Below are 57,671 nucleotides of genomic sequence, written 5' to 3' on the forward strand. Positions count from 1 at the left end.
TTTTAAAGCCTAGGTGAAGGTGCTGAAAAACACAAAAAGATATGGCTGTCCCAACTATCTTTCCAGCTAACGCCCTGTTAAGGTGTGAGCAACGCAATACCGAAGCTCCCGCATGCCACCTTAAACACAAAACGCAACGCATAGTATAAATGCCACGCGTTGCGAATCACTCTTAAACAGATTGTTATGGGGCTATGGCATCAAAAGCTTCTTGCAATTCGGGGTTATCTATTTCTACCCTAGGCTGGTTGCCCTGTGCCATATCAAAACTGTTTTTTTCCAGACGGTCCAATTTAAAATAATCGTAAGTAAACGCACCTTTAGAGCTGCCATTTACAACCGAATACTTCAACATAACTTTACGACCAACTTGTCCTGCTATCAGCAGTAAATGAGAGTCATAAAAGTCCAAGTTGGGGTGAATTATTTTATAGTACTTTGAGCGCAGCAATGTTCCAGTATGAGCTGTATTTATTCCTTCTAAAAAGTCAACTTTTGACTTTTTGATATTCATATTACAGCGCTTGCATGAGACGGAAAGATTTTTACCTTTAAACATCTGTTTTGGAAAAATTGACTTTGGTAGGATATGTTCGATGTCTATAACCATTCGAAACTCTCCATATATATTCCTACCACAATAACAGCATCTATCCTCTGTTTTTATTAATCCAAAATTTTTAATTTTATCTTTTAAAGAAGTTAATGATGGGTTTTTATCCCACCCAGTGTGACCAATGCGAGATGCTTCCTGCATAGATCTTTTCTCTAGGTCAGTAAATGATGGTCTATTAGGCATCGGAAGTCCTTGAATTATTTATCTTTTCAATTATCTCATTAACGCCTTCTAAGAAAGTAATCTGCCGAGGGTCGTAAACTTTGTTTTTGTACCCTTCGATGATTTGTAACGCATCGTTATATTCAATATTCTTAGCGTCAAAATTATTTATTGTTTCTACCATTTTGTTAGATAAAAACCTATTTTCAGGAGTAATCACTCCGAAGACCTCTGAAAGCAACTCTTCATTGTTGCTTGTTTTTTCATCTACCTCTACAACAACTCCATTTTTTGGGGTAAATATTTTATACAAATCGTTATCTATTGGAATGATTTGAGGTGAATGTGAGGCCACATAGATCTTTGGTTGAAATAAGTAAAAAACATCCAGGATCATATCTATATATTTACGCTGCCATCTCGGGTGTAAACTATTTTCAGGCTCGTCAATTAAGATTACAGTGTCTTTATCAATATATGAAGAAATATGAACCAACATTGAGATGATCATTAACTCACCTGAGCTAGCATTTGCTAATGCTATTTCGGAATCTTCCCTATACAGGTAAGTTCTAAATCTTTTAATAATTTTATATTTTTTTAAAATTTTCTCGTATCGTATGAATGCGGACAGAGCAGATCCCGATACATTATTATTTTCTTTAGTTACTGCCCATAGACTTATAGCAACAACTGATTCTCTAGAAAATGGTTCGTGATATTTTTTTATTAAACTGAAAACATCATAAATCCGTTCATCTTCTTTCGCTGCAAGATATAACGATTCTATATTATCTGGCTCAAACCCTTCGACCTTGATTCCTATTCTTGGCGAATATTTTGCGTATTCCAAAGCGCTTATTAAATATTTAACCCTATCAACATCACTATTGGAATCGCCTAACAATGATTTTTTGATTGCTCGTTCAACCATGCTTCGGCCTTGACGACCTCCATAAAAGTGGAACTTCCTTCGCCTCGAAGTGAATTTATCATGTATAGAGGTTGCTATCGCTATTACAGTTTTATTGTCATTTAGGTAGTCTAAAGAAAGCTCATTCAAAAGAGCACTTTTACCAGTTCCGTTTTCGCCAATAATTATTTTGATATTAGAATTTGTATTTTTAAGATTAAAGTTATTACTCATCTACCTGAATTACCTCCAACTTTGATAGCCCCATAACATTTTATTCGTGCGCATGCGCGTTTACCTCGTTGGACCAGTGAAAACGCGCACAGTTAACTATTTGTATGTAATGAACTTATCAGCATTTTGCTAAATTCACCATCTGGAAAAACGCGCATGCGCGTTTCCCAAATCTATTATCTAACTCATAGGTTTTATAATTGCATGATTTTAAGAATATTTATTCATATTGGAATGTGAAAACGCGCACGAAGTTGGAATAAAAATCGTCATGATTCCGATATGACTGTATGCCTGTCCAGTTTTTAGGCATCCCAAAACATTGCAACATTTGAGATATATGGATGAAAATTTATAGGCGAGAAAGTCTGTGTTTGACTGCGCCACAGACAACCAGTTAACTCGTTTTGGGGCAAAAGTAAGTTAACTCAATCTGTCGGTTCTGATTGCATCCGGATGTAAATCAGCACAAGTTAAGTCCAGACTAAATCCACTTTTTTATTCACCAAAACGCGACTTAGGCAGTGACGACTATGCTGCAAATTGTTTATGTTAGGGCAAATTATTGACTCGACAGATATCGGAGCCAGAAACCATGCCCAATTCATTTCGCCGTAGTGCACTCAGTTCACTCTTGTTGCTCTCATTCTCTGTGATGGCTGCGGATGTGGCGACAATCACCCTTGAGAATGGGGCTCAGGTCAGACTGAAAGATGACTTTACTTGGGAATATATCATCACAGAGACTAAAGCCGCTGAGATGCCCGTGGCTGTCGCTGCAGCACCTAGCGCCAACATTGTAAGCACGAGCACTGCCGCCGTTGCTGCCGCACCAGTAACCACCCTTACCGCCAATGCCATTGCGCGCCCTGAACTCTTGGGTTCTACCGCCAAAGACGGCATTAAAGTCACTTTTACCGACAGCCAGTGGAAGGGCAACAAACTCGGCCTGACCTTCGAACTTGCCAGTACCAGCAGTGAGCATGTGACCTTGGTTGAGGTAGAAGCTAGCTTCTTTACTGATGATGGCTCACTGCTCAAAACCGAGAAACTGGAAGTTTGGGAAGCCATTTTCCGCATGCCAGAAACCTATTTACGTAAAGGTGAGCAACGTAAAAGCCGCGTGATTTGGGTCGAAGATGTGGATAAAAACCGTTGGCAAAAACAGCTAGTCAATCTCAAAATCACCGAAATCAACTCCCGTTGATCACATGTCCAAAGTAAGGAGTTGATAGGCTCCCTGTCAATTCCTTACAATCTCCCCTTAACGCTATTGCCTTACTAGCCGTGATATAAGCTAGAATGCCAGAATCTTTGAGACCGTTAATTTTTGAGCCAACCGCAAATGCCAAATCGCTATCCTATTTTATGTATGGCCATGCTCTTAACGGGCGTAAGTTGGCAAAGTCTTGCTGATACCGTGTTACTAAAAAATGGCGATCAAATCACTGGTGAAATTAAAAGCTTTGACGAAGAACACTTAGTCATCAAGCCCAGTTATTCCCCAAAAATATCCATAGAACGCAGTGCGATCAAAAGTTTTGAAACTATCAGTAATCAACATTGGAGCATCAATCGCACGCTGCAAAATGTGAGCATTCAATCCTCAGAACTCGATGGGTTTGTGCTGGTTAACAATCAACAAACACCTATTAGTGATTTAGTGTTTTCTGACCGAAAAAGCGATTCTGAGTGGCGCTACAATGGCAGTGTGGAGGCCGCAATTGATGTCACTAGCAACACTAAAAATACCCAAAAACTCCATGCTAAAAGCGATATTACCGCCGAAACCTTACAATGGCGCCATAACCTTAAAAGTGAGGTTCGCTATGAAACCGAAGAGAAAACCACCAAACGTAATACGATTGAAGGTCACTACAGCCTTGACTATCTCATCAGTGAACATTGGTTAGTGCGTCAAGAGGATTATTTTCAAGAAGATAGACTCGAGGTCCCCATACGCAATTATTACGCCGCGCTCGGTCCAGGTTTTCGATTTTGGGGGGTCGGGCGAGATAAGCTGGACTTTGTTGTCACTTACAACCACTTTTGGTTAGAGAGTCAATACTTTACCTATCAACTCAATGCCTGGGCTACCACTATTAACTATAAACAATATTGGTTTGACGGCGTATTGGAGACCTATGCCGATCTCCAAATCGCCTTTCCTGACACGCCAACCATTGACTATATTTCTGACGTAACCATTGGACTTAAATACTTGCTAACACAGCAGATTTACCTCTCATTTAAATATGATATTAATGAGACTGTGTCCTCTGCGCTCAATACACAAAACATCAACTACAACCTAGGACTGGGTGTGAACTTTTAATCATTTGGGTGTTTTTACCGTACAGGTCATTTCTGGCGCTTCATATCCCCAAACGATTCTCGCTTCACCATGGTGTTCCCACAGACTCTCATTTTGGCCCTGATATTTGGCACCACTGGCGCTAGGCTGAACAAACATCAGCGACGTTTTATCGCCACGCTCGGCAATCAGGGTCGCTGGCTCAGTTTTAAAATAATTGACCACGACTTCATTGGCGGGATTGCCATCGCAGGCGTAAAACACGGGGCCAGTCATCTCAACGAGGCGATATTGCGCCTGTAGCTCGGCAATCCGAGTTTGATAACTCGACTCGATACAGGCACGTTTATCTTCACTCTTCCAACATTCATTACGACCTTTGACCCAGCCCCGCTGCATGGCTTTTAATACTGGAGGTTGTTCATTTTTAGCTTTTTCAGTGGCCTTGGCATAAACATCCGCCAGTTGCCTATCTAACTTAATTAAGCCCGCATCCTGACACACCATCTCTTCGATGCTCCCCGCCTGCACTTTACCACAGTCGAAGGAAGGCGACTCTGCTGCAATAGCAGACATACTCAAGGCCATGGCTAACAGCCCTACTATTCCTGCGTTTTGCGTATTGATTATCTTAGCTAACGTCATACTTTTAACTCCCTTATATCAACGACCAATCACTATTCATTGCTATAGCTAACGCCATCCCAGCTTAACCTAAGCTGACTTAAGCAAAATACGCTCACCGAACAGGCAAAAATCAGCACTAATCCACAAATACCACTCAATGCCAGCTCAGCAATCAAGCTGTGCTTAACAAACTCGAGTAAGTGTAGTGCAGCCTGATGGGTTCCCCCAAAAGTGTCCACTGAACCGGACACATTTAAACTGAACACGCGGACACATTCAGGCCCATCAGGCGGACACTATTTTTATCGCAATGATAAATAAGGAATATTTTATTGGCACAGACTCTGCTTATACCAGAGTGTTAATCACAAACTTTCATTCATACAAGGAAGCATTATGGACACTCGTACAAAATTATTCGGTAGTTTATTGATTATCGCACTCATCTCCTGCGGCATATGGGCAACCCAGCAAACGAGCACTCAAAGTTCAGCCGAAACCAACATTTCGGTGAACAGTCAAAATTACCCTGATTTTTCTTGGACTTATGTGCATCAAGATGGCGAGATGACCATTGGTTCAGGCCAGAGTCAAGATTGGAATAAACTCAAAAGCCAAGGAAATCCCTATAAAACAGACTACCTTTGGGTCAAAACCGCGGGTAAAGCCTATGTCATCACCAAGCCAGACTTAGTAAACCAAGTCAAAGAGGCAGTGCGCACAATGCAACTGCAAGGCGAAAAAATGCAGCGACTGGGTGAACAAATGCAGGTTAAGGGCGATGCCATCAGCGCCGAAACCAGCAAACTCTTAATCAATCTCGCCTCAAGTGAAAAAGATACTGAGGTTAACGCGCAAATTGAAAGTCTGGGCGAATCGATGGAAGTGATGGGCAAAGAGATGGAACAACTCGGCCAAGTTCAGCAAGAGTTAGCCAATGTGGCTGAAAAGCAGGTGTTCGAACTAGCACAAAACGCGATTAAACGTGGCGATGCGACACTCGCGCCCTAATTATCTTAAATTAAAAACACTAAATTATAGGTAATCCCTATTATAGAGATTGTATTTCCTAGTGAAATTGACTATTTTCACGCCGTTTTGTTATTTCACTAGGGAAAGGATCTATATGGAACAAGCGATTACCGCAGGGAACAACCACCCCATTCAAATGGCCGATACCGTCTATTCGAAAGAAAAGTCACTGTTTGCAATTTTAGCAATTATTTCAGGACTGATTTGGGCCGTGCTGATCTTAGCCACCAAAGGTATCGCCCTGATTTATGTGCTGATGTTTTTTATTATCTACTTATTCACCCACTCGGCGTTTATCAGCTACATAAAGGGTACTGCGGTTGAAATCAGCCCTGAGCAGTTCCCCGATTTACACAAACAATACCTCGCCTGCTGCGAGCGTTTAGAGATTAAAGAAGCGCCCCGCGCTTATCTGTTAGCGGCCGATGGCATGTTAAACGCCCTCGCGACCCGCTTCTTGCGCCACAACTATATAGTGCTGTTTTCATCAATTGTGGATGCACTCGAGTCGGATAAAGATGCGATAAACTTCTATATTGGCCATGAGCTGGGCCATATTCGCCGTAACCATATTGGTAAAGAGCCGCTGTTAGTGTTCGCTACTTGGCTGCCATTAATCGGTGCCGCCTATGCCCGCGCCTGCGAGTATACCTGCGATTTACATGGCCTGCGCTGCTGCAATAGCTTACGTTCTGCCACCAATGCAGTTGCCGTATTAGCCGCTGGGGTTGAGCAGTGGAAACGCATGAATGTCGACCAATATATTCGCCAAACCCAAGAGTCGAGCGGATTTTGGATGTCCTTCCATGAGCTCAATAGCAGTTATCCTTGGCTGACTAAACGTATGGCAAGAGTACAAGCAACTGCACAGGGCAAAATGTATGCAGCGCCTTCTCGCAGCGTATTCGCCTACCTCTTTAGCCTATTTATGCCACGTATGGGTACGGCTGGCGGTGGAATTATCATCCTCGCGGCCATTATCGGTGTGGCCGCAGCGGTCGCGATTCCCGCCTATAAGGAATACCACGAGAAAATAGGCGAGGAGTTCGGTTATAGTCAGGATATGGGAAATTCGATGACGCAACAATCGGATACACAGCCCCCTGAGCCAGCACCAGTGCCTAATACCGCACTCGCTATTGAGCATATCGACCAATTGCGTCAGTCACTAATACCAGTAACAGATGCTCTAACTCAATATTATCAAAGCACTAATGCATGGCCGACTGAGCCAGAAGTCCTTGGATTAACCGATGAGCAACTGTCCACTTTCACTCTCTATACTAATCCAGTTATTAGCTTTGATGCAGGTGAGGCCCTTGGCAATTATCAAGGCTCATCAGTGTATCTGAGACTTGAGGTGGACGAGCAAAATAATATCACTTGGATATGTTATAGTAACATTATTCCCGACGAATATTTACCTGCCGATTGTCAAGGCTAAGATCAAAAAGCGCTGCCAATGCAGCGCTTTTTATTTGCCGTGATGGCCTTATTCGAATGGTTAAATTAACGCTGGATCAGATAGCGAATCGTTGGCCCGTTTTGCTCAATTTCTAGCACTTTATAGCCATGATTCTTAGCATCGAGGGGAATATTGTTGATTGACTGCGGGCAGTCACTGATCACTTCTAATATCTGCCCCGGTTTCAGTGTTGGCATGGCCTCAAGGGTTGCCACGGCAGGATAAGGGCAAGGCTCGCCCACCATATCGAGTTGATAATCTGGAATATATTGACTCATTACGCCGCCTCCGCGATCAATTGTTCATCCCGCTTTGCCTTACGGGCAAAGAAACGTTTTTCCCACAGCAACATGGCCGCAAATGACAATGCCAGCAGCAAATAGGTCATTAATAAGCCACCTTTATCGCCAAAGCTGGTGAGCAGGTTAACCTTGTCCCAGTTGGTCGCTAAGGGTTGAGCCAAGTCATCCCAGTAATAGGCCAGCAGGGTTGAACCGAGCACGTTACCTAAGCCGACCCACCAGAAATGTACTTGGCCTTCGACGGCGCGATACATCCAACCTGTCTCACAACCACCCGCCAGCACAATGCCAAAACCAAACAGCAGGCCACCAATCACCGCATTCGGGCCAGCCCACATAATTTTGGGCGGCACGCCTAATTGCACATAGCTATAAATCCCGATGACACTCACCGCCATACCGAGAATAATCGCCTTGGCCATATGGGTGCGTCCGGTGATCCACATATCGCGAAATGCCGAGGTAAAGCAGATTTGCGCCCGCTCAATCAACAGACCAAAACCCACACCGCAGAGCATGGCGATACCCAGTTTAGGCGCATTGAACATCGTCAGTAATCCCCAACCAATAATGGCTGCGAACACTAACATGCCGATGCGAAAACGCCGTCTGGCTTGGTTTTCATCCTGTTTGACCGAAGACGCCTTATCGACTTTCTTCAACTTCACCGGAATACGAAACATGGGCAGTAGCGTAAAGCGCGCACCAAAGTACGAACCCGCCGCCGTCGCGAGGGCAAAAAACCATGCGTGTAAGGAAAACTGCGGAATACCAGTAAAGAAGGCCGCTAAGTTACAGCCCATCGCCAAGCGCGCCCCAAAGCCAGCAATAATGCCGCCGATTAACGCCTGAGCGATACGGATACGGCTCTGTGGCATACGCAGTTTAACGTTATTCGCCCACAACGCCGCCGCAATACAACCACCAAACATACCGATGATCATCATGCCGTCGATACGGTCTAAGGGAGAGCCCTGCAAACCTATCACCTTGAAATAACCCCAGGTTTCAGGATTTGCGCCCATCAATTGCAGCAAATGCCCACCCCAGCGAGTAAATTCCCCCGTGACGGCCCAGAAGGTGCCAGTTAAGCCAAAATAGTAAGTAGAAAGGATACCGGCGGCGATAACCGCAGGCATTGGAGCCCAAAAACGAACCAAATATTGTTGTTTAAATTGTTGCCATGTCATGTCATTACCCTAATGAACGAGACTATAAAAAATAAGCGCAAAGCTTATACCTGTTGCTACACAAGCAAGGCACAATCCCTTAAAAAATAAGGTGCTGAAGAGTCTTAATTGTGTAGCGGCACGCTTAAATGGCCTTCGCTAAGCTGGCACGATTCAGCCCCAATAGCCGATAGCCATGGGTGTAAAGCGTGGCTCTGCCATTACGACAAAAACCGATAAGCGTGATGTTGCTTTTCTCTGCTAATTCCAACGCCAGTGAAGTCACGGCGGACATAGCAAACAGAATTTGGATATTGGCACTGGCGGCCTTTTGCACCATTTCGAAACTGGCACGGCTGGTAAGCAACACGGCCACAGGTCGCTCTGCCTGACGCATTGAGCATCCACCGATTAATTTATCCAGTGCAATGTGCCGACCAATGTCCTCAAAGGCGGCGATGATTTGTCCGTCTTGATCTAAGCCCATGGCAGCGTGGGTCGCTCCAGTAAGCTTAAAGTGATGCTGATTTTCCTTAAGTTGCCCAAGCGCGACTTGAAGATGATCGATATTAAATCTGGCATCCGAGTCGACGCGGATAACAGGTTTTACCGCCTCTTCTAACTGAGCCACACCGCAAAGACCACAGCCAGTACGCCCAGCCATATTGCGGCGCTGCTGCTTGAGCTCCATAAAGCATCTTTGGGTGATTTCCACTTGAATGAGCACGCCTTCGGGGGTGAACTCGAGATCTACCCCTTTGATTTCATTCACATGGGAAACAATCCGCTCCGACAAGGTAAAGCCAATGGCGAACTCTTCGAGATTTTCAGGGCTAGCGAGCATTACTGTGTGGGCGATGCCGTTATACACCAGCGCCACACGCACCTCATTAGCAACATAATCAGTCAACTCAGATGCCTGTCCCAGCTCTAAAAGGGTCACCTTTCTTTCAGTAACCACAGCGTGTGAATGGTATTCCATAGCGCCCCTCTAAAATCATAAATTCAAATAAAAACAATTGGTTTACTTATGAAACACGACTTAAGTCACAAAGCGACCAACGAAATACGAATGCGCTTGATTCAGGTTTATGCATTTTCTACTATCGGTTTGTCTTCTATTGGAAGAACGTCGTCTCCGGTGAGGCGTCCGGATTTCAAATCCGGGTAGGGCTGCCAGCAGTCCTGGGTAGGTTCGACTCCTATGTTCTTCCGCCAATTCTCATGGGAATAAAACAGTTCCCCATCCCGAATCTCCCGACTGTTACTGCGATACTTCCTACGGGTAAAACCACTGCGGTCAAAAAACTCCAGCAATTGAATGCTGACCTTACGACCAAGGCCAATCATGTCTTTAAACTCTGCGGTTTCGAGCTTACCGTGGGTGTCCACATGCTCACGCACCAGATTGGCGTAGTGGCATAGCTGCTCACTCAACAGATACCTGTCCTTCACCACCGCGGTAATAAAGCCCTGTTGCACCAGTTGAAAACACAGCAATCTGAGTTTGGCGGGTTCGAGTTCCAGATATTCCCCCATCTCTGTTACCCATACAGGCGACGTTTGCTGCGCCAGCCAAGGGGCTAAACACTGCCAGCACTGCTGCGCCTCGCTATCGAGGACAATCCTGTGGTCCGCCAACTGCAGCAAGGCGCCGCGCAGCACCATCAGTCCCTCTTGGCAGAGGCTATCGAGCACCTTATTGGCTAAATCCTGAGGCAATACGCTGTGGCTCATACGTTGCAGACGATTACGCCCCAGCCCTAATTGGTCGGGATGCTGTTGGTGATACTCACGTAGCAGATCGATAAACTGCTGTTTTTCTTGCTCAAGTAACTGGGTCGATAGCCCATAGACTCCGAGGCGAGTCAGCCCCGCCTGCGCCAGCATGGCAGCCAGCCCTTCATCGGTTAGCTGCCAGCGCCAATGGATTTCATCGATACTGAGCGCCTCAGTCTGGCCGAGTAGCGCCAGCACATTCACCGGATTGGTGAACTGAGCCAAGTGTTGCAGCTTACTGACACGCTCAGGCGTTCGCTTCTTACGATTGGGGACTTTTAATGCCAGCACCCGCCCCGCTCCCAGCGTTTGCTTACCGCCAATATGCCTGAGCACTATCGGGTCGTCCTGACACAGCAGCAGCGGCTTATCCAGCACAATTTCGGCCAGATAACGCCCCTGCTCATCGGCTTCATCCAGAAGCGATACTCGCCCCAAGGTATGGTCGGCGCCGTGATGACAATGCACATTTTGCCAATGGGTTAAGGGTTCAAAACTGCGTATCTGCACTACGGGTCTGGCGCAAAGCTCAGCCTGAGGCAGGCTGCTTAACCAGTCGCCGCGGGCGGGCGCCCTGTGGTTATCAACACCAGTAAGATTCAAAGCGACCCGAGTGCCACTCAAGGCTCGATGGACTTCCATCCCTTGGCAGTGAATGCCGCGCACCCGCAATTTCGCCTTTTGCCCTGAGCTGTAGAGGCTATCGCCAACACACACACTGCCGCTAATCACAGTGCCCGTGACCACACACCCGGCACCTTTAACACTAAAGGCGCGATCGAGCGTCATCCTAAAGCTGCAGGCATCTTCCGCTTGGGTCGATTGCAGCTCGGCAATATCCAAAATATGTTGTTTAAGGGTTTCTACCCCCGCATCGCCTGCATCATTCGCGCAGACCTCAAACACGCCACTGGCCTCGATACCGTATTCGGCAAGCAGCGCCATCCCCTCTTGAGTCAACTTGGCGGCGGTTTGCTCATCGACCAAATCCCGCTTGGTCAGCACTAAGGTCAAACTATTGAGCGGTAAAAGCGCGAGGATTTGCAGATGTTCGCGGGTTTGCGGCATCACACCATCGTCACAGGCAAACACCAGCAGCGCGTGGCGCACATGGCTCACGCCCACCAGCATGTTATTGATGAACTTTTCATGGCCGGGCACATCGATAAAGGCTAAGCGAGAGCCATCTCGCAGTGGCATAAAGGCGTAGCCGAGATCGATAGTCATGCCACGGCGTTTTTCTTCGGGGAGCCTGTCGGTGTTCATACCCGTCAAGGCACGGATCAGCGTGCTCTTGCCGTGGTCGACATGGCCCGCGGTGACCATAATCATAGCTGCACACCTAAGGTGCTGAGTTCGGCTAACAATTCGGCCTCATCATCGATACCGCGCAGGTCGAGGCGAAGTTGATCTTGGGTCATTCGGCCAATCACAGGGCGCTGCGCCTGCTTAAAATGCTGCTCGAGCAGCATTAAACTGCCGCCCCCTTGCGCGTTAAAGCACAGGGCGATTGAGGGTAAAAAGGTGTCTGGCTGCGAGCCGCTACCGACTTGAGTTTGGCACTCCACTAATTCTATGCCATAGCTCGGGGAAAACAGCGGCACTAAGGCGCGCTGCAGACGCTCACCAATTTGACGTAACTCAGCTTGGCTGCGGGCAAATTTAGCCATAATCGGCAGTTCCCGATCCAAAGTTTCGGGGTTGAGATAGTGGATCAGTGTTGCCTCGAGCGCCGCGAGAATCAGCTTATCGCAGCGCAATGCACGCTTTAGAGGATGACTTTGGAGTTTGTTTATCAGCGCCTGCTTACCGACAATCAAACCCGATTGCGGGCCGCCGAGGAGTTTATCGCCGGAGAAGCTAACCAGATCGACCCCATCCGCCAACATGGCTTGGGGCGTCGGCTCCTGTTTAAGGCCAAAACGGCGTAAGTCGGTGAGTGAACCACTACCAAGATCCGAGATCAGCGCGACCCCACGCTCGCGGCAGAGTTGGCCTAATCTGGCCTCATCCACCGAGGCGGTAAAACCACTGATATGGTAGTTACTGGTATGCACCTTCATAATGGCGGCGGTATTCTCGGTTATAGCCTGCTCATAGTCCTTAAGGTGAGTACGGTTAGTACTGCCGACCTCGACTAAGGTGCAGCCCGCTTGGCGCATAATGTCTGGAATGCGAAAGGCGCCGCCAATTTCCACCAGCTCACCGCGGGAGACGATCACTTCTTTGCCCGCGGCCACCGCCGACAACATCAGCAGCACAGCGGCTGCGTTGTTATTCACCACGCAGCAGGCCTCTGCCCCTGTTAAGCGTTGGATTAACCCACTAATGGCATTATCCCTATGGCCACGCTCACCCGCTGCTAATTCAAACTCTAGCGGCGTGGGATAACGCATCACAGAGGTTACCGCCCGAATGGCCGCCTCAGACTGTTGGGCACGACCAAGATTGGTATGCAGGATTGTTCCCGTGAGGTTCCACACAGGCTTGAGACTATGGCTATAGTCCTTAGACAATTGATCAACCAAATATCCGTTTAGTAACGACGGGTTCGCACACCAAGTGGGCAAGCGCCGCTCTTGGGCAATCAGCTCACGCGCCGTGCGTAGCTGACTATCCAACGCCGCCTTTACTGCTGCTTTACCATAGCGTTGCAGCAAGGGCGCTAACACCGCATCGGCGAGCAGACTGTCCATCGAAGGTAGCGCGCGGTACAGGGCTTGGGGTGTATCGGGTACTTGGGTCATCATTTGTATCATCTTGATAAAAATAAGGGGAAGAGCTCAGTGAGCTCTTCCCGACTTTGGTTATTGCTCAGTTTCGTGGGCCAGCAGCAATGGATTGACCGTGGTCGCTCCAAAGCCCTTGGCATTTAGCTCACTGTCGAGCATCAGGGTCGCTAAGTCGTCGGCCGCCACATCCATCAGCGGTGACTTTTCGACGAACAGCATCTTGGTGTAACCATGGCATTCGTCGCAGCTCTCGATGCGAACTTGTGCTTGAGTATCGTCAAACGACCACAGCGTCGTCCCCTTATCCTGCCCGCAGCTGGTGCAGTGGGCGCGAATGTAATGCCATTCGCTCTCACACAAACTGCAATGCAGATAACGCAGACCGGCTCTCGGCTGGTCGACAATCACACTCGCTACGGGATGACTACCGCAAATCGGGCACAGGCTCTGCTGCGCGACTTTGCGTTGATCAATCCGTTTGATCACCATAGGCGCCCAGTGAGACCAATAGACCCCCATCGCCGCCCAGATAAACAAACTAAAGCGCGCAGGCACTGCGCTCATATGCCCCTGACGCAAGGAAGCCCCCCAAGAGGTGAGTTGTTCTGGGGATTGCTGCATCAACAACCGCAGCACTCTCGCCATATCTTCACCCACCTGCGGCAGCAGATCACTTAACAGTTGTTGCAGCAGTCCTTGCCAATAGCTATCTGCCTCTGAGCCCAAGTGGGAAAGCGGAATCGCTTCATCTTTCCCCCAAGCGAGCAGCTGACCGAAGTCAGCCTCCGCCGCCAAGCGGGCCTGAATAGCAACCACTCTGCGGCATAACTCAAAGTAGTCGGCCAGCGGCGAGTCCTTAGCCAACGACAGCAAACGCTGCGCCCTTCTGTGATAAACAGCTTTAGGGTCCACCGCCTTTAAGGGTTTAAGTTCCAGCGGCGATTCGCTGCCGGGGACCATAGGTATCTCGGCTGTATGACTCATTAATGTTTCTCCACGTCCGAATGTTCATCCAACATCAGCGGATGATGTTTACGGCACCACGCCTTAGAGACCTTGCCGTAAAGCATGCCTGTGATAGACCCTTCCACCCAGGTCGCCATCCAAAAGTGCACCATCACAAACATCAGCATGATCAAAGCACTAATGGCGTGCAGCACGATCGCCCAGCCCACTACAGTGGCCGAGAAGTAAGGCGCAAAGTAGGGTTGCCACATGATGAATCCCGTCACGGTTAAGGTGATAGACGTCAGCACGAAGGCTCGGAACAGCACTTTTTGGCCAGGGTTGTAATGGCCGATAGGCGGGATTTTTTCCTCGTTCTCGAACATCACGTCCTTGATGGCAAGCATCCAAGCCAGATCATGTTTTTCCCATTTGTTGTGGTGGTAATAACGCACCAACATCAACATCAGCGGTAAACACATCATCAGGCCAGCAATTGGGTGAATAAACTTCGCCAATTGCGGCGTGCCCGCTATTGCGCCCAACCATTGGAAGGAAGGATAGAAGAAGGAAAAGCCAGTCAGAAAGGTGACTAACCCCACGGCCACAATGAACCAATGACAGATGCGGTCGAACAGCTTGTGACGCACTACCATTTCTTGCTTGTTATGCTTGCTCATTTCTTGGCCTCCTCTTCCTGCTTAACCTCTTCCTCTGGCGGCTGATAGCCGGGTTGGTCCTCTTCCACTATGTTGCGACCGACGGTGATTTTATGCAGGCAAGCCACAGCCGCCGTCGCAAGCAGTCCGACAGTACCCAGTGGTTTCACCCAGTCCTGCCACAGGGTGACAGACAGTGGGATTTGCGGATCCTTAGGCATTTCGTAGGTTTCAGGCTGAGTGACATCATGCAATACCATCAGCATGCCTGTGCCACCAACACCCTCTGGGTTATAGAGCCCAGCCTTAGGGAAACCACGTTCTTTCAGCTCGTTAACACGCTTTTCGGCGGAGAACAGCATGTCTTCGCGCGTACCAAAACGTAGCGCACCCGTGGTACAGGACTTAACGCAGGAAGGCTCCAGCCCAACAGCCAAGCGGTCAGAGCACATAGTGCACTTGTAAGCCTTGTTGTCGACGGCGCTGATCTTCGGGATGTCGAATGGACAGGCACTGGCACAATAACCACAGCCAATACATTTGTCCGAATCGAAATCCACAGTGCCATTAGCATGCTGAATAATTGCGCCAGAGGTCGAACAAGCTTTTAAGCAAGCAGGATCGGCGCAGTGCATACAGGCAGAGTGAGTAAACTGCCAGCGCAATTTGCCTTGGTCTTCGATCTCGTTGTACTTCATCAGGGTCCAGCACTCTGGAGACAGAGATGCTGGGTTTTGATAAGTCCCTTGGAACGAACCCACCTCTTCACGCAGGTCATTCCATTCGGAACAAGCGACCTGACAGGCTTTACAACCATTACACTTAGTCGCGTCAAACAGCTTCGCAATTTGCTTCACGCCACCGACTCTCGCCTGTGCAGGTGGAGTCGCTTGCGAAGTGCCGGAACGTTGAATGATATCTTGAGTCGCCATTATCAGACCTCCGCCTTTTCAACATTCACGAGGAACGCTTTGTACTCAGGCACACCCGTGTTGGCATCACCCATCTCAGTGGTAAGGACGTTACAGCTATAGGCCTTACGCGTAAGCGCGTTATGGCTGCCGTGACGTGGAATACCGAGTGTGTGTACCGTTTGACCATTGACCTGCAGTGGGCGCATACGCTTAGTCACCAAGGCTTTGGTGAGAATGTGGCCACGTTTCGAGCTCACTTTCACCCAATCACCATTCTTAATGCCTTTTTCTGCCGCCAATTGCTCATTCATTTCCACAAAGGTCTCTGGCATGGCAATCGCCGCTAAACGGCAATGTGTCGTCCAGAAGTTAAAGTGCTCTGTGAGTGAGTAAGTGGTACAGGCGTAGGGATATTCCTCTTTAGTACCGATAGTGTCTTTCACCCCTTCGAACCAACGCAGCACAGGGCTGTGCACCACATTGGGATGCAGTGGGTTGGTGCCGATAGGCGATTCGACCGGCTCGTAATGCTCTGGGAACGGCCCTTCTTTCAGCAGTTTGAGCGCGAAGAAACGACCCACGCCGTCAGCCTGCATAATGAAAGGATGCGCACTTTCCTGTGGATTCAACTTGGCATTGAAGTCGGGCACATCTATCCCTTCCCACTTACCGTCTTTCCACTCAACGATCTTACGGTGCTCATCCCAAGGCTTACCGTTCACATCACAGGAGGCACGGTTGTAGAGGACGCGGCGGTTAAGCGGCCATGCGAAGGCCCAGCCCGGCGTAATACCTTTACCCGATGGATCATGGTTATCGCGGCGAGCCATTTGGTTACCGGCTTCGGTCCAAGAACCCGCATAAACCCAACAGGCACTCGCAGTACTACCATCGGCCTTCAGTTCAGCAAAGCTGCTGATCTGACGCTTGGTCGCGACATCGTAACCATTCAACTCTTTCGTCAGTTCGATAGAGCTTGGGTTGTGCGGATCGGTATAGTTCCAGTTAATCGCTTCAATCGGCTCAGGCAGTTTGCCGCCCTCTTCACGATATAACCTTCTCAACTCCAGCAGCAGACCAGAAACAATCTCTGAGTCCGACATCGCTTCGCCTGGAGGATTAGCGCCTTTATAGTGCCATTGCATCCAGCGGCCAGAGTTAACGATCGAACCTTCTTCCTCTGCAAACACTGTCGCAGGTAGGCGGAATACTTCGGTTTGAATACTGGCGGTATCGACCTCGTTATAACCGGGTTCGTTTTGCCAGAAGGTGGCGGTTTCCGATGACAAGTTATCAAGCACTACGAGGAACTTAAGGTTACTCAGTGCCTTGATGTTCTTATTACGGTTTGGCATTGAGTTAATCGCGTTAACCCCTTGCACAATACAACCGTTCACTTTGCCACGGTACATCATGTCCAGATGCTTACCGAAGTCATACATCTGGTCCCACTTCGGCAACCACTGATAACCGAACTCGTTTTCAGGTGTCGCGTTCTCACCCCAGAAGGCTTTGAGCAGGGACACATAAAACTTTGGATAGTTTTGCCAGTAGTTGGTTTGACCTGGGCGCAATGGCTTCGGTGTGTTGGCCGCCAAGTGAGCGGCTAAGGTAGGTTCTTTATCGTTTGGCAGTTTAAGGTAACCAGGTAAACTTTGAGCCAGTAGACCCATATCGGTTGAACCTTGAACGTTGGCGTGGCCGCGCAATGCGTTAACACCACCACCTAACTGACCGATGTTGCCCAGTAATAACTGTATCATCGCCATAGAACGGATGTTCTGCGCACCTTTACTATGGTGGGTCCAGCCCAGCGCATACATAAATGTCGCCACACGATCTTTAGTATGAGTGCTCGCAATGGCGTCACATACCACTTGGTAATCTTCTGTTGGTGTACCAGTGATATTACTTACCGTTGCAAAATCATAACGTTCTACGTGTTGTTTGAGTAAGTTCCACACACAACGCGGGTGCTCAAGTGTTTCATCCACTATGGCATAGCCGTCTTCGTCGAGTTGGTAGAACCAAGATTCTTTGTTGTACTCGCCTTTTGCTTCATCAAAGCCTGAGAAGAGGCCGTCATGGAAGTCAAAATCATCCCGCACCAGATAACTGGCGTTGGTATAGGCTTTCACATAATCGAAGTTAACTTGATTGGTCGAAATCAAATAGCGAATCACACCCAGAAGGAATGCAATGTCAGTTCCTGAGCGGATTGGGGCATAGTGATCTGCCAATGACGCACTGCGGTTGAAACGTGGGTCAACCACAATCAACTTAGCATTGTTATGCTGCATAGCTTCCGTAACCCAGCCGAATCCGACAGGGTGAGCTTCTGCGGCATTACCGCCCATAATAATCACTACGTTAGAATTTTTAATATCGATCCAGTGGTTGGTCATGGCACCACGCCCAAATGTTGGAGCAAGACTTGCTACCGTTGGGGAGTGTCAGTTACGTGCAATAGTATCGATAGCTACTAGGCCTAAAGCGCGAGCAAATTTTTGTGTTGCTAAGCCGCTTTCATTGGCCATACCGGATGAGGTCATCATCCCTGTGGTTAACCAACGGTTAACCGTTACGCCATCGGCGTTTTTCTCAATTAGGTTCGCATCACGGTCATCTTTCATCAAACGTGCAATACGCTTAAAGGCATCTTGCCAGCTGATCCGTTCCCATTTGTTACTGCCCGGAGCGCGATATTCTGGATACTGTAAACGGTGTGGACTGTTAACATAATCCACAAGGCCTGCACCCTTAGAGCACAATGCACCTCGGTTTACTGGATGATCAGCATCACCCTCGATATGGAAAATAGCATGTTCGGAGTTTTTACCCCCACTGCCTTGGCTGTACATCAGCAGGCCACAACCGACCGAGCAATACGGACAGTTGTTACGGGTTTCTTTAGCTCCGAGCAGCTTAAACTCTCGCACTGCTGCATAGGCCTTTTCGGACATCAATCCCAGCGCTGAAATCGCTGAGGTTGCCGCTCCGGCCGCACACAGTTTAAAAAACTGGCGTCTGTTCATAGCGTTCTCTCACACTTTTGTCGTTATGAGTTAGATGATTGCAGTGGTAATGCTGCAATCGTTTGAGTGAGTCAATAAAGCCCCCACTTAATTTAAGATTATCCTCAAAGTGAAAATAGATAACAAATAATGACATGAGATCAAGATCTCAAATGACCAACAACAGGATTAACCACCAAAAAACAAGATTAAAAAAATTAAATTAAGAATATAAAACCAAAATATAGACACAAATAAGCAATTAAATTCAAATTACACACAAAGACATTTTGTCCACATCAACAAGCCCATTTTGTCTCACAATAGACAATTAAGGTTATAACGAACATTAATTTAAGGCACAAAAAGAATAACAAAAGACTAAAACAGTGTCAGATTTACTTGTTTTAGATGGATAGACAGCCACAAAAACTGACAATGTAAAGATTGGATAAAAAAACACTCTTCCTACGGTGTTAAACGCACCTAAAGTACAAAGTGCAAAAACAGCGAAATCGCCGGATAAGATAGACAAAAGGCATAGCAAATCGCTATGCCTTTCACTTTATAGGGCGCTTGCTTCAGCACTTTTCACCCGCTGAGGGGTTATCGGCACCAAAGACTATGCATTACAGACTCGGCAATACGCCTTGGGGCAAATACGCATTAAAGCTGGCGGTGTACAGCAGATCGGTTGCCGCTTCGATATCCGGCGCGAAATATCTGTCTTTATCGTAGTAGGCAACCACTTCGCGTAGCTCGGCTTTGGCTTTGGCAACCGCCGCACTTGGCATTAATGGCGCGCGGAAATCCAACCCTTGGGCGGCAGCTAACAATTCAATCGCTAACACGCCGCGGGTGTTTTCACTCATATCCCGCAAACGGCGCGCCGCAAAGGTCGCCATAGACACATGGTCTTCTTGGTTGGCCGAGGTTGGCAAGCTGTCGACCGAGGCTGGATGGGCGTAGGTTTTGTTTTCAGAGGCTAATGCCGCCGCGGTTACTTGGGCGATCATAAAGCCCGAGTTCACCCCGCCGTTTTTCACTAGGAAAGGTGGCAATTTAGACAGGCTAGAGTCGATGAGCAGCGCAATACGACGCTCTGCAATCGCGCCTAATTCGGCAATCGCAATCGCCAAATTATCCGCAGCCATAGCGACTGGTTCGGCGTGGAAGTTACCGCCAGAGATAATATCGCCAGTATCTTGGAATACCAGCGGGTTATCGGTCACGCCATTGGCCTCAGTGCCTAACACTTCCGCCGCTTGGCGAATTTGCGTTAAGCAAGCGCCTAGCACCTGTGGTTGGCAGCGTAGTGAGTAAGGGTCTTGTACCTTTTCACAGTTTGCATGGCTTAAGCTGATTTCAGACTCTTCACCCAACAGATGACGGAACACCATAGCTGAATCGATTTGACCTTTTTGACCACGGGCCGCATGGATGCGTGGGTCAAACGGGCTACGGCTACCCATGGCCGCCTCAACGCTCATCGCGCCAATCACTGAGCTGGCAGCAAACAAGTCTTCAGCGTGGAACAAGCCTTCCAGCGCCAGCGCGGTAGAAGCCTGAGTACCGTTGAGCAGGGCTAAGCCTTCCTTCGCGGCTAAATCGATTGGCTTGAGGCCGGCGATTTCTAAACCTTCGGCGGCCGAAATTAACTCGCCTCGATAGCTCATCTCGCCTTCACCCAACAGCGGCAAACACATATGAGCTAACGGCGCTAAGTCACCAGAGGCACCCACAGAACCTTTTTCAGGCACGCAAGGGTATACCTCAGCATTCACTAAACTGATTAAAAAGTTAATCACTTCTAAACGAATGCCAGAAAAACCACGGCTTAAGGAGTTGATTTTTAACACCATCATCAAGCGCACAGTGGCGTCTTGCATATATTGGCCCGTGCCCGCCGCGTGGGATAACACGATAGAACGTTGCAGCAATTGCAGATCTTCCGGGGCAATCTTAGTGTTGGCTAGTAGACCAAAACCTGTGTTGATGCCGTAAACAGTGCGACCTTCATCCAGCACCTTTTGCACGATTTGCGCGCTGGTATTGATGTCGTTTATCGCCTCTGGTGCCAGTTCTAGCGTCAGTTTATGGCGGCTGATTTGACGCAGTTGCGCCAGACTTAAACTGCCAGGCGTTAATACTAAATGATTGACTGATTTCATTTTTACATCCGTATTCTTGTCGTTGTTTTTCACGGTTTGTTGAATAGTTAGTCTTTAAGCATGGGCAGATCTAAGCCCTGCTCCTTGGCGCAGTTTTTCGCGATCTCGTAACCTGCATCGGCATGGCGCATCACGCCTGTCGCGGGGTCGTTCCACAGCACGCGGCCAACACGTTTAGCGGCGGCCTCGGTGCCGTCACACACGATCACCACGCCCGAGTGTTGGCTAAAGCCCATGCCTACACCACCGCCGTGGTGCAAGGATACCCAAGTGGCACCGCTGGCAGTGTTGAGCAGCGCGTTCAGTAACGGCCAATCGGATACTGCATCTGAACCGTCCAGCATAGATTCGGTTTCACGGTTAGGGCTGGCGACTGAGCCTGAGTCTAAGTGGTCACGACCAATGACGATGGGCGCCGACAGCTCGCCGTTTTTCACCATCTCGTTAAAGGCTTGAGCTAGACGCGCACGGTCCTTTAAACCCACCCAGCAGATACGCGCAGGCAGACCTTGGAAGGCGATTCGTTCGCGCGCCATATCTAACCAGTTGTGTAGGTGTGGATTGTCGGGGATAAGCTCTTTGACTTTGGCATCGGTCTTATAGATATCTTCAGGGTCGCCAGATAACGCCACCCAACGGAACGGGCCGATACCTTCGCAGAACAGTGGGCGAATATAAGCAGGCACAAAACCAGGGAAATCAAAGGCGTTTTTAACGCCGGTTTCGAAGGCCATTTGGCGAATGTTGTTACCATAGTCTAAGGTCGCTGCGCCTGCCGCTTGCAGATCCAGCATGGCTTGCACCTGTACCGCCATCGAGGCTTTAGCCGCTTTAACGACGGCTGCTTCGTCTGTTTTACGCATGTCAGCCGCTTGCGCCATGGTCCAGCTCTGTGGCAAATAGCCGTTCAGCGGATCGTGGGCAGAGGTTTGGTCAGTCACCACATCAGGAGTAATGCCACGCTTCACTAATTCGGCAAACACATCGGCAGCGTTAGCTAATAAACCCACAGAGACTGGCTTGCCCGCTTGGTTCGCCGCTTCAATCATTGCTAGAGCTTCATCAAGCGAAGTGGCTTTTTTATCAACATAACGAGTACGCAGACGGAAATCGATGCGAGTCTCGTCGACTTCACAAGCTAATACCGAGAAGCCAGCCATAGTACCCGCCAGCGTTTGCGCGCCGCCCATACCACCTAAGCCGCCAGTGAGGATCCATTTACCTTTTGAGATGCCGCCAAAGTGTTGTTTTGCCACAGCCACAAAGGTTTCGTAGGTACCTTGAACAATGCCCTGAGTCCCAATATAAATCCAAGAACCCGCGGTCATCTGGCCATACATGGCCAAACCTTGCTTATCTAACTCGTTGAAGTGTTCCCAGTTTGCCCAATGTGGCACTAGGTTTGAGTTAGCAATCAGCACGCGCGGTGCATCCGCGTGGGTGCGGAATACACCTACGGGTTTGCCCGATTGCACCAATAAGGTTTCATCGTCTTCGAGACGTTTTAGCACTTCGATAATCTTGTCGTAGCAGTCCCAGTCGCGGGCCGCGCGGCCGATACCACCATAGACGACTAAGTCTTCTGGGCGCTCGGCGACATCGGGATGTAAGTTGTTCATTAACATGCGCATTGGCGCTTCGGTTAACCAGCTTTTACAGCTTAATTGGCTACCATGGGGCGCAATAATACGGCGGCTTGGGTCGTGTCGCTTGTCCATTGAGATGTCCTCTTTCAACCTGTTGAACTCACTCGCCATTTGGCTAAGTGCTATTGTTTTTATTGTGTTTTTGTTGCTAAAAATCGGATGAATACCATAAGCATTCACCTCTTCTTGCGTGACGCTATTAATTGAATGTCAGGTGACCGCCGAGCTTAAAGCGGCTACCCGGGTGTACTAATTTGGCAAAACTCACCACCCCTTGGCGCGACCAAGTGCGGCGTGAAATCTGTAAACAGGGTTCGGTCGCCGGGATAGCTAACCTCTGCTGCAATTCGCTACTGGCAATAATGGCTTCGATGGTGTGGTGCGCCTCGGTCAATGGAGCCACCTGCGATAAGTATTCGTGGGGTGTTTGCTCGCTAAAGTCCTGCACTAAGTAATCGGGCGCAAAGGCGGGATTTACATAACGCTCCTCGACTTGCAGCGGCACGCCCTGCTCGCAATGCACTAACACCGAATGAAACACCGGACTGCCGAGCTCCAGCGCCAGTGCAATGGCGATAGGCGCGGTAGCGTTCACTTGCTCAAGTGCTAATTGCTGTACACTGTAACCATGACCACGGTCTTTAATTTCATCGGCAATGTTGCGGATCGCCAACATGGAGGATTGCGACTTTCGCCCCGCCACAAAGGTGCCCAGCCCCTGTGAACGTTCAAGCACGCCGTTGTCTGTCAGCTCTGTCAAGGCGCGACGCGCCGTCATCCTGCTACAGACAAACAACTCTGCCAGCTGATTTTCCGAGGGCACGCGGGCATTTTCTTCCCACTCACCGGACTCGATACAGCCAATGATGTATTGCTTTATTTCTGCAAACTTAGGCGTAGCCAAAATACTTCCTCGGTATAAAAATCTAGAATCTAGAATCTAGGTGCTAGGTGCTAGGTGCTAGGTGCTAGGTGCTAGGTGCAAGGTGCAAGGTGCAAGGTGCTGGCACACTTTTAAACGTTCAAAATTACGGCTACAATCCTAGCTTGTATATACAAGTAAATACAAGCTAGCTCACATAACTTTCGACAATAAAGAGTTTGCGGGGCCAATATGCCAACGCAGCGAGGGATAACAATGTCTTGGGATCAGGTTTGGATAGACGTAAACATAGCAACAATGGACCCTTCCATATCAGCACCTTACGGCGCAATTACCCATGCGGCTATCGCAGTAAAAGACGGTAAAATAGCTTGGTTAGGCCCCCGCAGCGAATTGCCCGCCTTCGATGTATTGTCCATTCCAGTTTACAGGGGCAAGGGCGGTTGGATCACCCCCGGGCTGATTGATGCCCACACCCATTTAGTGTTTGCCGGCAATCGCGCCAACGAATTCGAGCTGCGTCTAAAGGGTGCCACCTACGAGGAAATCGCCCGCGCCGGCGGTGGGATTATTTCCACGGTTAACGCCTGCCGTGAGGCCGACGAAGCCGAGTTATTCGACCTCGGCCGCCAACGTTTAAATGCCTTGGCGAAGGAAGGCGTTACCACGGTTGAGATTAAATCTGGCTATGGCTTAGATACCGAAACCGAACTCAAAATCCTACGTGTTGCCCGCGAACTGGGTAAACATCACCATGTGGATGTCAAAACCACCTTCCTCGGCGCTCACGCAGTGCCGCCCGAATTTAAAGACAATAGCGACGGCTATGTCGACTTAATAATCAATAAAATGCTGCCTGCGGTGATTGCCGAAAATCTTGCCGATGCGGTGGATGTGTTCTGTGAGAATATCGCCTTTAACCTAGAGCAAACCGAGCGCGTACTGAGCGCCGCCAAAGCGGCAGGCCTACAAGTCAAACTGCACGCCGAGCAATTATCCAATATGGGCGGCTCGGCATTAGCTGCACGCTTAGGGGCAAAGTCGGTTGATCATATTGAGTATCTGGATGAGGCTGGCGTTAAAACCTTAAGTGAAAGTGGCACCTGCGCCGTGCTGCTACCGGGAGCGTTTTACTTTTTGCGTGAAACTCAAAAACCGCCTATCGATTTATTGCGTCAATACGGTGTGCCTATGGTGCTCGCCAGCGACTTTAATCCCGGCTCATCGCCCATCTGCTCGACCCTGCTGATGCTGAACATGGGTTGTACCCTATTCCGCTTAACTCCAGAGGAAGCCTTAGCTGGCCTAACACTCAATGCAGCCAAAGCACTAGGGATTGAAGATAAGGTCGGCAGTTTAGTGGTCGGCAAACAGGCGGATTTCTGTCTGTGGGATATCGCAACACCTGCGCAACTCGCCTATAGCTACGGGGTGAATCCCTGCAAGGATGTGGTGAAAAACGGCAAGCTAATCCATCAATAGTTTCAAATACTTGGTCTATTTAACTGCAAGTCAGCCATCCTCAGTTAAATAGACCTTCTGACAATAGCGATAAAAGCTCCTGCACTAGACACTGCGCCTCAATGCAAAGATGCCAACGGCATAATCTTGATTTAGATGTATTAGGTTACACTACCAACCCCGACCCACACCTAACACATTGAAATAAAAATAAAATTTAAAATCTCATGTGATTTTCTGCAAATAACAACATTTTTATCCTCAAATAGGAAAAATGTCCGTTTTTTTAACGAAAAAATCTTGAATGATTCATCTCTATAAAATGATCTATTACCAGATGATGATGGATGAACCTATGTCAACAATCATGAGTTGTATCGGTATTGCTGTTCTAGTCTTAATTGGTTATCTGTTCTCCGAAAATAAACGCCAAATAAAATTTAAAACCATTGCAGGAGCATTAGCACTTCAAATTTTACTGGGTGCATTTGTTATGTTTGTACCTGCAGGCGTCACCATCATTGAAGCCATGAGCAGTGGCGTCAACAGTGTGATTGCCTTTTCAAATTCTGGTTTAACCTTTGTTTTTGGCGATCTAGCTAACTATAAATTAGGCTTTGTTTTCGTTATCAACGTACTTTGTGTAGTGATATTTATCTCCGCCTTAATCTCGGTACTCTACTACCTAAAAGTCATGCAATTTATCATTAATATCATTGGTGGCGGACTATCTAAGGTATTAGGAACCAGTAAAGCTGAATCCCTTTCTGCCACAGCAAATATCTTTGTCGGTCCGATTGAAGCCCCATCGATGGTTCGACCCTTAGTCAAAAACATGACCCGCTCCGAGTTATTTGCCGTTATGACAGGTGGATTAGCCAGTGTTGCGGGGGGCACAATGGTGGGATATATCAACCTAGGTATTGATCCTAAATATATTCTAACAGCTTGTTTTATGACCGCTCCAGCAGGCCTGTTATTTGCAAAATTACTCTGCCCACAAACGGAGCACAATTTAGTTAATAATGACAATAAAATCGAAGACGCTGATCAGCCAAAAGGATTATTAGCAGCCATAACCGATGGTTCTTTAATGGGCATGAACCAAGTCATTACTGTAACGGCGTTATTAGTTTCATTTGTAGCCATTATTGCATTATTAAATGGCATCATTGGTAGTATCGGCAATTTATTTAGTATCGATAAACTTACATTGGAAATGATTATTGGCTATTTGCTATCTCCATTAGCATTCCTCATGGGAGTCCCTTGGTCTGAGGCAATACCAGCAGCTTCAATTATTGGCCAAAAAATTGCCATTAATGAATTTGTTGCTTATATCAGCTTCTTAGAGGTATCGAATACTCTTTCAGATAAAACACAGGCCATTGTTGTCTTTAGCCTATGTGGATTTGCCAATATTGGCTCACTTGCTATGGTCGTTGGTGGTATCGCTGCCATGTGTCCAGATAAACGAGAACTCATCACTCAAATTGGCCCAAGGGTACTTTTAGCCGCAATCTTGGCCAATTTAATGTCCGGTACTATTGCTGGCGCCCTAGTGTCATTAATGTAATTTAGAGGTGAAACATGTCGACTCCACATATCAATGCCAATCCTGGTGACTTTGCAAAAACAATTATTATGTCTGGTGACCCACTCAGAGCAAAACTCATTGCAGAAACTTATTTAGAGGATGTAAAGGAAGTCACTAATGTCCGTGGAATATTAGGTTTTACTGGGAAATATAAATCTAAAGATATTTCGATTATGGGTCATGGCATGGGCGCACCTTCAGCCTCGATTTATTTTCATGAACTGATGACAACCTACGGCGTTAAAAACTTTATTCGTGTTGGTAGTTGTGGTGCCATATCAGATAATATTCAGCTGAAAGATTTAATTGTTGCCATGGGAGCCTCAACAGACTCAAAAATAAATCGCATTCGCTTTTTAGACCACGATCTGGCAGCCATTGCAAACTTTGACATGTTACAGGCCTGTATTGAAGTGTTAAAAACGACGACCATTAACTATAAAGTCGGCAACGTGTTTTCATCTGATCTATTTTATCGACCAAATGAAAATGACTATACCCTGATGGCAAAATATGGCGTACTAGGTGTCGAAATGGAAGTAAACGCTCTTTATGCGCTTGCTGCAGAACACCAATGCCGCGCACTCGCTCTTTGTACCGTTACAGACCATATTACCCAGCATGAACATTTAACGGCTGACGAACGCAGAACCGATCTCCATGAAATGGTTAAAGTCGCATTAGAAACGGCCATTAAATTTTAATCCATTTAATGTGGTTAAAGCGTATCGAATAAATCTTAACTTAATGCGTTTTAACCACTCTCACCAAATTCATACTCCAGGGTAGTGATTGCTATTCAATACTGCGATAGTATACTTGTATACAAATAACATGTTTTGAATATGTAACAAATACTTATGGATGATATCGCTACTATTGTTAAAGCTATTGGTATTGCAGAGATTAAATACCATAAGAACTCCTACTTGCTGAGACAATCTAAGCATGTTTCTGAACTCATATTCTGTGAAAATGCCAACCTAACCGTTTCTTATATAAACTCGAGTGGTAATGAATTCATTCTTAAAGTTGAAGATAATTACTGCGGATTTTTAGGTGAAATGGAGTTTTTCCAAGAAAATAACCGTGCTTTATTTAGCATAAAAGCAAATAAATCCGGCGTGATGTATCGAATATCTAAAGCTAATTTTATAAAAATTGTAGAAAAAGATTCAAATATGTTCATGTATATTATGTCATTAATTACAAAAAGATATAATCGAAATATGCACGAACTTATCAGCAATCTGACACAATCGACAAAAGTGAGCATTATCAACCAAATATTAGAAGCTAAAAACTTAGCAAACGAAGAACAATTTAAGCTTTCGTCAACCCTAGGTGCAAAAAGACTCGGAATAACAACACGCTCATACCGTAGAATAATTAATGAACTCATCCAAGAAGGGCGAATAATTAAAATAAAGCCATTTTATAAAATAATTAACTTGTAGCGTTTATTTTTACTCTACAAAAAATTATTTTGTAAAAAAACAATTCATCTAAACACTTGGCATATAAGTGGCAATAATGGCGATTTAACACAAAATACCATCCGCGCATCAAGCGTATAACTAAGTAATCGCGCGGACGGGTTAATTCTCACTTTACACATTAAAAGCCGTATTTTTGGCTAACATCCGCTAACAATGCCTGCCACTTGGGATAGCTTGATAACTCCCCATTCCATGGCGCCATGGTCTTTTCTATCTCAGGCTTTTGCCCTTGCTTTAACTGATATAAATAAGCAAACGCTGAGGCGCGATAATTAGCAAGACAATGAACTAACACCTTTTTCCCCTTATGCTGATCCATTGCTGTAAAGAAGGCTTCAACATCTTCTACTTTAGGGTTTTGCCAATCCACAGGAATATACACGTACTCCATTCCAGCCTGAGTCACGAGTTTTCTTTCATTTGGATGGGCATCTTTACTGCTATCGGGCATAAGATTGATCACCACATCCACACCAGCCTGTTTAAGCTGCGCAAACTGTTGCTCACTCGGCAAGCCCGAGCTTAATAACTGCGGCGCTTGCTGCTGTAATGCCCTCACTTCCTTTATCTTTTCAAACGATTCAGATTCAATAGTGGCATTCGCCAGCGGAGCCCCTAAAAGCAGGGCAAAAACAAGGCTCGAAAGTGCGGGTTTTCTCATCAACAACTCCTTGGTTAACATAAAATCAGAGGCTTGCTTAATGCTCTGATAATCCCTTATTAGCTAAGTTCAGCAAATATCGAAACCGATGCAAAAACCTTTGAGCAAGTACTCATTTTTTGGCGGCTGGAGAGTCTCCACTACGTCGTCCACTCAATACTGCTAAGCGGGAATCCAACATTTGGCAACTAAATAGAGCGTTGAATACAAGGCGGGAGCTAATGCTAATAGGGACTGATTTTAAACCGAGAGAGCAAGTCTCAACCGAATTATGGTAAAGCGCGGCATAAAAATTTCTTTGTTTAATAGTTAACCAGAACATAGTCTGCCATTAAAAATGGGAGTTCATTCTTTCCTTATAAATAAGCAAGTCCAACTCCGTTTAATTCGCTAATCGGCGCTGATATTGACGGCTTAGCCACAAAGCCTATTACACCTGGCAGAATCCACGACAGTAAGCGCAAATTACCATGATCGATAAACAAGCGGCTGCCGCCAAAGGCGAAAAAGGCAGTGTAACAGGCGATGCCAGAACCAATCATGGCGCCTAAATGCTCAATCCACCATTCTAATTTGGTTAGCGTTGCCTTAACGCTATAACGCAAGAATCCCGCAGCACCAGCACACCATGCCTTACGGTCACTAGGGTTAATAAGCATGGGAAAGCCTACGACCTCGGCGTTGCAGCAAGCCAAAAATAATCAGCACCCCAAAGGCGGCACTAAAGAGAGTTAAAGCTCTGGCCACTCCATAAAAATCCGTGAGATTAAAGGAAACCCCATCGGACCAAAGCACCAGTAAGCCCAGCGGCATTTGCATCGCGACTGCCGTAAACCAGTCGAATGGCAACTGCGGAAAAAGCCGTTGATACGCAAAAAGTATCAGCCCAGAGAGCAGAATTAACAGCCCAGCATCATGGGCGGCCAACCCAAGGTAAACCGGGCTATCATTGCCAAGATTGGCAACACTCCCGAGCAAGGCATGCATATAACCCGCACTGGCAACCAGTGCAAAACTCAGAAAACTCAATACCGCCAAGAGAATACCTAAACCGAATGCAGGTAAATATTTCATAAACCGTCTCATCAATGCTGGGGGCGCTCGACCTCATCCATAAAACCATAAAGTGGAATAAATTCAGTCGAAAGATAGTAAAGCTACAATAACAGCCAAAATTTCCCTTAGCTATTAAGACCATAGTCTTATGGCAAGTACAGATTACTGGAGCATAAAGCCCATAAACACTGTAACAACAATCCTTATTTCAACGATATGAGCTAGATAAGTATATAAAATTACTCATTTAATTAGTTTTCAGTCGATTGGTGGAGTGATGTGGAGCACAATCTCCCTCGGTCTAAGGGTGAAATCCACTAGCCAATTTAGCCAATAACGCTTAGGATCAGGGTTGCATTTTTTAGCCAACATATTGTGGAGTATCAAAACATTATGGGTATCAGAGCCATAGTCGTAGACACCGCGGGCACCACGACAGACCTAACCTTTATCCAAGATGTACTATTCCCCTATTCTGTCAAAGCCTTGCCAGACTTTTTAGCGCAGAACCAACACAATGTTTTGGTGGAAAACTGCATCTGTGATACTCGAGATATCGCCCTAGAGCCAGATGCTGACTTAGCGCGCGTGACTGAAATTTTGCAGCAGTGGGTACGTGAAGACCGTAAAGCCACGCCACTCAAGACCCTGCAAGGGTTAATCTGGAAGCAAGGTTATGCCCATGACGAGTTTAAGGGCCATATTTTCCCGGACTTTATCGAAGCAGTGAAACGTTTTAGCGCACAAAACCTGCGTATTTACAGTTTTTCATCTGGCTCAGTCGATGCCCAAAAACTGTTATTCAGCCACAGTGATGGCGGCGATTTAACCGAGATGTTTAACGGCCATTTTGATACCCGTACGGGTAACAAATTGGATAAACAAGCTTACTGCAATATTCTTAACACCATCAGCTTAAGCCCTAAACAAGTACTGTTTGTGTCTGATGTGATTGAAGAATTAAAAGCTGCTGACGCCGCCGGTATGATGACCTGCCAAATGGTGCGCGACAGCAAGCAGCGCACAGGCGATTTTCGCACCATTAGCAGTTTCGATGAGCTTGTGATCGAGTAACACACTCACTAAACTCCCTAAACAAAAGCGACCTTGTGGTCGCTTTTGTTTATCTGCTGAATCAAACCTACCTGTCCGCTGGGTGATTCACCCCATCACAAACGGGAACATCTCCTAATTCATAGGGATTTACCCCTTCGAGGCAACCAAGGTTATAGCCATACTCATTGGGATTTGAGCGCCTTTGATGGTGGGTATAAATACCGCAAATTGAGCAGAAGTAGTGTTTGGCGGTTTTGGTATTAAACTCGTAGCACTTCAATGCAGTCTCGCCTTTGATAATCTTCAATCCCGCCAGCGGCACTGAACCGACGATAGCGCCCTTACGGCGGCAGATAGAGCAATCGCATCGGCGTGGATTTTCAATGCCATTAGGCAATGACAACTCCAACACCACAGCGCCACAATGGCAAGACGCGAGATGTGTTGCCTTAATAACCGTATCCCCAACCTGTTTTATCACTGCCAACTCCTTGCTTCACTTAATGTTGTACTATTGCCTAAGGCTTGTCGCAGCTATCTTATACTGCTAGTCTGGCTTCCTTAAACGAGCGTTTTAACTAGAGCTTTTGACTATGAGTAATGCAATGGAAAGTCCAACACTAAGCCCAATGGAAAAGTTTCTCGCACAGCACCCTATAGTGACCGAAATCCCCGTCGCTTGGGGCGAAATGGATGCTTTGCAGCATGTTAATAATGTCGTCTATTTCCGCTATTTTGAAACCGCACGTATCGACTTTTTCAATCGCCTCTTCCCGCTCGATGCCCTGTATAAATCCGGTGTTGGCCCAGTGATTAGCGAAAATCAAGCCCGCTATAAACGTCCAGTAACCTTCCCCGATACCCTATTGGTCAGCGTGAGTATCAGCGATATTCAAAGCGACAGATTTACCATGCATTATCAGGCATTTAGTAAACAGCAGCAGGCAATTACAACCCTAGGCACCTCGGTTGCCGTGATGTTTAACTTTAAAACAGGTCAAAAAGCCGAGCTTCCCACAGAATTACTCGCCATTCTTAAACAACACGAACAAGCTTAAGCTAACCGAATCACAGGCTTAATTGCCAGCACACGTTAAGCCAAATTCGTAGGAGTATGTATGTCAGAAAAAGAGCAAATAGAAACCATCGTTGAACATCAACAGGATAAACAACGCTTTGTGATCCCCGTTAATGGGCATGAGGCGGTACTGGAATATCGACTCGATGGCAAAAATATCGATTTTAACCGTACCTTTGTACCCAACGAACTGCGTGGCAAAGGTCTTGCCGAACGTTTAGTTCGCCATGGCCTCAAATGGGCAAAAGCCCAAGATTACGAGATACAAGCCAGCTGCTGGTATGTGCAAAAGTTTTTGAAAAACTAATTTCACAACATACTCAATGATATCGCCGCAAAGGAATGCCCACCACATGAAGCTATCTCGATTTGGCCATGGTTTACTGCTTGTTGGCCTAACGCTCTTGTCCGGCTGCCAACAACGCCAAGCCATTTTGATCGTTCAAGGTGTTGAGCTCATTAAAATAAAGGCTATTGAAACCGCCTTAATGCAATCCGGCTGGCAGGTGAACCAAAGCCCTATTGCTATTCCGGCTGAATTCCCTGATGCGGTGCTTGCCACCAATCCCGCTTATCGAGATACCCAAGCTATCTCTGATATTAAAAATATCCTCAAAGGCCAAGGTTTTACCGAACCGACAGAGTATAAATTTGCCGAAGGTAAGCACTTTTTCAGTACAAATAATGTCGGTATTTACTTACGCAATAGCGAGCAGACGTCATCAGCCTTACAACCATCTTTTATCAGAACAGATCGCTGCGCAGCGGGCGATGCAACCCTTAATCTCACGCCCCAAGGCAAAGCGGTACTCGAATATGAAAAGCCTACAAATGATAACTTTAAGCTTGAACAACACACTGGAACTTGGACCTTTGACGGCATAAAACTCCAGGTTCAATTCAATCATGCTCAGCAAACGTTTCTGCTCACTCACGAACAAAGAGACACATGGCGCGGCCCTAGTCCTGCAGATATCTACACCCCGAGCCTAGACGCTGATGTTAACGTGCTTAACTGCACCTTTGTGATTATCTATCTTGAGTAGGGGATAAACCGATGCGAGCCTAACCCTGTGCCTGCACTAATAAAAATGCATGAACTGCATAGCAGATTAATAGGATTTATACCCCGAGTAATAATATGGCGCTTAATTTGACTCACTTGGGCCACTCAGATTAGCGAGCATTTCACGAATATCTTCGGGGATGGGACGGCTTTTTTCACTGTGATAGTCGTAATGCACCAAAGTGGTTTTCACTTCGGCGGTTTTATTGCCCGCTTGCCAACAGGTTTGGGTCAGTTCGAAACTGCTATTACCGATACGGCTAACATAGGTTTTAACGGTGACATTCTTGCCGTAGTAAGTCGGTGCGATAAAGGCCACAGTAAAACCTGCCACGATTAAGTTCCACTGATGCAAATCCAATTCTGGATTAAAAATCTCGAAGATTGGTGTACGCGCCGCCTCGCACCACACGGGGATCACTGTGTTGTTAATATGGCCAAGGCCATCGGTTTCGGTAAATCTTGGCTGGATGTCCAGGCTGTATTCGGTGACTAACATGCAAACTTCCCTTTTGTTGTTCTTATACTTTTATGCAGTGAATGGGATAAACAAGGCGATGGCCCCGTTTATCCCGATCAAGCCTAACAGAAATAAGAAGCGCGATGCTAGAACTGGCAGCTCGCGGTCTCTGGGGTTTGCTTGCCATTAGCATCGTACTTCTTCATACAGCCAGCTTTACCCATATCATAGATTTTTTCGTATTCTAGCTGACCGTTACGGTAGGACTTAAATACACCATGGCTTTTTGGGTTTTCTAGGTGATAGATTTTTCGCCCCTTAGTCACATGGGAAAAATCCGAGAATCCTGGTTCTTCCTGATAGATCACTCCGTTGATATAGCGCTTGTGCACCACATGTTGCTCATCAATCCGCAGCATTTCGCTGGCTAACTTACCATTCTGGTCATAACAGACTTTATCCACGGCATAATTGCTGTCGAGATCCTCGATACAACTCACGGCACCATTATCAAAATATTCCCGCTGAATACCGCAACGTGCAATGGCGTTATCCCAGAAATAAGGTTCACCGTTCCACATCTCCCCTTCTTGCTGGCAATAGTTCCACAAGCTCTTTAACTGGCCATTCGGATAGAAAGTGTAATGGGGGCCAGAGAGGCGGTTATTGATAAGATGACCATATTGGACGAGTGAATAGCCACCGTCGGTGGAATAGCGGATGCTTGGGCCATATTCCTTACCAGCTTTATAAGCCTGCAGGGACATTAAGCGGCCGTTGGAATCGAATCGATATTCTTTATCGACTGACCCATTAGTGTAATAGCTTAATTCGGATAGTTTGCCGCCGTGATACACTCGCTGCTCACCGTCTTTAATCGAGCTAGTCTCGGTATTTTTTGCGTTTAACACGCCCTCACAATCGCCTGCGTAGGGCTCTTTTCGCATCATGCATTCATCCTGCGACGGTTTAAGTTTTACGGCGTCATTGAACTTATATTGACTCAACTCATTCAGATCGCCGTTAGGCTCGAGCCACATTTGTGGGCCATCCAACTCCCCTTGACGATAATTGGCAACATTGCTGACAATATTCGGCGCTGAATACCATAAACTTTCACCGTGGAGTCTGCCCTTATCATAATGTTTGAGGGCAAACATAAAATTATCTTTATTGAATAACTTTGCCTCACCTTGGCGTAGGCCATTCTCATAGTTGACTTCGGTCTTATAGAGGTAAGTCACCGATTGCTTGGTGGTAAAGGCATCGTTAGCATCTGGCGTTCGGATATAGACCCAAGTGCCTGATCGTTTACCATCGAGGTAGCTGCCTTCACCGCTTTGAAAGCGATAATCCCCTTGGGTAACCTTTTCCGTCCAAGCGCCTTGCTTCACGCCCTTTTGATACTGGCCTTTGCTGCCATCGGACTCAAGCCACTCACCGTCTTTTACACCATTGAGATAAATGCCCTTTTCGGACAATTTCTTCGCGCCTTCGGTGCCGGAATCGTAATCTGGGGTATAGATTTCACTCGGGCCATCGGGCACGCCCTTGTTGTAGTGAATAAAGCCGTAGTTATCGGCATCATCCATCATGGACTGCAACACCCATTTGCCCTGCTTTTTACCGTCGAGGTACTCGCCTTCCCAGTAGGTTTCACGGCTGTCGGCTTCCATCCACTTACCCACTTGTTTACCCAGCTTATAATCACCGGCATACATCACACTGCCATTGCGAGCATCATAGGCGGCAAAGTGACCATCCAGCTCACCCTGCACATAATTGGCTTCACTGGCAACACCAGCCCAACTACTGCCCATACTCATGAATTCGTAAAATGGACCAGTACGGGGGATTTTGGCGCCACCACTTTTCAACCAGTTGGCGTCGTCGGCCTCATAACCAATGGCGACCAACATAAAACTGCCATCTTCTTCGACGTAGGCACTGCGATCAAAGGTAGCAACCAGACTATATTGGCGTTCGCGACCCTCGGCATCTTTATCAGTGCGAGTCACGGGATAACGCAGCTTGTATTCCACTGCGGTTTTAACATCCGTTGCTGCGCCTTCTGAATTTCGATAACCGATTAGGGTCGGTTTATGCTTGGAGGTACCGTCGAGAATCGCTTTGATTTCAGGATCTTTTACCCCTTCGGCCTCATAGGTCATACGATACTGCTGTGGTGGTAACTGGCTTAACACCTTGCGAACCCCACCTACGGTAAAGGTAGTAATACTAGGCGCAACCTCATCAAGTACGACTTGCAGACGCGGCAGTTTAGTCAACTCCTCGCCCTCAAAACCATAACCCCGTAGATGCTGGCCATCGACATCCTTGAGCATGACGATCACTTCTTTGGTGCCGCCTTTGTCGAAGTCATAGTAAAACACCGCCACGATTTCAGCGCGGCCGTAATCGTCGATGCGAACTCCAGGCGCATCGCCGTAGAGCATTTCGCCCCATACCTGTTGATCTTTCTGATAAAAATTGAGCCATTGGCCATTGGGAAGATCCACGGGACCGTGAACAATTTTGTCATATTCCGCCGCAAGGGCAGCAGGAATCACCGCAAACGAAGAAAGCAACACCGCACCAACTGCGGCGCATAAACGACGAATCGAAAGTTCCATTTAACTATCCTTTACACCGACACCTTGCGCCTCGTGCGCACCAGTAAACGGGCCGAATTTTAAGCTAACTTTAATGCTTCAGGAAGTGGCAGCGACAAAAAAGGCCGCAATGCGGCCTTTTTAGATCAAGAATTTAACAATCAATTATTGTACATAGCATTTATTTCATGGGCGTACTTGTGATAAATCATTTTGCGGCGCAACTTAAGCGTCGGTGTGATTAACCCCGCCTCCATCGAAAAAGCTTCCGGCAGCAGGGTAAACTTTTTGATTTGCTCAAATCCTGCCAACTCCTGCTGTAGATGCTTTAAGCGTTGTTCAAAATGCTCAACCACATGGCTGTGGCGCAAGAGTTCAATGGGCGACTCATACTTTAAGCCCTTTTCTTTCGCCCACGCTTCGAGAGATTCAAAAGCTGGCACAATCAGCGCAGTCACATAGTTACGCGCATCGGCAATCACCGCCACCTGCTCGATAAAAGGACAACACCCAACAGCACCCTCAACCCTTTGCGGTGCAATATATTTACCGTTAGAGGTCTTCATCAATTCTTTAATACGATCGGTAATAAATAAATTGCCGTGGGCATCAAGTCGCCCCGCATCGCCGGTCTTTAACCAGCCATCCTCAAAGGCAGCGGCAGTGTCTTCAGGGCGATTGTAATAACCGCGCATCACAGTGTCACCACGGACTAAAATCTCGTCGTCCTTACCCAGCTTAATTTGGATTTCGGGCAAGACTTTACCATTTGATCCTGCAACACGATTGTCCAAGGTGTTACAGGTCACAGTAGCGTTTGTTTCAGTCATGCCGTAACCGCAAAGCACTGGAATACCAATGGCATGGAAGAAAGACGCTACATTTAAATCGAGTGCAGCACCGCCACAGGGCATAAACTTTAACCGTCCACCGAGTACAGCCTGCAACTTGCTGTAAACCAGTTTGTTCGCCAAACGCCACTGCAAAGATAACCACAAACCGCCCTTAGCACGGCCTTGGCTGACTTCAAACTGACGCTCGCCAACCCCCATAGCCCAAGCGAATAATTTTTTACGGCCCTCGGCAGATTTAGCGACTTTATCCTGCACGGCGCTGTAAACCTTCTCGAGGAAACGCGGCACCACGCATAGGGTATGCGGACGCACAGCACTAATCGCCTCTTTTACTCTTTGGGTATTCTGCAAATACACATTGTGGCCACCGCGGCACAACACATAGAAGCTCCAGCCACGCTCAAACACATGGCTAAGCGGCAGGAAAGCCAAAGACACATCGCCAGTTTTGAAAGGCAAAATCAGATCGTGCTGATGCACAGTCGAGGCCATATTGCGGTAATCCAGCATCACACCCTTAGGGTCGCCAGTGGTGCCAGAAGTATAAATTAGGGTTAACAAATCATCGAGATTAGCGTCTTTTAAGCGCTGTTCGAGCTCAGCACATTGGTCATACTCCAACGCCAGTAAGCTATCTAAATGTTTATGCTGAGGTTTATCTTGAGCCAGTTGTACCGCAGCATCGAACACAATCACATGCTCTAAGGTCGGGCAAAGCGTTTGCAGCTCACAGGCCAGCGCATATTGCTTGGCATCGTCGACAAAAATCACCTTGGCAGCAGCATCATTAACGATAAAGCTGGCTTGCTCTAAGGTACTGGTTGGGTAAATAGGCACGACAATGGCGCGACTTTTCAGGGTGCCGACATCGGCACAGGTCCATTGAGGGCAGTTTTGCGACAGGATCACACAACGGTCTTGCACTTGTATGCCAAGTTCAATCAACACCTGTGCAATTTTATGGCTGATTTGATCGAATGCCTGCCAACTGACTTGATGCCAAGGTGCAGCCATTTCAAAACCTTCCAGCGCAATAGCCTCCTTTAACGACTGGCTTTGCTGCTGTAATAGTCGAATTACGTGATATTGTTCGAGCGACATGAATGCCTCACCTTTTAGCTTACAAGTGTACCGCTTTTGCAGCATTCTACCTGAAGGCAAACTAAAAACTAAGAGTTTTTGCTCTAATCTTGTGCAAATGTCGCCCAAATCACGTCATTTCTATGTGGTTAAAGCCCGTCAATATCACTTCGCCACAGCGTTTTACTGCCCCAAAACAGGGCGACCTGCCCCAACACAGCCAGTAAAATATCGCCTAATAACCAATAGCACAGATGACCGTCATGCTGCACCGCTAAGCTGAGGGATACCCAAAGTGAATGTGCCAGCACCACCAACATACTCAGGCTCACCTGTAACACGCGGCGGCACAAACAACCTAGCCCTAATACCAAGGCACAAGCCCAATAGGTGCTTATCACTAAGTGCGCCAGCAATGGCACACTCATCTCGCCATTGAGCCAAGTAATAAAAAGGCTACAGAGCAACACACCGACACTGATGAGATACAGTAATCGCTGCTGCCCTTGGGCAAAAGCATTGACCAAACCAGTTCGGCCATCAAAGCCCGGCATCAACAACAGTAACTCTGTTGCGCGCGCTCGCTGCACCCGGCTCCAATGCACCAGCGCACAGCTGATCACACAAAACTGCGCCAGTAGCAATAACACCGGAAAATCCCAATTAAACTGATGGGATAACACTCCAAGCACTAACGCCAACACCGGAAGCAACAAGAGTAATACGGTCAACATCGGCCCGATAAAAAAGTTAACCGGATGCAAATAGCGCTCGAAGCGGCTCAAAAACCGCATGGATTGCAGATTAGGCAGCCAAAACCAGCCCATTTCTAGGCCGTTGAGGTACACACTGCGAGCCTCAACCCGCCAAGGTAACACTAGGCAGCGGCGCCAAATCACTGCGGCAAAGACAAACAACAGGGCCAAGCTTAACCATAGTGGCACTTGTTCGGCCAAAGTACTGGAAAATGGCACTAAGATAAACAGTAAAAATGAGGAGTAAAACCATTGTGTTTGCCACAGACACAGCAAGATAAAACCTAAGCTTATCCCTTGAGCAAACACCAGTAACGACAGGCTAGCACTAAAACCAAACAATACACATAAGAGCACCGCAAGGCTAAACACACCGATAAGCATCACTTCGCACTGGATAAAGATATTTTGCCGATAACGGGGGATTAAGATTGAGCATTCACTCGCCATCAAGCGAATCAACTGCCATGCGACCGCCGCAGCAGTAGAGACAATCCCCATGCCAACAAAAATATCAAAACTGTCCTTTTGCCCAGCCCATCCCGCTAAGATACTCAGCACCAAGCCAAATATACCTGTGCCGAGAAAACTCACACTGCCGACATCAAACAACCACAGGCGCAGCATGCCGTTAAAGGGATTGATTGAATGCGTTGTTGCTGGCTTATCAGTAGGTTGCACGAGTGACTTCACGGTACTCATTTGTGTAACTCCACAAAGAGTTGCTCCAAATTCAGCGCCTCGCTGCGTAGTACACCGGGGAGATTAAGCTCAATATCGCCCCTATCCACAAGCACAGAATCACCATCACGGCTCAAAATACGCACCTGTTCAGGCAACTCAGTACCCGCAGCCAGTTTGAGTAGACACACCTCTTCCCGCAGGGCATCGATTTCCTTAAACAGCACTAATTCACCCTGTTTAATCAGTGCCACATGGCTCGCGACCCGCTCTAAATCTGAGGTGATATGGGATGAAAACAGCACCGCCGAGCCGGATTCGAGGGCCAAGTCGAACAAATCGACCATAAATTTGCGTCTGACGATAGGATCGAGGCTGGCCACAGGTTCATCGAGGATTAGCAGCTCAGGGCGATAGGCCATTGCCATGATCAACGCTAAGGATTGGCGCTGACCGACAGACAGGCGTTGTATCTGTTGGCTGACATCTAACTCAAAGCGTGTAAGCCAATCTTGCTCTAGCTGCATATCCCAGTGAGGATAAAAGCTACGGTGTAAATCAAGGGCACGTTCAACGGTAAAACCTTCATAACCAAAAGGTTGCTGCGGCACATAGCCAAGGCGCTCCTTTGCGGCAGACGAGAGTTGTTCCGGCGTCTCACCTAAGGTGCGGATGTCACCCGAATCGGGCGAAAGGATCCCCAAAGCACAGCGCATTAAGGTTGATTTACCCGCACCATTTTGCCCCAATAAGCCAACCACCATTCCGGCAGACAAGCGCAAGGACAGATCCTTTAACGCCGGTTTTTCAACGCCATTTTTTCCACGAAAAACTTTGTTTACCTTAGAAAACTCAAGTATTGGGGGAAACTCTTGATCCATCGAATTGCGTCCTTTTTATTCTCGTTTTCGCTTGGGCCGACTAGGCTTGCCAGCGCTCGTTAATCAATTGCAGCAACTCGGGCAGGCTCACGCCCAGCTGCTTGGCTTGTGCCAATAGGCCATCTAATTGCGGCTCAAGCAGACTCACGCCCGACTCTATCGCCTCGGCACGGGCAGCGACCCTAGTCGCCTGCCCACGACGGCGCTCTAACCAGCCCTGATCCACCAATTGCTGAATCGCGCGGGATACGGTCATCGGGTTCACCGCAAGGTATTCCGCAATTTGCCGTACTGAAGGTAATACGTCTTCCTCTTGCAGTTGGCCGCCCACAATCAAGCGCACGATTTGCTCGTGTAATTGCTTGTAAATTGGCTCACCACTGCTGGGGTTGACATTTAAAAGTTCTAACATTAGGCTTTACACACTGTATTAATACATTGATACACCGATACACTGTATTTAAAGTATCACACTCATCCTGAAATGCAAAAAGGAAAGCGCTCATGATAGATAGCATGATCCACAGGAAGTCCCATAATGCCGGCGCTTGCGTTGCGATTAAGTGCTCAAACACAGGCTGGCATAAGCGTATTTCAACCAGCAAAATCATAAGCTTGAGTACACTTATGCTCGCCATGGCTAGCGCAACGGTTTGGGCAAGTGATAAACCAACGCCTCCAACACCCCCCACAAATACCTGTTATGTGGACGGTGTTTCGGACCGTTTAAACTGCGGCTTTGTGACTGTACCAGAAAATCCTAACAAGCCCGATGGCAAGCAGATCCAAGTGCATTATGTAGTCCTGCCAGCGGTGAAAAATGCCAACCATGAAGAAGCCTTACTGGCGATCGCTGGCGGCCCAGGGCAATCGGCCATCGATAACGCGGCAAGCTTTAATACCATGCTTAACAAGGTGCGCCAGCAGCGAGATATTTTGCTGATTGATCAACGTGGTACTGGTCGCTCAAACCTATTGAATTGCGATGCAGGCCCGCAATCCTTACTCGCCTTCAACGATGATAACGTTGACAGCTTAGCCGAAGCGCAAAAATGCCGAGATCAATTAACGGGTAGCGATGTCACCCAATACGGCAGCCTTAACGCCGTCAAAGATTTCGAAGCCGTGCGCGCCCATTTAGGCTACAAAAAACTGCATTTATACGGCATATCCTACGGCACACGCATGGCGCAGCTGTATATGCGTTTGTATCCCGAGCATCTAGCCACTGTCACCTTAGACGGCATAGTGCCAATGCAGCAGAGCGTATTAGAAATCGGCTCGGCAATTGAGCGCGGCTTTGACTTACTGTTTAAAGACTGCCAAGAAACCGCAGCCTGCCATGCCGAGTTTCCAGAGCTCAAGGCCGAGTTTGACCAAGTGGTTGCAAGACTGACCGAAGGGCCAATCACAGAGCAAGTACACGACCCCGTCACTGGTGAAAAGACCTTACTCACGCTCACCCGTGCGAAGTTTTACGGCGCGATCAGAATGGCGTTATATCAAACCAATGTGCGCGCCTTAGTGCCCCATGCAATTCATCAAGCCGCCAAAGGTAACTATCAACCGCTACTCGGATTGTATGCCTTAACTACCGATGGAGCGGGTATGGCGATGGGCATGCACGCCTCAGTCGTCTGCGGTGAAGACATCCATCGCATCACCCCTGCGATGCGTGAACAGGCCAAAACCTCTTATGTCGGTAAAACCATGCTCGACAGCCTCGAAGCATCGTGTTCTGTGTGGAAGGTGCCGCCCGTCGATGCCAACTTTAGCGAGCCGATTAAGAGTGCAATCCCCACGCTGTTGCTGTCGGGCGAAATCGACCCTGCCACACCACCGAGTTGGGGTGAGCTTGCGATGGAAAAACTCACCAACGCTAAACACTTGGTCGCGCCATACGCCACCCATGGCGTGGCCTATCAGTCCTGTGCCAACAACTTAATCGCCGAATTAGTGCGTACTGGTTCGGTTAAAGATCTCGATGGTGAATGTTTGAAAAAGGATGTGCGCCGTAGTTTCTATTTAAATGCCAGCTCGGTTGAGCCACTCGCGACCGAAGATGCAACCCAGTCTTCCAAAGATAAGCCCAAGGACAAGCCCAGCACTGGAGCCAAGGAGTAAGTCATGATCAAAGTATCCCATCTTTCTAAGCGCATCGGCGAAGTGCAGGCCCTAAACGATTTGAGTTTTGTGGCCGAAAACGGTCAGATCACCGGCCTGCTCGGCCCCAATGGCGCCGGTAAAACCACCTGTTTACGCACGATTTTTGGCCTGCTGAAACCCGATACCGGCACGGCTGAAATTGAAGGTATCGATGTCGCCATCGACCCGATTGGTGCCAAGCAGCAGTTAGGTTTATTCCCCGATCCATTTGGCCTGTATGAGCGCCTCACACCGCGGGAATATATCCGTTACTTTGCCGAACTCAGCGGCTTATCTGCGAGCGACGCCAAAGAGGCCACCAGCAAGGTTATCGCCAAACTGCGCCTCGAAGATATTAGCGATCGCCGCTGTAAAGGCTTCTCCCAAGGGCAACGAATGAAAACCGCCCTCGCCCAAGCCATAGTCCACAGCCCGAGCAATATTATCCTCGACGAACCGACCCGTGGACTCGATGTAATGAGTACCCGTTTGCTGCGGGATATTCTTATCGACCTTAAGAATCAAGGGCATTGTGTGCTGTTTTCCAGCCATGTGATGCAGGAAGTCGCGGCATTGTGCGACCAAGTGATCGTGATGGCGCAGGGCCGAGTGGTCGCCATCGGCAGCCCAGAGCAACTCTGCGCGCAAACGGGTAAAGCCTCGCTCGAAGATGCCTTTATCCAGCTGATCGGCACCGATGAGGGGATTGCCGCATGATGACTCATAACCACATCAACGCTTATACAAATTGCGATAACGCCTGCTTCGACCTAATGGCGAACAGACAAACTTGGGATAAGGAATAATCATGAATAAAATCATCGCAATGGTTCGCAAGGAACTGATAGACGCCGCCCGCGATAAACGATCTGTGATGGCGGGACTCTACTACGCCATCGGTACGCCGCTAATTATGTGCGGGCTGTTTATGGTGCTTATCGGTCAGCTCACTAGCCCAGACGATCTTAAAATCAGCATCACTAACCCCGACAAAGCGCCGGACTTAGTGCGTTTTTTGTCCAACAAGGGCATTACCCAAGGCGAAGCTGGCGCGAAGGATCTCAAAGCCATCGAGCTGATTATCAGCCCCGACTATGCCAAGCAGATGAACCAAGGCAAAGGCGCAGAAATCACTATCGTTGCCGATAACTCCGAGGAAAAACTGCAAAACTCGATTCGCCGCTTAGAGAAACAGTTGCAGGCCTACAGCGCCGAAATGGGCAGCCTGCGCTTAATCGCCCGCGGTATCGACCCTCGCGTGGTGCAACCACTGAAAGTGAATGTGCATGACCAAGCCACGACCGACTCTAAGGGCGGGATGATCTTAGGCATCGCCATTTTCACTATGATTTACTCAGTGTTTATCTCGGGGATGAACTTGGCCATCGACACCAGCGCCGGTGAGCGTGAACGTAACTCTTTGGCATTGTTACTCAGCCATCCGCTGACCACGCGCCAATTAGTGCTCTCTAAAATCATTGCTGTCGGTCTGTTTGCCTTGCTCGGCTTAGTGTTGATTTTGTTAGTCTCTAAGGTCGCCTATACCTTCGTGCCTTGGCAGGAGCTCGGCTTTAGCGTCAGCATTACCAGCGAATTTATGGCATTGATGCTGCTGGTCGGTATCCCAGTTGCCCTGATGGCTGCCTGTTTGCAATTGTTTGTGTCCTTTATGGCCAAAACCTTTAAGGAAGCCCAGTCCTATCTAACCATGGTGCTGTTTGTGCCCTTGGCGCTGTCGATGGCCGCCAGCTACAACATCGCGCCCGACGTACTGCAGTGGTTGCCGGTATCCGGTCAACAACAGGCACTGATGGACTTTATTAAAGGTAAAGATATGAACATGCTGCAATTGCTGGTATCGACCTTGGGCACACTCGCCATTGCGGTAATACTGGCATTAGGCATGGAAAAATCGTTAAAGAGCGAAAAAGTGATCTTCGGTTTATAACACTATCACCCGACAACAGGGCGCTCCGCGCCCTTATATTGAGTTAAGGAGCTTGTTATGGAAAACGAATATGTCTTACTGGTGATTATGGTGACCTTTATTATCGGTGTAAGCGCTACAGAGATGTTTAAGCATTACCTAAAAATGCGCCAACTGGGTGGCGGAAACAATCCCCAACTTGAGGATAAACTCACCCAGATGAGTCTACAAAATCAGGTACTGATTGAACGAGTACAAGTGCTGGAGCGCATTGTGACTGACGCGGAGGACAACGCCGCCAAGACAACACTGGCACAGCAAATTGAGGCATTAAAATAGCCGTTAATGCAGTTCGGCCTCGCAGCAATTGTCGCTATCAAACTCATATTGCTGAGTATTAAAACGCTGCCTGTAGGCCCTTGGGGTTAAGCTCGTTAGCTGAATGAATAATTTGCGAAACGAGCTGACATCCTCATACCCCACACGGGTGACCACTTCTTCTAAACCTAAATTGGTTGTTTCCAATAAGCGTTTCGCCTCGTCCACCCGCAGACGCTGCACATAACTAGCGGGGGTTTCGTTTAATGCCTTTTTAAAGCGGCGGATAAGGGTGCGCTTGCCTAGAGCAAATTTATCAGCAATATCGTCCAGTAACAGCGGTTCAGTTAGATGATGCTGCATCCATTGCTGCACATTCCAAATCACCTCATCCTTATGGCTCGAGCTTATCAGCTCCATGGTCATAAAGGGTTGTTGGGATTGGCGATTTGGGTCAATCAGCAGAATTTTCGCCATCTGGCTTGCTAACTGTTCACCCACCAAAATGTGCACTAAATGCAGGGCGAGGCTCATATTCGAGGTTGTCGCTCCCGCGGTGTGTAGATGGCCGTCGGACACCACCAGCTTGTCCATCCGCAGAGCCACCTTGGCAAAATGTCGCTGAAACATCTCATTCAGCCACCAGACGGTGGTTGCTTCACGTCCATCCAGCAGGCCGGAGGCCGCTAAGATCAAGGTGCCGGAGCAATAGGCTGCCAGCGGCTTGCCGGATGCGGCAAACAGCCTTAATGGTTCGAATAAAGGCTCAAAATCATGAAGATAATTTTGAAACTCGCTCTTATTGGTCACCATGGCTGAGGCCAAGATCACCGCATCTGAGTGCAGAATATCACTCGGCGCATTGAGCCCCACCGCGGGCACTTTAATACCTTGATTCGTTAAGATATCACCGCCATGACTCGACACCACTTGGCACTCAAACAGATCTTGTCCGGCCTGAGGATTGACTCGCCGCCAATAGGTATTGCAGAAACTAAACACATCGAGAAAGCCAATAATCCCGCTGGCAACCGTATTGTCCGTCGCCAAAATAGTGATCCTTTTCATCCCAATGCCCTCGCCAGCCTAATCATGCATTAAGTCTAGCGCATCAGCACAAAATGTCACTACTCACTCTAAAACTGTCAATAACGACACTTTAAGCCCTGGATGAGAGTTTCTAGACTGTGCTTAAACCTCCAGCACACAGGACGACACTATGACACTGCGCACCCTCAGCCAATTTAATCGCCCATTGGCCTTTGGCTTACTCAGTCTCACTTGGGCACTCTTACTCTGGTTAAACTTCAGCATTGCGCCTAATGCCTTCGCACATTTTGTGGCAATCCCAGTGCTGTTTATCGCGACAGGGGTGTCGGCGCTACTGATCGGCAGCAAGCAGCCAAACCCAATTAACAAGCCAATAAAAAACCCAAGCTAGGCTTGGGTTTATGTCATCTCTCTGTACGGCGCGTTATTTTGCCTTAGGTCTAAAAGGCTTTATCACCGCCTCGTTGCACTCAAGGTACGGCCCTTCCATCAAGTCGATACAGTAAGGGATGGCGGGGAACACCGCATCTAAACATTCGCGGATTGATTTAGGTTTGCCAGGTAGGTTCACAATCAGCGAATCACCACGTAAACCTGCCGTTTGGCGAGATAAAATGGCCGTCGGTACAAACTTTAACGACTCAGCACGCATCAGCTCACCAAAACCAGGCATCATACGATCGCACACGGCCTCAGTCGCCTCTGGGGTGACATCGCGTTTCGCTGGGCCAGTACCGCCAGTGGTCACAATTAAGCAGCAATCCTGCTCATCGGCCATTTTGATCAGGGTGGCTTCAATCACATCCAGCTCATCGGGGATCACTTGATAAATCGGCTCCCACTCGCTGGTGAGGTAGTCATTGAGAGTATCGATAATCGCCTTGCCCGAGATATCCTCATAAATCCCCGCGCTGGCACGATCGCTCACCGTTACAATACCGATTTTTGCTTTACTCATATCCCTCTCCCAAACATCTATGTGTTACTCGATCCCCAAAAGTACAATGGGATCAACTAATTTCTCTACGGCTAAAATAGCACAGAAACAAAGCGAAATCCGCGCCGACAACTCGACTTAGCTCACGTATTGACCGTCAGTCATCAGGGCGAGTGGGTTAGATGAATGGCTAGCTGTCATGATCTTTCAGCGCCGTGGCGGGCGAAAGATAACCAACAATAGCACAACAGAGCGCCACTAACGACGCCGCCATAAATCCGTATTGAAAGGCACGATGAATCGCTTCGGCGGGCAACTGTTTTATCGCTTCAATCCCCACTTGTGTCCCCTTAAATGGCAGTAAACCATAAAGCAGCAAACTAAATAAGGCGGTACCAATTGCCGCCCCCATGGAACGGCTTAACGACACCATGGCGGTGATCTGGCTCAAACGCGCCTTGCCTGAAACACTCTGTACGACTAACTGCACACTGGGCATCACAGTCCCTAGACCTATACCCACCAGCACACCTAAACCACCAATCAAGTCGGCATTGGGCGGCAATAAACCGATTAGCAGTAAACCGATAAAGGCTATCCCCATCCCAAAGGTGGGCAACCATTTGGGGGCCACATCCCGACTTAACAACCTCCCCGCGAGGGTTGAACCTGTCACAATCCCAAAGGTCATGGGTATCAGCAACAATCCGGTTTTAGCCGGATTAGTCTGTAAACCCACCTGCAAATAAATGGGTAAAAAGAAGATCATCGCAAACAAACATGCGGCAAACAACGCGGCCGTTAATAGCGGCATATAGATAGCTTTATTGGCGAGTAAATCCAGTGGTAAAAAGGGGCTTTCACGTTTGCGCTCCCACCACAACAGCACTATGGTACCCACACAGATAAATCCAATAAAACCAACACTAATAGCAGATAACCAAGCAAAGGCTTGTCCCGCTTCGGATAACCAATACAACAGCGCCGTAATCAGGGCAGGAAACAAAAGCACGCCAAGTAAATCAAATCGTCCCTTGTGCACGGGCTTAACACTTTGTTTATGCAAGCGATTAAGCCGCCAAATCGCCAGTATGGCTAATGGGATATTCGCCCAAAACAACCAGTGCCAAGAATAGGCATGCACCACAACACCACCTATCACAGGGCCACCAACACTGGCTAAAGTAAACATTGCGGCAAAATAGCCTTGAAAACGCGCCCGCTGGCGTATGGGGACTAACTCGCCCACAAGGGATTGAGACAGACTCATCAAACCGCCACCTCCAAGCCCTTGGAGTATTCGTCCAGCAATCATATGATCCATGGTGCCGGCACTGGCAGAAACAATTGACCCCAACGCAAACACCACTAAAGCGATCATTAGAATTTTGGCACGGCCAAAGTTGTCACCTAGCCAGCCGTAAATAGGCACGCTAGCAGCCATTGCCAACATATAGCCGATAGTGATCCACGAGGCTTGCCTAAGGCCGCCTAAATCTTCAACGATGGCAGGCGTTGCGGTGGCAAGTAAGGTTTGATCGACAGCCGCCAAAAAACATAGGCAGAAAGACAGCCGAGAATATCGCGAGAAAAACGGAAGTGGGTAGAGACTCATGCTGGGATGAAGCTGAAGTCATAAGCCCTCCACCTATAGCTAAGTTTAAATTCGCCGAGCATTCCAATACTTAGATGCCCAATAGCTATTAAGCAAGCTCGAAATCTTCACCCCTTGGCTAGTGGAAACATGGAGAAAATTATTTTCGCCCACATAAATGCCCACATGATGCGTACTCCAGCCGGTTTTAAAAAACACTAAATCACCTTTACGCAGCTTATCCCGCGCCACAGGTTTGCCAAGTGCTTGCTGCTCTTTAACAGTACGCGGCAGTGTCATGCCCAACATTTTTTGATAGGCCACAGAAACAAAGGCTGAGCAATCAATGCCTTTTTTCGTAGCGCCCCCCAAGCGATAGGGCACGCCGCGCCATTCGGAATGCAGATCAGCGATATTGCTATCGTTCCACACAGAGACAGGTTCAACTTGCTTTACCACAGGCTTAGGTTCTGGCGCGCTAGCACAGGCGCCAAGACCTAAGGCTAAGATAACGATTAATAATTTCTTCATAAACGTCATGCTCACCACAGGCTGAGTTGTACATTAACCTACTTTGACGTTTTTATCAGGTCAATTTTATATATCAAAGGTTTGACTATCACCGCACCCAACCTGAGTTTGAAATAGCACATAACGAGCAGAGTAAACGGTTCGTTGTAGGCCATCTGCGGCTGGCCTTATCGCCTATACCCAGTAAATTTTACGGATTTTTTACGCGCTATCCCTACAGGCCTTTGCTAGAGTAAGGCTAATTTTCGCAACGTCTTAGCCGTTATGACATTTGCCAATACAACTTCAATCCCCCATTACTGGCGTACGCATCCCGCGTTATTTACCGCCATATTGTTAGTGGTCGTACTGATAACTAGCTATTTTATTGATGTATTTTCAGGCTCAGCCATTGCTGTACTGCTTATCCTGCAACTCGCTGTGGTCGCTGTGGCCCTGCAATGCAGTGCTAACTACGCCTACTTTGTGGCCGTGTTTGGCGCTGTAAGCTTTAATTTTTTATTTACCACGCCGCGCTATTCGTTACAGATGTTCAACATCGAAGACATAGTCAATCTAAGCGTGTTTTTGCTGGTCGCCCTGACTAGCAGCAAATTGGCCGAACATTACCGCCTCCAGCAGCATGCACTCGAACAGGCACAGCTCAGAAACAGTATTTTACTCTCGGTCTCCCACGATTTACGCACGCCCCTTGCGACCATTATCGGCACCTTAACCACGCTGAAGGAATACCAAGCCAAGCTCAACCCAGAGCAAACCGAGGAGCTTATCGACTCGGCCGCCGCCGAGAGCCATCGCCTGCACCAATATATCGAAAATCTTTTGCAGGCGACCAAGTTACAACATGGCGCGCTCAAATTTAGCCTAGATGAAGCCAATCTACGCGAAGTGTTACAACGCACTATCGCTCGCTTTCAAACCGAGCAACCGAGAATCAAAATTCATACTGAGCCAGAGCTACCACCATTGATGATTTGCAGCTCTTTGATTGAACAGGCAATTTTTAATGTGCTCGACAATGCTCTGCACTACTCGCCCGCCACACAGCCCGTTACCGTGAGCTTATATCGACACCAGCATATGCTGCGCATCGACATTCAAGACTTAGGACAAGGCATAGCCCCATCTCAAAAGGAGGCGATTTTCGAACTCTTCTACCGCCAACATCCCTCTACCGATGGCGGCGCAGGATTGGGTCTGCCTGTCGCCAAAGGGATTATTACTGCCCATAACGGGCGTATCAGTGCCGAAAATGTTGCTCAAGGCAGCCTGATCCGCATCGCGTTACCGATAATGAAGGAAAGTGCATAAATGGCTTACAAGGTGTTAGTGGTGGATGACGAGTCACAAATCCATACCTTTATGCGGATCTCACTCGAGGCGGAAGGCTTTGAATACATAGGCGCCACCAGCATAGCCGCGGCGCTCAAACAGTACCGCAGCCATCAGCCACACCTTATCGTACTCGACCTCGGCCTGCCCGATGGCGATGGCATCGAATTACTCCATGTGTTGCGTCAACAGGATAAAACCCCTGTGCTGGTTTTAACCGCCCGCGATCAGGAGGAAGAAAAAATTCGCCTACTCGAGGCAGGCGCTAACGACTATCTAAGTAAACCCTTTGGTATCAGGGAATTAATCGTCCGCATTAAGGTATTGATGCGCGACCTTGTTGATACCTCAATTGCTGCGGATGTGTTGCTATTTGGCCCGCTTAAATTGCAAAAAAGCAGCCACCAATGCTGGCTCAACCAACAGGAAATCGCCCTCACCAAAAAGGAATTTGCCCTGTTAGCACACTTAATGTCCTATCCGGGGCAACTGGTCAAACAGAGCGAGCTGCTGCGTAATATCTGGGGCGAAACTCACCAAGAAGATGGCCATTATCTGCGGATTTTAGTCAGCCAACTGCGTAAAAAGCTTAACGATAGTGACGAACAACAACTGATCAAAACCGAGCCCGGTTTAGGGTATCGACTCACCGACCTCGGCCCGCCCTAGGCCAGCTCGCCTCACTCTTTAATTCAACAAAAGGATATGAAATGGCACATTTTACTGTCATCGGATTAGGCCGCTTCGGCGTTGCTGTAAGCAAAGAACTGATCCACTTAGGTCATACGGTCACGGGTGTCGACAATGACCACAAAGCTGTTGAAAAATATGTAGAAAGTCTTACCGAAGCGGTGATTTGCGACTGCGCTGATGAGGCGTCGCTGCGGGAACTCGATCTTGCCTGTAGTGAAGTCGTGATTGTCGCTATCGGTTTTGATATGCAATCGAGCCTGCTCTGTACCCTGGCACTGAAAAATCTCGGCGTGCAAAATATTTGGGTTAAAGCCAGCAATAAAGCACACCACACCATATTGTCTAAACTCGATGTCGCGCGGATTATTCACCCCGAAGAAGATATGGGGATCCGCGTCGCCCAGTCGCTTAACTATCCTATGGTGAATAATTTTCTCGCCATAGGCGATGGGCTCTATATTGTTGAAATCCATATTAAAGCCCATTTACATCAAGTCACAGTTGGCCAACTGCTAGGGAGCCTACAAGAGAAAAACAGCGATGAGCAAACCAACGTGCAACGCAGCCCTAAAGGCAAAGTCGCGCCACTGATGGTTAAGCGCGGGCAGATCGTATTTAGCAAGATTGATAGCGACTTTAGCCTGCACACTGAGGATGCCCTATTCCTCTGTGGTAGCCGTGCCGAGTTAAAACAGCTCGCACCAAGGTTGGTGTAACGTGGTTCAATGGCATCCTTCGCTCACCCTAGAGCACACACCTAAAAGCGGTAAAAAACTCTTTGGCGCGCCGCCCTTTATCTTAAGTGCAAGCTTTGCTCTGCTGATTTTAGTTGGCACTTGCTTGCTTAAACTGCCCATCGCCACCGAGTCACCCATTACTTGGCTACAAAGCCTATTTACTGTCACCTCGGCGGTGACAGTGACCGGATTGGTGGTGGTCGACATCGGCACGGTATTTACCCCCTTTGGCCAAGTGATTGTCGCACTTTTAATCCAGTTAGGGGGTCTAGGGGTAATGACCTTTGCCATCGTTACTCTGATTGCCCTTGGCGGTAAAATCGGTTTCCTGCAACAAACCGTCGCCAAAGAAGCATTTAATCAAACCGATACCTCCACCTTAGTCTCGACGGCTAAAGCGGTTTTGGTGTTTTCACTGCTGGTTGAAGCTATCGGGATGTTGATTTTATCTGTTCATTGGAGCGACGAGCTCGGTTGGCAAACCAGCCTGTTCCATGGCTTCTTTTATACCATTAGCGCTTTTAATAATGCGGGTTTTGCCCTTAGCGCAAATAGCCTAATGCCCTATGTGGCGGACCCCGTAGTCAACCTTACCATCACCGGCTTATTTATCGTTGGCGGCCTTGGCTTTTCGGTATGGATTGACCTTAAGCGCAATAAACGTTGGTCGAAACTCACCGTCTACAGCCGTATGATGATTACTGGCACCATACTGATCAATGCCGTGGCCGTGATAGCCATTTACCTAATAGAGTACAACAACCCCAACACCCTCGCGCCCTTAAGCGAACTCGGCAAATGGTTGGCCTCTTGGTTTCAAGCCGTTACCCCGCGCACCGCAGGCTTTAATACCCTGCCCATAGATAAACTCGAAGATGGCTCAACCCTGTTGATCTTGATGCTAATGTTTATCGGCGGCGGCTCACTCAGTACCGCCAGCGGCATTAAAGTGGTGACCTTTATGGTGTTAATTCTAGCAACCTATAGTTATTTACGTCGTGATGAAGCCGCTTATGCCTTTAAACGGGAAATCCCGAAAGAGACCATCAGTAAAGCATTAGCACTCACCATGATCTCTATTGGCGTGACATGGCTGGCGATTTTCGCCCTGGTTCTCACCGAAAAAGCGCCCATTTTGGATATCGCCTTCGAGGCAGTATCGGCATTCGGTACTGTGGGGCTCTCCCGTGGATTAACCAGCAATTTATCGGATGCAGGCCAAGGAATTATTATCTTTATGATGTATATGGGGCGCTTAGGCCCACTGATGCTGGCCTACTTCCTTGCCAACCCAAGGGTCAAGAAATTGCGCTATGCAGAAACCAAATTAGCGATTGGATAAACAAGTGGATAGGTGATTTTGAGCCAGTATTCATGGGCTACCATCCTATGGCGGTAGCCCTAGCACGCGACGGACCAACAGGGTCTTATATTGCTGTTGCAGGACAAAAACTCAACGCAGTCCGAGTTTGGCCTCGAAATCTCGTATTAACAGTTCATAGGTGCCGTTGTTTTTGATTTTCAACAATCCTTCTTCGAACTGTTTGGACATCGCTTTACCCTGTGGATGAGTGCGGGAAAAGGCGAGCCAAAAGCCATCGGTTGAGATCTTTCCGACCTTGATCACCTTGCCAGTCAGTTGCCTCTGCTGGATCTGCAGGTAACCCGGCATACCATTCATCAGAATGTAGTCGACTCGGCCACGCACCAGCATTTCGAGGATCTGGGCATCCGATTTAGCCTCAAAACGGGTGATCTTAGTGTTATCCATAAAATCGGTGGGATAGGTGTAACCCAGAGTGATACCAACCTTCCTGCCCTCTAACGAGGACAGTTGGAGATCTCGGTTCGGCTCGCTAGCGAGAGCGAAAATGGCAAGATCCTCTTCAAACATCGGGGTTTTATGCCAATAGTATTGGTTGCGATTCTCTTCGGTAATGGTCGCGTTGAAACAACCCACAACTTTGCCGCTTTTCGCATCGTGCATACAACGGGCGAAGGGAAGAGGGCGAAAAGCAATCTCGAGTTTCTCGGTAGCAAATACCGCCTTGACCAGCTCCGGAGCCAGGCCGAGAGGTTGTCCACTCTGCTTATCCAGAGCGCAATAGGGAGCCCAGTCATCTTCGGCGCCAATGACCAGAGGTTCTGCTGCAAGCGGACTGGCGGCAACCAGTAGACAAATAAGCATTTTATTCAATAATTTAATCACCAGGCGCACCTCAGATAAATAAGCAGCATTACCAGTATAGCCTAAGTCTAGTTGACGCTATTGAGAGCATATACCCGCAGAAGTCCAACCGTATCATGCACCAAATGAGCAATAGAGAGCGTCTTTAAGACTTGTTTGAGTCATACGAGGGCGCGGCATACAAACCTCCGTGTTTAATGCTTAACCAAGCCATAGCTGGAGATTAACAAACACGGTATTAAGGCTGAAGGTTCTGCTTAAGAGGGAAGCCTAGCTTTTTAAGTGCTAACTTACAGGCGAGCCATGGCCTAGCCTGTAGACTTTTAAAAACCTTACTCAGCAGGCTTTTCTGACAAAAGCGTACTGTGTTTTGCGCGAAATTATATTATTTCGGATAAACAAAAATAATCCTAAACGCTGAGTCGTGAGCAACTTAAGGATGTAACGCTTCGCTTGAGGCTTTACCTTTACACCATTTGCCGCAGTTATGCTGCTTTTTAAAGGCGCACATGCTATCCCATCGACCACTTATACCACTGTATTGACGACGAAACTCTTTGGCTGACGTGAGCCACGCATCGGGGGCAATGCCTAATTCATTGAGTAGTTTCGGTCGCTGATTATCGATATAGCCTTTCTTATCAAGGCGAATGGCGCGGCCTGTCCAATCAATCAGTTCGAGATAATCGGCAAAATGAAATGGAATGCCCGTTTGCTGATTCAGGTGAGCTGCGCCATCGAATTGGACGAGTGACTTGTGGTGAATATGAGCTTGATTGGTTGAGGAATCAGTTTGTGGCGTTGAGATGGCTAATGAACGATTGGGTGAATTTAGCGAGTTAATTCGCTCCTGAATCGATGTAAAATCAGAGGATTGCAAAGAATCGGCAATGCCTGCTCTGATTGGATTTAAATCGACATACATCATGCACGCGAGCAAGGCTTGCTCATCTAACAGTGCTTGCGATTTAAATCGGCCTTCCCAAAAGGCGCCTTTACACTCATCTTCACGATTGGCCTTGCGGGCAATTTCTTCATTTAAACAGCGCATAAACCAAGAAATACTGCTTAATCGCTCATGCCATTCGGTAATTAACTCATCCAGTAATATGCGTTCACCGTCGATTAATGCATCTCCATTCATATACTTAGTCGCGACAGCATGGCCTTTAGTAATTTGGCACCAACGGCTGATAATGTCTTTTTGCGTTAACGATTTGGCCTTATCGACATCTATTTTAAGCACTAAGTGGTAATGATTGCTCATCACCGCGTAAGCGCAAATATCGATACAAAATATCGCAGACAAGGCTTTGATTTTATCAACAATCCAGCCACGTCGATGCTCGTAACTGCGCCCTGAAAACTTATCCTCACCACACAAAAAAGCCCTTCTAACACAGTGATTTATCACATGATAGAAGGGCGTTGCATTAGCATCAATTAGCTGTCTTCTGGCCGAAGTCATTACAAACTCCACACAGACAAAATCAGGATATTTTAAAGCCTAGTAGAAGGTGCTGAAAAACACAAAAAGATATGGCTGTCCCTGATTTTCAGTCCTTACACAGTTCTTTGTACACTCTCTTTGATGGAACAGCTTGAAGTATTGCCTACAAATTAGTTGGGATAATAGTAACGCACCTCGGGTATCAGGGGTTGAAGAGAGATAACGAATGACACAATACACACCCAAATTTCAGGAAGAATACAGTGCCAAGTTACCGGCGCTGACGTTGTTGACCAACCTCGGGTGGTCGTTCCTCTCTCCTGAACTCGCGTTAGCCGCTCGTGGTGACAAGGCCGATGAGGTGGTGTTACGCCAGGTGCTGCGTGGTGAACTGCAAAAGCGCACTTTCACCTTTGCCGGTAAGAGCTACCCGCTGTCTGGAAAGGCTATCGACAACCTGATTGCCGAGGTGTGCAGTCCTGCACTTAACGAAGGCTTGTTAACCGCCAATGAGCGCCTGTACAACCACCTGCTGTATGGCATCTCCGTCACTGAGTTTGTGGATGGCAAAAAGGCCAGCCCGACGGTTGCCTTGATTGACTGGCAGAACCCAGCCAATAACAGCTTTGTGTTTACCGAAGAGTTTACCGTTACCCGCTCGGGCGGCGTCGGCTCTTCATTTCAGGACAAGCGCAGACCAGACATCGTGTGTTTTGTGAACGGTATTCCTCTGGTTGTAATTGAGGCGAAACGCCCGGATGGCAATGCGAAAAAGGGCCCCACCATTGACGAAGGCATTTCGCAAAGCCTGCGTAACCAGCGCCATGATGAAATCCCGTTATTGTTCATCTATAGCCAGTTGCTGCTTTCCATAAATGGCAACGAGGGCCGTTATGGCACCTGTGGCACGCCCACTAAGTTCTGGGCCGCCTGGCGTGAAGAAGACATCTCCCATGCCGAGATGTACGCCATCAAAAACAAAACGCTCAAAGACGAACAGCTGGCAACTTTATTCAGCCACCGCCCGGCAAAAGACCTGGATTGGTACCTGAGCCTGACCGCTGCCGGAGAGCTTGCAGTGACTGGTCAGGATCAATTACTGATCAGCTTGTTAAGCCCTGTCCGGTTGCTGGAGATGACCCGTTACTTCACCTTATTCGATAAAAAGGCTGGCAAAATCGTTGCCCGTTATCAGCAGGTATTTGGTATCAAGCGGCTGATTGAACGTATCAATACCCGTAGCGTCACCGGGGGGCGTGAAGGCGGTGTGATTTGGCACACCACGGGTTCGGGTAAGTCATTCACTATGGTGTTTTTAAGTAAGGCGCTGATCCTGCACGAAAGCCTGAAGCAATGCCGTATAGTAGTGGTGACTGACCGAGTAGATTTGGAAACCCAGCTGAGCAAAACCTTTGCCTCTGGCGGCGAACTGGCCGGGAAGAAAGACAAAGAAGCAGCAATGGCCACCTCCGGTAAACGCTTGGCTGAACAGATTGGCAAAGGCACTGAGCGGATTATCTTCTCGCTCATCCAGAAGTTTAATACCGCTACCAAAATGCCAGAGTGTGTAAACAACAGCTCTGACATCATTGTGCTGATTGACGAAGGCCACCGCAGCCAAGGTGGTGAAAACCATATTCGTATGAAGCAGGCGCTGCCGAATGCTGCCTTTGTCGCCTTCACCGGCACACCACTGTTAAAAGACGACAAGACCACCAATAAGTTTGGCCCCATTGTGCATGCTTACACCATGCAGCGCGCGGTGGAAGACCAGACGGTAACGCCGCTTCTGTATGAAGAGCGCATTCCCGACCTAGATGTGAATGAACGCGCCATCGACAGTTGGTTTGAGCGTATTACCGAAGGACTTTCAGACGAGCAAAAGGCCGACCTAAAGCGCAAGTTTGCCAAGAAGGGCCAGGTATACGGTGCTGATGACCGCATTCGTTTGATTGCCCTGGATATTGCTAACCATTTCGTAAAGAACATCGACGAAGGTTTGAAAGGCCAATTAGCCTGCGACAGCAAAGCCTCTGCGATCAAGTACAAAAAATATCTGGACGAAGCAGGCTTGTTTGAATCTGCCGTAGTGATGAGCCCGCCGGATAGTCGTGAAGGCAATACTGCTGTCGATGAGGCCACCACACCGGAAGTAACCCAATGGTGGAAAGACAACGTGGGTAGCCAGGATGAACAAGCTTACACCAAGCACCTGATTGAACGCTTCGACAAAGACGATTCTCTGAAGATACTCATCGTGGTTGATAAGCTGCTTACCGGCTTTGATGAACCTAAAAACGCTGTCTTATATATCGACAAACCCCTAAAAGAGCACAACCTGATCCAGGCGATTGCACGGGTAAACCGCCTGCACCCGAAAAAGAAATTTGGTCTG

Annotated in this window: 52 protein-coding genes, 1 tRNA gene and 2 pseudogenes (1 of these 55 running past the window's edge); 23 read left to right on the forward strand and 32 right to left on the reverse strand. The window is 47.9% G+C overall.

Annotated elements, in window-relative coordinates; translation table 11 throughout:
• Window positions 1-184: 184 nt before the first annotated feature.
• Both H9J30_RS17470 and H9J30_RS17475 read right to left on the reverse strand, forming a co-directional pair.
• Complete coding sequence (locus tag H9J30_RS17470; protein WP_078511363.1) at window positions 185-799, reverse strand: HNH endonuclease domain-containing protein; 615 nt, start codon at window positions 797-799, stop codon at window positions 185-187.
• Complete coding sequence (locus tag H9J30_RS17475; protein WP_054757467.1) at window positions 792-1,925, reverse strand: AAA family ATPase; 1,134 nt, start codon at window positions 1,923-1,925, stop codon at window positions 792-794. Before H9J30_RS17475 ends, H9J30_RS17470 begins: the two co-directional genes overlap by 8 nt.
• Window positions 1,926-2,520: 595 nt before the next feature.
• On the opposite strand from H9J30_RS17475, the gene H9J30_RS17480 reads away from it, so the two are divergent.
• A complete protein-coding gene (locus tag H9J30_RS17480; protein WP_240132169.1) occupies window positions 2,521-3,132 on the forward strand; it encodes a DUF3157 family protein in 612 nt (203 codons plus the stop codon).
• A 138-nt stretch (window positions 3,133-3,270) separates the two neighbouring features.
• The gene (locus H9J30_RS17485) at window positions 3,271-4,260 is read left to right on the forward strand and encodes a DUF481 domain-containing protein (protein ID WP_240132170.1); all 990 of its coding nucleotides are present in this window, start codon (window positions 3,271-3,273) and stop codon (window positions 4,258-4,260) included.
• Here the strand turns inward: H9J30_RS17485 and H9J30_RS17490 are convergent, their stop codons facing one another.
• Together H9J30_RS17490 and H9J30_RS17495 are read right to left on the reverse strand one after the other, a co-directional pair.
• Window positions 4,261-4,827 (reverse strand): MliC family protein, encoded by a 567-nt coding sequence (locus tag H9J30_RS17490; RefSeq protein WP_427915928.1) that lies wholly within the window; start codon window positions 4,825-4,827, stop codon window positions 4,261-4,263. It lies immediately after the preceding gene.
• A gap of 89 nt (window positions 4,828-4,916) precedes the next feature.
• Window positions 4,917-5,132, reverse strand: a complete 216-nt coding sequence (locus H9J30_RS17495) for a hypothetical protein (protein ID WP_240132172.1) — start codon at window positions 5,130-5,132, stop codon at window positions 4,917-4,919.
• Window positions 5,133-5,262: 130 nt separating this feature from the next.
• Here H9J30_RS17495 and H9J30_RS17500 point away from each other — a divergent pair, with 130 nt between their 5' ends.
• Both H9J30_RS17500 and H9J30_RS17505 read left to right on the forward strand, forming a co-directional pair.
• Window positions 5,263-5,877 carry a hypothetical protein gene (locus H9J30_RS17500; protein WP_240132173.1) on the forward strand — a complete coding sequence of 205 codons (615 nt, stop codon included), beginning with the start codon at window positions 5,263-5,265 and terminating at the stop codon, window positions 5,875-5,877.
• A gap of 115 nt (window positions 5,878-5,992) precedes the next feature.
• Window positions 5,993-7,342, forward strand: coding sequence for a M48 family metallopeptidase (locus H9J30_RS17505; RefSeq protein ID WP_240132174.1), 1,350 nt, complete (start codon window positions 5,993-5,995; stop codon window positions 7,340-7,342).
• Between the two features lie 65 nt (window positions 7,343-7,407).
• Here H9J30_RS17505 and yedF read toward each other — a convergent pair whose 3' ends face one another.
• From yedF to fdhD, 3 genes are all read right to left on the reverse strand, one after another.
• Window positions 7,408-7,641, reverse strand: a complete 234-nt coding sequence (gene yedF, locus H9J30_RS17510; protein WP_198781583.1) for a sulfurtransferase-like selenium metabolism protein YedF — start codon at window positions 7,639-7,641, stop codon at window positions 7,408-7,410.
• Window positions 7,641-8,855, reverse strand: coding sequence for a selenium metabolism membrane protein YedE/FdhT (gene yedE / locus H9J30_RS17515; protein ID WP_240132175.1), 1,215 nt, complete (start codon window positions 8,853-8,855; stop codon window positions 7,641-7,643). Before yedE ends, yedF begins: the two co-directional genes overlap by 1 nt.
• Window positions 8,856-8,979: 124 nt before the next feature.
• Complete coding sequence (gene fdhD, locus H9J30_RS17520) at window positions 8,980-9,816, reverse strand: formate dehydrogenase accessory sulfurtransferase FdhD (protein WP_240132176.1); 837 nt, start codon at window positions 9,814-9,816, stop codon at window positions 8,980-8,982.
• Between the two features lie 141 nt (window positions 9,817-9,957).
• Between fdhD and H9J30_RS17525 the strand changes: the two genes are divergently transcribed.
• Window positions 9,958-10,052: transfer RNA gene (locus H9J30_RS17525), tRNA-Sec, on the forward strand.
• Window positions 10,053-10,121: 69 nt separating this feature from the next.
• On the opposite strand, the pseudogene selB reads toward H9J30_RS17525, so the two are convergent.
• The 9 genes and pseudogenes from selB to hutC form a co-directional block, all read right to left on the reverse strand.
• Window positions 10,122-11,945 (reverse strand): annotated as a pseudogene (selB, locus tag H9J30_RS21765) (selenocysteine-specific translation elongation factor); the annotation flags it as partial.
• A complete protein-coding gene (selA, locus tag H9J30_RS17540; protein WP_240132179.1) occupies window positions 11,942-13,363 on the reverse strand; it encodes an L-seryl-tRNA(Sec) selenium transferase in 1,422 nt (473 codons plus the stop codon). The pseudogene selB and the gene selA, both read right to left, overlap by 4 nt.
• Window positions 13,364-13,420: 57 nt before the next feature.
• Window positions 13,421-14,329 carry a formate dehydrogenase accessory protein FdhE gene (fdhE, locus tag H9J30_RS17545; RefSeq protein ID WP_240132180.1) on the reverse strand — a complete coding sequence of 303 codons (909 nt, stop codon included), beginning with the start codon at window positions 14,327-14,329 and terminating at the stop codon, window positions 13,421-13,423.
• On the reverse strand, window positions 14,329-14,970 hold the full coding sequence (locus tag H9J30_RS17550; protein WP_133181952.1) for a formate dehydrogenase subunit gamma: 642 nt from the start codon (window positions 14,968-14,970) through the stop codon (window positions 14,329-14,331). Before H9J30_RS17550 ends, fdhE begins: the two co-directional genes overlap by 1 nt.
• The gene (gene fdxH / locus H9J30_RS17555; RefSeq protein WP_275679664.1) at window positions 14,967-15,881 is read right to left on the reverse strand and encodes a formate dehydrogenase subunit beta; all 915 of its coding nucleotides are present in this window, start codon (window positions 15,879-15,881) and stop codon (window positions 14,967-14,969) included. The genes H9J30_RS17550 and fdxH overlap by 4 nt, the downstream gene beginning before the upstream one ends.
• A gap of 2 nt (window positions 15,882-15,883) precedes the next feature.
• Window positions 15,884-18,898 (reverse strand): formate dehydrogenase-N subunit alpha, encoded by a 3,015-nt coding sequence (fdnG, locus tag H9J30_RS17560; protein WP_240132181.1) that lies wholly within the window; start codon window positions 18,896-18,898, stop codon window positions 15,884-15,886.
• Window positions 18,899-19,506: 608 nt separating this feature from the next.
• The gene (gene hutH / locus H9J30_RS17565; RefSeq protein ID WP_240132182.1) at window positions 19,507-21,048 is read right to left on the reverse strand and encodes a histidine ammonia-lyase; all 1,542 of its coding nucleotides are present in this window, start codon (window positions 21,046-21,048) and stop codon (window positions 19,507-19,509) included.
• A 47-nt stretch (window positions 21,049-21,095) separates the two neighbouring features.
• Complete coding sequence (hutU, locus tag H9J30_RS17570) at window positions 21,096-22,766, reverse strand: urocanate hydratase (protein WP_240132183.1); 1,671 nt, start codon at window positions 22,764-22,766, stop codon at window positions 21,096-21,098.
• A gap of 127 nt (window positions 22,767-22,893) precedes the next feature.
• Entirely contained in the window at window positions 22,894-23,598 is a 705-nt protein-coding gene (gene hutC / locus H9J30_RS17575; protein WP_240132184.1) for a histidine utilization transcriptional repressor HutC, read from the reverse strand.
• 234 nt (window positions 23,599-23,832) lie between these two features.
• Here hutC and hutI point away from each other — a divergent pair, with 234 nt between their 5' ends.
• The 4 genes from hutI to H9J30_RS17595 all read left to right on the forward strand — a co-directional run bounded on the left by hutI (window position 23,833) and on the right by H9J30_RS17595 (window position 28,092).
• Window positions 23,833-25,059: an imidazolonepropionase gene (gene hutI, locus H9J30_RS17580; protein WP_240132185.1), complete on the forward strand. Its 1,227-nt coding sequence runs from the start codon at window positions 23,833-23,835 to the stop codon at window positions 25,057-25,059.
• A 334-nt stretch (window positions 25,060-25,393) separates the two neighbouring features.
• Entirely contained in the window at window positions 25,394-26,614 is a 1,221-nt protein-coding gene (locus H9J30_RS17585; protein WP_240132186.1) for a NupC/NupG family nucleoside CNT transporter, read from the forward strand.
• 14 nt (window positions 26,615-26,628) lie between these two features.
• On the forward strand, window positions 26,629-27,339 hold the full coding sequence (gene deoD / locus H9J30_RS17590; RefSeq protein WP_240132187.1) for a purine-nucleoside phosphorylase: 711 nt from the start codon (window positions 26,629-26,631) through the stop codon (window positions 27,337-27,339).
• Between the two features lie 156 nt (window positions 27,340-27,495).
• On the forward strand, window positions 27,496-28,092 hold the full coding sequence (locus tag H9J30_RS17595) for a Crp/Fnr family transcriptional regulator (protein WP_240132188.1): 597 nt from the start codon (window positions 27,496-27,498) through the stop codon (window positions 28,090-28,092).
• 160 nt (window positions 28,093-28,252) lie between these two features.
• Here the strand turns inward: H9J30_RS17595 and H9J30_RS17600 are convergent, their stop codons facing one another.
• The 3 genes from H9J30_RS17600 to H9J30_RS17610 all read right to left on the reverse strand — a co-directional run bounded on the left by H9J30_RS17600 (window position 28,253) and on the right by H9J30_RS17610 (window position 29,869).
• Entirely contained in the window at window positions 28,253-28,795 is a 543-nt protein-coding gene (locus H9J30_RS17600; protein WP_240132189.1) for a protein tyrosine phosphatase family protein, read from the reverse strand.
• Between the two features lie 356 nt (window positions 28,796-29,151).
• Window positions 29,152-29,454 (reverse strand): hypothetical protein, encoded by a 303-nt coding sequence (locus tag H9J30_RS17605; protein ID WP_240132190.1) that lies wholly within the window; start codon window positions 29,452-29,454, stop codon window positions 29,152-29,154.
• The gene (locus H9J30_RS17610) at window positions 29,444-29,869 is read right to left on the reverse strand and encodes a hypothetical protein (protein WP_240132191.1); all 426 of its coding nucleotides are present in this window, start codon (window positions 29,867-29,869) and stop codon (window positions 29,444-29,446) included. Before H9J30_RS17610 ends, H9J30_RS17605 begins: the two co-directional genes overlap by 11 nt.
• Window positions 29,870-30,244: 375 nt before the next feature.
• Here H9J30_RS17610 and mtnC point away from each other — a divergent pair, with 375 nt between their 5' ends.
• Entirely contained in the window at window positions 30,245-30,925 is a 681-nt protein-coding gene (gene mtnC / locus H9J30_RS17615; RefSeq protein ID WP_037427953.1) for an acireductone synthase, read from the forward strand.
• A gap of 67 nt (window positions 30,926-30,992) precedes the next feature.
• Here the strand turns inward: mtnC and H9J30_RS17620 are convergent, their stop codons facing one another.
• A complete protein-coding gene (locus H9J30_RS17620) occupies window positions 30,993-31,388 on the reverse strand; it encodes a GFA family protein (RefSeq protein ID WP_240132192.1) in 396 nt (131 codons plus the stop codon).
• Window positions 31,389-31,536: 148 nt separating this feature from the next.
• Here H9J30_RS17620 and H9J30_RS17625 point away from each other — a divergent pair, with 148 nt between their 5' ends.
• The 3 genes from H9J30_RS17625 to H9J30_RS17635 are packed head-to-tail and all read left to right on the forward strand — an operon-like array spanning window position 31,537 to window position 33,031.
• A complete protein-coding gene (locus tag H9J30_RS17625) occupies window positions 31,537-31,965 on the forward strand; it encodes an acyl-CoA thioesterase (protein ID WP_041416664.1) in 429 nt (142 codons plus the stop codon).
• A gap of 60 nt (window positions 31,966-32,025) precedes the next feature.
• The gene (locus tag H9J30_RS17630; protein WP_240132193.1) at window positions 32,026-32,292 is read left to right on the forward strand and encodes a GNAT family N-acetyltransferase; all 267 of its coding nucleotides are present in this window, start codon (window positions 32,026-32,028) and stop codon (window positions 32,290-32,292) included.
• Between the two features lie 46 nt (window positions 32,293-32,338).
• Window positions 32,339-33,031, forward strand: a complete 693-nt coding sequence (locus tag H9J30_RS17635; RefSeq protein WP_240132194.1) for a hypothetical protein — start codon at window positions 32,339-32,341, stop codon at window positions 33,029-33,031.
• A 102-nt stretch (window positions 33,032-33,133) separates the two neighbouring features.
• On the opposite strand, the gene H9J30_RS17640 is transcribed toward H9J30_RS17635, so the two are convergent.
• The 6 genes from H9J30_RS17640 to H9J30_RS17665 form a co-directional block, all read right to left on the reverse strand.
• Complete coding sequence (locus tag H9J30_RS17640; RefSeq protein ID WP_240132195.1) at window positions 33,134-33,550, reverse strand: acyl-CoA thioesterase; 417 nt, start codon at window positions 33,548-33,550, stop codon at window positions 33,134-33,136.
• Between the two features lie 107 nt (window positions 33,551-33,657).
• Window positions 33,658-36,144, reverse strand: coding sequence for a toxin-antitoxin system YwqK family antitoxin (locus tag H9J30_RS17645; protein ID WP_240132196.1), 2,487 nt, complete (start codon window positions 36,142-36,144; stop codon window positions 33,658-33,660).
• A 140-nt stretch (window positions 36,145-36,284) separates the two neighbouring features.
• On the reverse strand, window positions 36,285-38,078 hold the full coding sequence (locus H9J30_RS17650) for an AMP-dependent synthetase/ligase (RefSeq protein WP_240132197.1): 1,794 nt from the start codon (window positions 38,076-38,078) through the stop codon (window positions 36,285-36,287).
• Window positions 38,079-38,206: 128 nt separating this feature from the next.
• Window positions 38,207-39,514: an ABC transporter permease gene (locus H9J30_RS17655; protein WP_240132198.1), complete on the reverse strand. Its 1,308-nt coding sequence runs from the start codon at window positions 39,512-39,514 to the stop codon at window positions 38,207-38,209.
• On the reverse strand, window positions 39,511-40,374 hold the full coding sequence (locus H9J30_RS17660) for an ABC transporter ATP-binding protein (protein ID WP_240132199.1): 864 nt from the start codon (window positions 40,372-40,374) through the stop codon (window positions 39,511-39,513). Before H9J30_RS17660 ends, H9J30_RS17655 begins: the two co-directional genes overlap by 4 nt.
• Window positions 40,375-40,414: 40 nt before the next feature.
• A complete protein-coding gene (locus tag H9J30_RS17665; RefSeq protein ID WP_240132200.1) occupies window positions 40,415-40,786 on the reverse strand; it encodes a GntR family transcriptional regulator in 372 nt (123 codons plus the stop codon).
• A gap of 92 nt (window positions 40,787-40,878) precedes the next feature.
• Between H9J30_RS17665 and H9J30_RS17670 the strand changes: the two genes are divergently transcribed.
• The 4 genes from H9J30_RS17670 to H9J30_RS17685 all read left to right on the forward strand — a co-directional run bounded on the left by H9J30_RS17670 (window position 40,879) and on the right by H9J30_RS17685 (window position 44,785).
• On the forward strand, window positions 40,879-42,498 hold the full coding sequence (locus tag H9J30_RS17670) for an alpha/beta hydrolase (RefSeq protein WP_240132201.1): 1,620 nt from the start codon (window positions 40,879-40,881) through the stop codon (window positions 42,496-42,498).
• 3 nt (window positions 42,499-42,501) lie between these two features.
• Window positions 42,502-43,236, forward strand: a complete 735-nt coding sequence (locus H9J30_RS17675) for an ABC transporter ATP-binding protein (protein ID WP_037416198.1) — start codon at window positions 42,502-42,504, stop codon at window positions 43,234-43,236.
• Window positions 43,237-43,327: 91 nt separating this feature from the next.
• Window positions 43,328-44,467 (forward strand): ABC transporter permease, encoded by a 1,140-nt coding sequence (locus H9J30_RS17680; protein ID WP_240132202.1) that lies wholly within the window; start codon window positions 43,328-43,330, stop codon window positions 44,465-44,467.
• A gap of 57 nt (window positions 44,468-44,524) precedes the next feature.
• Window positions 44,525-44,785, forward strand: a complete 261-nt coding sequence (locus H9J30_RS17685; RefSeq protein WP_240132203.1) for a phage shock protein B — start codon at window positions 44,525-44,527, stop codon at window positions 44,783-44,785.
• 3 nt (window positions 44,786-44,788) lie between these two features.
• Here H9J30_RS17685 and H9J30_RS17690 read toward each other — a convergent pair whose 3' ends face one another.
• Entirely contained in the window at window positions 44,789-45,832 is a 1,044-nt protein-coding gene (locus H9J30_RS17690) for a GlxA family transcriptional regulator (protein ID WP_240132204.1), read from the reverse strand.
• Window positions 45,833-45,983: 151 nt separating this feature from the next.
• Between H9J30_RS17690 and H9J30_RS17695 the strand changes: the two genes are divergently transcribed.
• Entirely contained in the window at window positions 45,984-46,205 is a 222-nt protein-coding gene (locus H9J30_RS17695) for a hypothetical protein (RefSeq protein WP_240132205.1), read from the forward strand.
• Window positions 46,206-46,238: 33 nt separating this feature from the next.
• Here H9J30_RS17695 and mog read toward each other — a convergent pair whose 3' ends face one another.
• The 3 genes and pseudogenes from mog to H9J30_RS17710 form a co-directional block, all read right to left on the reverse strand.
• Window positions 46,239-46,772, reverse strand: a complete 534-nt coding sequence (gene mog, locus H9J30_RS17700) for a molybdopterin adenylyltransferase (protein WP_240132206.1) — start codon at window positions 46,770-46,772, stop codon at window positions 46,239-46,241.
• 169 nt (window positions 46,773-46,941) lie between these two features.
• Window positions 46,942-48,388: pseudogene (locus H9J30_RS17705) on the reverse strand (MFS transporter).
• A 23-nt stretch (window positions 48,389-48,411) separates the two neighbouring features.
• On the reverse strand, window positions 48,412-48,876 hold the full coding sequence (locus H9J30_RS17710; RefSeq protein ID WP_240132208.1) for an NlpC/P60 family protein: 465 nt from the start codon (window positions 48,874-48,876) through the stop codon (window positions 48,412-48,414).
• A 264-nt stretch (window positions 48,877-49,140) separates the two neighbouring features.
• Between H9J30_RS17710 and H9J30_RS17715 the strand changes: the two genes are divergently transcribed.
• From H9J30_RS17715 to H9J30_RS17730, 4 genes are read left to right on the forward strand one after another with little or no spacing between them, the layout of a single operon-like run.
• The gene (locus H9J30_RS17715; protein WP_240132209.1) at window positions 49,141-50,187 is read left to right on the forward strand and encodes a sensor histidine kinase; all 1,047 of its coding nucleotides are present in this window, start codon (window positions 49,141-49,143) and stop codon (window positions 50,185-50,187) included.
• A complete protein-coding gene (locus tag H9J30_RS17720) occupies window positions 50,188-50,877 on the forward strand; it encodes a response regulator transcription factor (RefSeq protein WP_240132210.1) in 690 nt (229 codons plus the stop codon).
• A 41-nt stretch (window positions 50,878-50,918) separates the two neighbouring features.
• Window positions 50,919-51,617 (forward strand): potassium channel family protein, encoded by a 699-nt coding sequence (locus H9J30_RS17725; protein ID WP_240132211.1) that lies wholly within the window; start codon window positions 50,919-50,921, stop codon window positions 51,615-51,617.
• A gap of 1 nt (window position 51,618) precedes the next feature.
• Window positions 51,619-52,980, forward strand: coding sequence for a TrkH family potassium uptake protein (locus H9J30_RS17730; protein ID WP_240132212.1), 1,362 nt, complete (start codon window positions 51,619-51,621; stop codon window positions 52,978-52,980).
• A 111-nt stretch (window positions 52,981-53,091) separates the two neighbouring features.
• On the opposite strand, the gene H9J30_RS17735 is transcribed toward H9J30_RS17730, so the two are convergent.
• Window positions 53,092-53,847 carry a substrate-binding periplasmic protein gene (locus tag H9J30_RS17735; RefSeq protein WP_240132213.1) on the reverse strand — a complete coding sequence of 252 codons (756 nt, stop codon included), beginning with the start codon at window positions 53,845-53,847 and terminating at the stop codon, window positions 53,092-53,094.
• A 412-nt stretch (window positions 53,848-54,259) separates the two neighbouring features.
• Window positions 54,260-55,294, reverse strand: coding sequence for a transposase (locus H9J30_RS17740; protein WP_240132214.1), 1,035 nt, complete (start codon window positions 55,292-55,294; stop codon window positions 54,260-54,262).
• 208 nt (window positions 55,295-55,502) lie between these two features.
• Here H9J30_RS17740 and H9J30_RS17745 point away from each other — a divergent pair, with 208 nt between their 5' ends.
• A protein-coding gene (locus tag H9J30_RS17745; RefSeq protein WP_240132215.1) for a type I restriction endonuclease subunit R crosses the window boundary here: on the forward strand, window positions 55,503-57,671 show its 5' portion. The gene runs 1,149 nt beyond the window's last position; the window shows 2,169 of its 3,318 coding nt (coding positions 1-2,169); its start codon is at window positions 55,503-55,505; its stop codon lies beyond the right edge, outside the window.

Source organism: Shewanella cutis (assembly GCF_022410515.1).
GTDB lineage: Bacteria > Pseudomonadota > Gammaproteobacteria > Enterobacterales > Shewanellaceae > Shewanella > Shewanella cutis.

Bases quoted from the DNA above. Each gene is read 5' to 3' on its own strand.
- H9J30_RS17470 (WP_078511363.1), bottom strand. From the start codon at position 799: ATGCCTAATAGACCATCATTTACTGACCTAGAGAAAAGATCTATGCAG.
- H9J30_RS17475 (WP_054757467.1), bottom strand. From the start codon at position 1,925: ATGAGTAATAACTTTAATCTTAAAAATACAAATTCTAATATCAAAATA.
- H9J30_RS17480 (WP_240132169.1), top strand. From the start codon at position 2,521: ATGCCCAATTCATTTCGCCGTAGTGCACTCAGTTCACTCTTGTTGCTC.
- H9J30_RS17485 (WP_240132170.1), top strand. From the start codon at position 3,271: ATGCCAAATCGCTATCCTATTTTATGTATGGCCATGCTCTTAACGGGC.
- H9J30_RS17490 (WP_427915928.1), bottom strand. From the start codon at position 4,827: ATGGCCTTGAGTATGTCTGCTATTGCAGCAGAGTCGCCTTCCTTCGAC.
- H9J30_RS17500 (WP_240132173.1), top strand. From the start codon at position 5,263: ATGGACACTCGTACAAAATTATTCGGTAGTTTATTGATTATCGCACTC.
- H9J30_RS17505 (WP_240132174.1), top strand. From the start codon at position 5,993: ATGGAACAAGCGATTACCGCAGGGAACAACCACCCCATTCAAATGGCC.
- yedF (WP_198781583.1), bottom strand. From the start codon at position 7,641: ATGAGTCAATATATTCCAGATTATCAACTCGATATGGTGGGCGAGCCT.
- yedE (WP_240132175.1), bottom strand. From the start codon at position 8,855: ATGACATGGCAACAATTTAAACAACAATATTTGGTTCGTTTTTGGGCT.
- fdhD (WP_240132176.1), bottom strand. From the start codon at position 9,816: ATGGAATACCATTCACACGCTGTGGTTACTGAAAGAAAGGTGACCCTT.
- selA (WP_240132179.1), bottom strand. From the start codon at position 13,363: ATGATGACCCAAGTACCCGATACACCCCAAGCCCTGTACCGCGCGCTA.
- fdhE (WP_240132180.1), bottom strand. From the start codon at position 14,329: ATGAGTCATACAGCCGAGATACCTATGGTCCCCGGCAGCGAATCGCCG.
- H9J30_RS17550 (WP_133181952.1), bottom strand. From the start codon at position 14,970: ATGAGCAAGCATAACAAGCAAGAAATGGTAGTGCGTCACAAGCTGTTC.
- fdxH (WP_275679664.1), bottom strand. From the start codon at position 15,881: ATGGCGACTCAAGATATCATTCAACGTTCCGGCACTTCGCAAGCGACT.
- hutH (WP_240132182.1), bottom strand. From the start codon at position 21,048: ATGAAATCAGTCAATCATTTAGTATTAACGCCTGGCAGTTTAAGTCTG.
- hutU (WP_240132183.1), bottom strand. From the start codon at position 22,766: ATGGACAAGCGACACGACCCAAGCCGCCGTATTATTGCGCCCCATGGT.
- hutI (WP_240132185.1), top strand. From the start codon at position 23,833: ATGTCTTGGGATCAGGTTTGGATAGACGTAAACATAGCAACAATGGAC.
- H9J30_RS17585 (WP_240132186.1), top strand. From the start codon at position 25,394: ATGTCAACAATCATGAGTTGTATCGGTATTGCTGTTCTAGTCTTAATT.
- deoD (WP_240132187.1), top strand. From the start codon at position 26,629: ATGTCGACTCCACATATCAATGCCAATCCTGGTGACTTTGCAAAAACA.
- H9J30_RS17595 (WP_240132188.1), top strand. From the start codon at position 27,496: ATGGATGATATCGCTACTATTGTTAAAGCTATTGGTATTGCAGAGATT.
- H9J30_RS17600 (WP_240132189.1), bottom strand. From the start codon at position 28,795: ATGAGAAAACCCGCACTTTCGAGCCTTGTTTTTGCCCTGCTTTTAGGG.
- H9J30_RS17605 (WP_240132190.1), bottom strand. From the start codon at position 29,454: ATGCTTATTAACCCTAGTGACCGTAAGGCATGGTGTGCTGGTGCTGCG.
- H9J30_RS17610 (WP_240132191.1), bottom strand. From the start codon at position 29,869: ATGAAATATTTACCTGCATTCGGTTTAGGTATTCTCTTGGCGGTATTG.
- mtnC (WP_037427953.1), top strand. From the start codon at position 30,245: ATGGGTATCAGAGCCATAGTCGTAGACACCGCGGGCACCACGACAGAC.
- H9J30_RS17625 (WP_041416664.1), top strand. From the start codon at position 31,537: ATGGAAAAGTTTCTCGCACAGCACCCTATAGTGACCGAAATCCCCGTC.
- H9J30_RS17630 (WP_240132193.1), top strand. From the start codon at position 32,026: ATGTCAGAAAAAGAGCAAATAGAAACCATCGTTGAACATCAACAGGAT.
- H9J30_RS17635 (WP_240132194.1), top strand. From the start codon at position 32,339: ATGAAGCTATCTCGATTTGGCCATGGTTTACTGCTTGTTGGCCTAACG.
- H9J30_RS17640 (WP_240132195.1), bottom strand. From the start codon at position 33,550: ATGTTAGTCACCGAATACAGCCTGGACATCCAGCCAAGATTTACCGAA.
- H9J30_RS17645 (WP_240132196.1), bottom strand. From the start codon at position 36,144: ATGGAACTTTCGATTCGTCGTTTATGCGCCGCAGTTGGTGCGGTGTTG.
- H9J30_RS17650 (WP_240132197.1), bottom strand. From the start codon at position 38,078: ATGTCGCTCGAACAATATCACGTAATTCGACTATTACAGCAGCAAAGC.
- H9J30_RS17655 (WP_240132198.1), bottom strand. From the start codon at position 39,514: ATGAGTACCGTGAAGTCACTCGTGCAACCTACTGATAAGCCAGCAACA.
- H9J30_RS17660 (WP_240132199.1), bottom strand. From the start codon at position 40,374: ATGGATCAAGAGTTTCCCCCAATACTTGAGTTTTCTAAGGTAAACAAA.
- H9J30_RS17665 (WP_240132200.1), bottom strand. From the start codon at position 40,786: ATGTTAGAACTTTTAAATGTCAACCCCAGCAGTGGTGAGCCAATTTAC.
- H9J30_RS17670 (WP_240132201.1), top strand. From the start codon at position 40,879: ATGATAGATAGCATGATCCACAGGAAGTCCCATAATGCCGGCGCTTGC.
- H9J30_RS17675 (WP_037416198.1), top strand. From the start codon at position 42,502: ATGATCAAAGTATCCCATCTTTCTAAGCGCATCGGCGAAGTGCAGGCC.
- H9J30_RS17680 (WP_240132202.1), top strand. From the start codon at position 43,328: ATGAATAAAATCATCGCAATGGTTCGCAAGGAACTGATAGACGCCGCC.
- H9J30_RS17685 (WP_240132203.1), top strand. From the start codon at position 44,525: ATGGAAAACGAATATGTCTTACTGGTGATTATGGTGACCTTTATTATC.
- H9J30_RS17690 (WP_240132204.1), bottom strand. From the start codon at position 45,832: ATGAAAAGGATCACTATTTTGGCGACGGACAATACGGTTGCCAGCGGG.
- H9J30_RS17695 (WP_240132205.1), top strand. From the start codon at position 45,984: ATGACACTGCGCACCCTCAGCCAATTTAATCGCCCATTGGCCTTTGGC.
- mog (WP_240132206.1), bottom strand. From the start codon at position 46,772: ATGAGTAAAGCAAAAATCGGTATTGTAACGGTGAGCGATCGTGCCAGC.
- H9J30_RS17710 (WP_240132208.1), bottom strand. From the start codon at position 48,876: ATGAAGAAATTATTAATCGTTATCTTAGCCTTAGGTCTTGGCGCCTGT.
- H9J30_RS17715 (WP_240132209.1), top strand. From the start codon at position 49,141: ATGACATTTGCCAATACAACTTCAATCCCCCATTACTGGCGTACGCAT.
- H9J30_RS17720 (WP_240132210.1), top strand. From the start codon at position 50,188: ATGGCTTACAAGGTGTTAGTGGTGGATGACGAGTCACAAATCCATACC.
- H9J30_RS17725 (WP_240132211.1), top strand. From the start codon at position 50,919: ATGGCACATTTTACTGTCATCGGATTAGGCCGCTTCGGCGTTGCTGTA.
- H9J30_RS17740 (WP_240132214.1), bottom strand. From the start codon at position 55,294: ATGACTTCGGCCAGAAGACAGCTAATTGATGCTAATGCAACGCCCTTC.